Annotated in this window: 36 protein-coding genes (1 of these 36 only partly in view); 1 reads left to right on the top strand and 35 read right to left on the bottom strand. The window is 37.4% G+C overall.

The window, feature by feature from the left end; all coding sequences use genetic code 11:
* From ACFSQS_RS01770 to ACFSQS_RS01600, 35 genes are all read right to left on the bottom strand, one after another.
* Window positions 1–1369 carry the 5' portion of a glycosyl hydrolase family 95 catalytic domain-containing protein gene (locus ACFSQS_RS01770; RefSeq protein WP_388013152.1) on the bottom strand. Its footprint begins 1016 nt before the window's first position, so 1369 of the gene's 2385 nt are visible here — the first part of the coding sequence; the start codon lies at window positions 1367–1369; its stop codon lies off the left edge, out of view.
* A gap of 4 nt (window positions 1370–1373) precedes the next feature.
* Window positions 1374–2198, bottom strand: coding sequence for an amidohydrolase family protein (locus ACFSQS_RS01765; protein ID WP_388013149.1), 825 nt, complete (start codon window positions 2196–2198; stop codon window positions 1374–1376).
* Between the two features lie 6 nt (window positions 2199–2204).
* Window positions 2205–3026, bottom strand: a complete 822-nt coding sequence (locus tag ACFSQS_RS01760; protein WP_388013146.1) for a glycoside hydrolase family 16 protein — start codon at window positions 3024–3026, stop codon at window positions 2205–2207.
* 18 nt (window positions 3027–3044) lie between these two features.
* A complete protein-coding gene (locus tag ACFSQS_RS01755) occupies window positions 3045–3902 on the bottom strand; it encodes a fumarylacetoacetate hydrolase family protein (protein ID WP_388013143.1) in 858 nt (285 codons plus the stop codon).
* Window positions 3903–3920: 18 nt separating this feature from the next.
* The gene (locus tag ACFSQS_RS01750) at window positions 3921–6158 is read right to left on the bottom strand and encodes an alpha-L-fucosidase (RefSeq protein ID WP_388013140.1); all 2238 of its coding nucleotides are present in this window, start codon (window positions 6156–6158) and stop codon (window positions 3921–3923) included.
* 14 nt (window positions 6159–6172) lie between these two features.
* Window positions 6173–7651, bottom strand: a complete 1479-nt coding sequence (locus tag ACFSQS_RS01745) for an alpha-L-fucosidase (protein WP_388013136.1) — start codon at window positions 7649–7651, stop codon at window positions 6173–6175.
* Window positions 7652–7654: 3 nt separating this feature from the next.
* Window positions 7655–9457 carry an alpha-L-fucosidase gene (locus ACFSQS_RS01740; RefSeq protein ID WP_388013133.1) on the bottom strand — a complete coding sequence of 601 codons (1803 nt, stop codon included), beginning with the start codon at window positions 9455–9457 and terminating at the stop codon, window positions 7655–7657.
* Complete coding sequence (locus tag ACFSQS_RS01735; protein WP_388013130.1) at window positions 9457–10236, bottom strand: SDR family NAD(P)-dependent oxidoreductase; 780 nt, start codon at window positions 10234–10236, stop codon at window positions 9457–9459. The genes ACFSQS_RS01740 and ACFSQS_RS01735 overlap by 1 nt, the downstream gene beginning before the upstream one ends.
* Window positions 10237–10256: 20 nt before the next feature.
* Window positions 10257–11867 carry a UxaA family hydrolase gene (locus ACFSQS_RS01730; protein ID WP_388013127.1) on the bottom strand — a complete coding sequence of 537 codons (1611 nt, stop codon included), beginning with the start codon at window positions 11865–11867 and terminating at the stop codon, window positions 10257–10259.
* Between the two features lie 170 nt (window positions 11868–12037).
* Window positions 12038–13219 (bottom strand): PNGase F N-terminal domain-containing protein, encoded by a 1182-nt coding sequence (locus ACFSQS_RS01725; RefSeq protein WP_388013124.1) that lies wholly within the window; start codon window positions 13217–13219, stop codon window positions 12038–12040.
* A 7-nt stretch (window positions 13220–13226) separates the two neighbouring features.
* Window positions 13227–14081 carry an endonuclease/exonuclease/phosphatase family protein gene (locus tag ACFSQS_RS01720; protein ID WP_388013121.1) on the bottom strand — a complete coding sequence of 285 codons (855 nt, stop codon included), beginning with the start codon at window positions 14079–14081 and terminating at the stop codon, window positions 13227–13229.
* Between the two features lie 7 nt (window positions 14082–14088).
* Window positions 14089–16311: a DUF4838 domain-containing protein gene (locus tag ACFSQS_RS01715; protein ID WP_388013118.1), complete on the bottom strand. Its 2223-nt coding sequence runs from the start codon at window positions 16309–16311 to the stop codon at window positions 14089–14091.
* 3 nt (window positions 16312–16314) lie between these two features.
* Window positions 16315–18543: a GH92 family glycosyl hydrolase gene (locus tag ACFSQS_RS01710; protein ID WP_388013115.1), complete on the bottom strand. Its 2229-nt coding sequence runs from the start codon at window positions 18541–18543 to the stop codon at window positions 16315–16317.
* Window positions 18544–18562: 19 nt separating this feature from the next.
* Window positions 18563–20887, bottom strand: coding sequence for a GH92 family glycosyl hydrolase (locus ACFSQS_RS01705; protein ID WP_388013112.1), 2325 nt, complete (start codon window positions 20885–20887; stop codon window positions 18563–18565).
* A gap of 25 nt (window positions 20888–20912) precedes the next feature.
* Window positions 20913–23072 carry an FN3 associated domain-containing protein gene (locus ACFSQS_RS01700; protein WP_388013109.1) on the bottom strand — a complete coding sequence of 720 codons (2160 nt, stop codon included), beginning with the start codon at window positions 23070–23072 and terminating at the stop codon, window positions 20913–20915.
* Window positions 23053–23841, bottom strand: coding sequence for a chitobiase/beta-hexosaminidase C-terminal domain-containing protein (locus tag ACFSQS_RS01695; RefSeq protein WP_388013107.1), 789 nt, complete (start codon window positions 23839–23841; stop codon window positions 23053–23055). The genes ACFSQS_RS01700 and ACFSQS_RS01695 overlap by 20 nt, the downstream gene beginning before the upstream one ends.
* Window positions 23838–24881, bottom strand: a complete 1044-nt coding sequence (locus ACFSQS_RS01690) for a 6-bladed beta-propeller (RefSeq protein WP_388013104.1) — start codon at window positions 24879–24881, stop codon at window positions 23838–23840. Before ACFSQS_RS01690 ends, ACFSQS_RS01695 begins: the two co-directional genes overlap by 4 nt.
* Before the next feature lie 9 nt (window positions 24882–24890).
* Window positions 24891–26348 carry a DUF1501 domain-containing protein gene (locus ACFSQS_RS01685; RefSeq protein WP_388013101.1) on the bottom strand — a complete coding sequence of 486 codons (1458 nt, stop codon included), beginning with the start codon at window positions 26346–26348 and terminating at the stop codon, window positions 24891–24893.
* Window positions 26349–26352: 4 nt separating this feature from the next.
* On the bottom strand, window positions 26353–28719 hold the full coding sequence (locus ACFSQS_RS01680) for a PSD1 and planctomycete cytochrome C domain-containing protein (protein WP_388013098.1): 2367 nt from the start codon (window positions 28717–28719) through the stop codon (window positions 26353–26355).
* A gap of 101 nt (window positions 28720–28820) precedes the next feature.
* Entirely contained in the window at window positions 28821–31145 is a 2325-nt protein-coding gene (locus ACFSQS_RS01675) for a glycoside hydrolase family 20 protein (RefSeq protein ID WP_388013095.1), read from the bottom strand.
* A 16-nt stretch (window positions 31146–31161) separates the two neighbouring features.
* Complete coding sequence (locus ACFSQS_RS01670) at window positions 31162–33381, bottom strand: GH92 family glycosyl hydrolase (RefSeq protein ID WP_388013092.1); 2220 nt, start codon at window positions 33379–33381, stop codon at window positions 31162–31164.
* 389 nt (window positions 33382–33770) lie between these two features.
* On the bottom strand, window positions 33771–34205 hold the full coding sequence (locus ACFSQS_RS01665) for a hypothetical protein (protein WP_388013089.1): 435 nt from the start codon (window positions 34203–34205) through the stop codon (window positions 33771–33773).
* Between the two features lie 15 nt (window positions 34206–34220).
* Entirely contained in the window at window positions 34221–34415 is a 195-nt protein-coding gene (locus tag ACFSQS_RS01660) for a T9SS type A sorting domain-containing protein (protein WP_388013086.1), read from the bottom strand.
* Window positions 34416–34508: 93 nt separating this feature from the next.
* The gene (locus ACFSQS_RS01655; protein WP_388013083.1) at window positions 34509–35648 is read right to left on the bottom strand and encodes a family 10 glycosylhydrolase; all 1140 of its coding nucleotides are present in this window, start codon (window positions 35646–35648) and stop codon (window positions 34509–34511) included.
* Window positions 35649–35680: 32 nt separating this feature from the next.
* Window positions 35681–36832 (bottom strand): glycoside hydrolase family 18 protein, encoded by a 1152-nt coding sequence (locus ACFSQS_RS01650; RefSeq protein WP_388013080.1) that lies wholly within the window; start codon window positions 36830–36832, stop codon window positions 35681–35683.
* Window positions 36833–36837: 5 nt separating this feature from the next.
* On the bottom strand, window positions 36838–37878 hold the full coding sequence (locus tag ACFSQS_RS01645; RefSeq protein ID WP_388013077.1) for a carbohydrate-binding family 9-like protein: 1041 nt from the start codon (window positions 37876–37878) through the stop codon (window positions 36838–36840).
* Between the two features lie 82 nt (window positions 37879–37960).
* Window positions 37961–38932: a glycoside hydrolase family 130 protein gene (locus tag ACFSQS_RS01640; protein WP_388013074.1), complete on the bottom strand. Its 972-nt coding sequence runs from the start codon at window positions 38930–38932 to the stop codon at window positions 37961–37963.
* Window positions 38933–39042: 110 nt separating this feature from the next.
* Complete coding sequence (locus ACFSQS_RS01635; RefSeq protein ID WP_388013071.1) at window positions 39043–40920, bottom strand: sodium:solute symporter family protein; 1878 nt, start codon at window positions 40918–40920, stop codon at window positions 39043–39045.
* A 27-nt stretch (window positions 40921–40947) separates the two neighbouring features.
* The gene (locus ACFSQS_RS01630) at window positions 40948–43197 is read right to left on the bottom strand and encodes a GH92 family glycosyl hydrolase (RefSeq protein ID WP_388013068.1); all 2250 of its coding nucleotides are present in this window, start codon (window positions 43195–43197) and stop codon (window positions 40948–40950) included.
* A gap of 432 nt (window positions 43198–43629) precedes the next feature.
* Window positions 43630–44424, bottom strand: coding sequence for an endonuclease/exonuclease/phosphatase family protein (locus ACFSQS_RS01625; protein ID WP_388013065.1), 795 nt, complete (start codon window positions 44422–44424; stop codon window positions 43630–43632).
* Between the two features lie 63 nt (window positions 44425–44487).
* Entirely contained in the window at window positions 44488–46254 is a 1767-nt protein-coding gene (locus ACFSQS_RS01620) for a DUF4091 domain-containing protein (RefSeq protein ID WP_388013062.1), read from the bottom strand.
* Between the two features lie 10 nt (window positions 46255–46264).
* Entirely contained in the window at window positions 46265–47830 is a 1566-nt protein-coding gene (locus ACFSQS_RS01615; protein ID WP_388013059.1) for a sulfatase, read from the bottom strand.
* Entirely contained in the window at window positions 47823–50120 is a 2298-nt protein-coding gene (locus ACFSQS_RS01610; protein ID WP_388013056.1) for a family 20 glycosylhydrolase, read from the bottom strand. Before ACFSQS_RS01610 ends, ACFSQS_RS01615 begins: the two co-directional genes overlap by 8 nt.
* A gap of 80 nt (window positions 50121–50200) precedes the next feature.
* The gene (locus ACFSQS_RS01605) at window positions 50201–53551 is read right to left on the bottom strand and encodes a glycoside hydrolase family 2 TIM barrel-domain containing protein (RefSeq protein WP_388013053.1); all 3351 of its coding nucleotides are present in this window, start codon (window positions 53549–53551) and stop codon (window positions 50201–50203) included.
* Between the two features lie 195 nt (window positions 53552–53746).
* Entirely contained in the window at window positions 53747–54586 is an 840-nt protein-coding gene (locus ACFSQS_RS01600; RefSeq protein ID WP_388013050.1) for an endonuclease/exonuclease/phosphatase family protein, read from the bottom strand.
* Window positions 54587–54869: 283 nt separating this feature from the next.
* On the opposite strand from ACFSQS_RS01600, the gene ACFSQS_RS01595 reads away from it, so the two are divergent.
* On the top strand, window positions 54870–57671 hold a 2802-nt coding region (locus tag ACFSQS_RS01595), incomplete at its 3' end, for a M14 family zinc carboxypeptidase (protein ID WP_388013047.1).

The raw sequence follows: 57671 nt of genomic DNA, 5'->3' as shown, positions 1-57671 counted from the left end.
TAAAAGGCGGTGCCCACAAATCGGTTGCATGGTGAACCACAGCACCTCTTTGAATGCCATATTGTTTTTTGGCGGTTACTTTACCGCGCTCAATAACCTTATCTATAAAATTAAAAAAGGGTTGGTGCAGTTCGCTTAAATTGGTTACATCGGCCGGCCAATAATTCATTTGAAGATTAATATTTAAGTGGTAATCTGCGTTCCAAGGTGCTTTAATATGTCTGTTCCATATGCCCTGTAAATTAGCGGGATTGGTACCTTCTCTTGAAGAAGAAATTAGCAAATACCTACCAAATTTAAAAAGTTTAGCGGCCAAATCGGGGTCGTCTTCACCTGCCTTAATACGTTTTAATCGTTTATCGGTTGGCAAAGAATCTAATGCGGCACCTCCTAAATTAAATGCCACACGTTTGTATAATTTTTGATAGTCTTTTTGATGGCTTTTAAACAATTCACTAAACGATTTGTTTTCAATTAATGCTAAAGTTTTAATGTTTTTCTCTTTATAATTTTTATGATAAAAAGACGTGTTGCAAACTAAATAAATTGTTGCTTTTTTAACGTTTTTTAAAACCAATTCTCCGTTTTCAGACTCAATAGTACCCGAATCGTTTTTAACTTTAAGTCGAGTTTCAAATTGCACACCGTAGTCGATGGGAAAAGGTTTCGAATTTTTCATACCCCCAAACTGCGTAACCATGCCAATCATGCTAATTTGGCTATCTGAAGGATTCGAAATTGTTACCGTTTCATGACCGTTATCTAATGGCCTGTCTAGTTTTAGGTTTAAATTTAAGCCTTCGTTTGCAGTTGTGCTTAACTCAATTACCAACGCATCATCTGCAGCCGAGGCAAACACTTTTTGCGAGTAACTATTGCCTTTTGAAGTGTAATTAACAGTCGCCAAAGCATCGTCTAAATTCAACGAACGTTTATAGTTTTCAATCTCTTTTTTTTGATGGAAATCGATAAACAGATCGCCCATGGTTTGATGCGAACGCACTATGGATTTTAGCGAGAATTTTTCAACAATCAGTTTATCGGCTTCTGTTATTTTACCTGCTTTTAGTAGGTTTCTAATATGCTCTAAATCTTCAGGACTTCCTTTGTAATCTTCCCAATCGGCGGCTCCGGGCCACATGGAATCTTCGTTTAACTGAATACGTTCTTGGTTTGGATTGCCAAAAACCATGGCGCCTAAACGCCCATTTCCAACAGGTAAAGCTTCCATCCATTGGGTTGCCGGTTGCTCGTACCACAACACATCTTTTGGGGTTTGCGTTTTTTCTTTACAAGCTACCGCAACTAGTAAAATGAATAGTAATTTGACGTGTTTTAAATAGCTGAATTGCTTTTTTAGAAAATTCATATCCTTATAAATTATAAAATTTAATAGCATTTTCCCCAAATATTTTTGATTGCTCTTCTTTTGAAAAGTCTTTAACATAATTTTGAATGATATGTAATTGCTTTTCGTAATTGGCGGCCAGCAAGCACACCGGCCAATCGGAACCGTATAATATTCTTTCAACACCAAAGGCATTAAAAACGGCATCTAAATACGGATAGAAATCTTGAATTTTCCAATGTTTTAAATCGGCTTCGGTAACCAGCCCCGAAACTTTACAATAAACGTTTGGTATTTTTGCCAATGCTGTTATTTTTGTTTTCCAATCCTCAATTTTACCAGCTTTTATATAAGGTTTTGCAAGGTGATCGATTACAAATTTTTGATTTGGAAATGTATTGACCAAGTTTATAGCGGCTTCCATTTGTGTTGGAAATATTAAAATATCATAAGTTAAATTAAATGACGATAATTTGCCAATACCGTTTTTAAAATCTTTGCGCAGCATAAAATTGCTTTCCTCGGCTTGTACAATGTGCCGCACACCTTTAAACAACTTGTTTTTAGAAAAATGCACTAAGCGTTCTTCAACATTATCAGCGCTTAAATCTACCCAACCCACAACGCCTTTTATAAACGGGTTTTTTTCGGCACAGTCCAATAAAAAGTGTGTTTCGGTTTCACTTTGGTCGGCTTGTACGGCGATGCAGCCATCAAAATTATTTGCGTTTAATATCGGTTTTAAATGCTTTGGCAGAAAATCTTTTCGAATTACCTGCATCGAATCATCGATCCAAGCATCGCGAACGGGATCGTATTTCCAAAAATGTTGATGGGCATCTATTTTCATTGGTTTCTATTGATATACTTTTACCCAATCCACAATCATTTGTACCGGTAAATCGTCTGGGTTTGCCTTACCTACCCAAGCTCCTTCCAGTTGCTGATCGATTAACAAATAAAAAGGCTGATTGTAAGGCCATTGCGATTTATCGACGCCTTTTATCCTGGGATAAGTAAACGTTTCTTCTCCGTTTAATGTAAAAACCAATTTATCGGGATACCACTCTAAACCAAAGGTATTAAACTCTTCTTTATCGAATTTTGTGGTTTTATAATAGGGCGGATTGGTTTTCTGTTTCAACTCTAAGGTGTAATACGAGTGCGTGGTTTGGTAAATAATGTTATCGAAATTTAGGTGCTCCATAATATCAATCTCACCGTTTCTTGGGTATTTACCGTATTTTTTATCTTCGGCCAACATCCAAATTGCTGGCCACGCGCCTTGTGCGCTTTCCAATTTGGCGCGGATTTCGATTTTACCGTACTGAAACGCAAACTTGCCTTTGGTATAAATGCCTCCTGTTAAATACGGTCGCGGATCGGAAACCGTATCAGTGTTTACAATGCCTTTTAAATATAGTTTTCCGTCTGAAAAACCAAAACACTTGGGGTCGCTACTCATGTAATTGCCCCAATCTGCATTTTTTTTGGGTATTTTAGTCCACTTTTTAGTGTCTATTTCTGGCGCATCAAAATCGTCTTTCCAAACTAATTTCCAGTCTTTTGCAGTAACGGAATCTTTTTGAATGTACTTGTAACCATCAACAATTTTAGACGGAACACTTTTACAGCCCACTAAAATAACAGCAGATAAAACAAAAACATATTTTAACATTGTTTTACTTCGTATTAATTAACCTTGGTATGCTTTTGCCATTTGTTTTGAAGTTCCCAGACCTTCAATACCCAACTCCATAATATCGCCTGGTTTTAAATATTTAGGCGGATTAAAGCCTAAACCAACACCAAATGGCGTGCCTGTTGAAATAATATCTCCCGGTAACAATGTCATGTATTGGCTGATGTATGAAACGACTTCTTGAACATTAAAAATAAAATCTGATGTCGAGGAATCCTGTAAACGTTCGCCATTAACATCAAGCCATAAGTTAAGATTATTAGGGTTTGGAATTTCGTCTTTTGTTGCAATAAATGGCCCTAGAGGTGCAAATGTATCGCAGCCTTTGCCTTTGCACCACTGCCCTTCTTTCTCGATTTGAAAAGCCCTTTCCGAGACATCGTTATGCAGCACATAACCAGCAATGTGGTTAAAGGCATCGGCCTGTTCAACGTACGAGGCTTTTTTGCCAATAACAATAGCAAGCTCGACTTCCCAATCGGTTTTCTCAGAATTTTTGGGGATAATAACATCATCATTTGGTCCACAAAGTGCGGTAGTAGATTTAAAAAACAAAACTGGTTCTTTTGGGACTTTCATTCCAGCTTCGGCGGCGTGTTTTGCGTAATTTAAACCAACGCAAACCAGTTTTGAAGGTCGTGTTAGCGGTACCCCCAAACGCACACTATCACTTATTTTAGGGCAATTTTCTTGATTGGTTTGTATCCAGTTTTCTAAGCGTTCTAAGCCATCGCCACCAAAAAAATCTTCGTCGTAATCTTGTCCGAACCCAGACACATCCAATCTTGTGCCATCTGCTAATTGTACACCAGGTTTTTCGTTTCCTTCTGTTCCAAATCGTATTAATTTCATATTGTATCTAAATATTTGTTATTCAAAAAAATCCAATTCCGCAATGGCGGCCGTTTTTTTACCGCCTGCAATTACCTTAGATTCTATTCTTATATATTGTGTTGTTAATTCTTTTTTAAATTGGTGTGTTCTTGGAGTTGGGTCGTTAATTAAGTTACCAAACTCAAAACTTTCAAAGGTTTGCCAATTCCTACCATCATTACTTATCTTAATGGTGCCTTTTTCAATCATGCCGTTAGCATCTTCTTTTTGGGGCGTGTACGAAAAGGCATTTAAAATATATGATTTTCCTAAATCTAATTCAATAAAATGAGGGGTTCCTTTTTGGCCCGAACGCCAGAATGTTTTTGGGTTTTCATCGATAGCCAAATTACTTTTGTTTGTAGAAGACCAGCTATCTTCTTTAATAATCTTCCAATCTTTTTTAAGGATTCCTAATTTTTTAGAAACCACACTTCCTTTTTGGTCTTTTGAAAATGCAGCTGCTTTAATTTCGCTGGAAGTTGTTGAAAAAGATGCTTTAAATAACTCAGAATCTTTTGTTGGTTCGCTACCATCGGTGGTGTATCTAATTTCTAGTCCAATATTTAAGTTTCCTGCGCTGTCCTCGCCGTGGGGTTTCCACCCAAAATCGTGTTTTTTTGGTTGAATGCTAACTTGCCCGTCGAGATTTCTTGCGATGCTTAATTGTGGCGGACGTGTTTTGTAATAATGTGCCGTAACATTAGAAATTGCAGGACTAAAACGCGATTCTAAAATCCGTAATCTGAATTTATTCGATGTGGTTTCCGGAAAACGCAAAATGCGTTTATACCCTATATTGCTTGCTGAAACTATTTCTTTCCAAGCATTATTTACCCAAGCATCAACTGTATGTTTTTCAACACGTTCGCCATGCGTTGCAATGGCTTCTTGAATGATTAATCGATTGATTGTTATTGGTTTTTTGGACTCGATAATGATTTCTTTTACATCAGAATCTAACAACTCAAAAGTATCAACAGCATCATCTAAAACATTTTTAGATCCTGAAGCACCCGCAAATAAATTGGTACTATAGGTCTCGTTGATGCGTTCGCCAACTTCATTTAAAACACGTACATCTTCAGGCGAAAACCTGCCTTCGCGATTTGGTGGGATATTCAACAAAAAGGTGGTGTTGCCGCCAACCGAACGCTCGTACATATCAAAAACATCATCTGCATTACGTACTTTCTGCGAGGTATCGTCTCTGTAAAACCAGCCTTCGCGAATCGAGGTATTGGTTTCGGCCTGTTGATAGTGCAAATATTTTGCATCGTATAATTTTTCCCTGCTTCCAATATCTTCGCCGGTAATATCTGCAAAGCTATCCATTTCGAGCGGGTTGGCTTGGTACGGAATTACATTCCACTCGGTATCTCTGGTTGCTCCAGCTTCGTTTCCGCACCAGCGAATATCTTGTTTTCCGAAAATAACGGCATGGGGCGCTAGTGCCGAAATTAATTCTTTCCAAGCTAAGTAATTGTACTTTTGTCCGCCTTTACGTTTGGGATGAGCGCCATCGAACCACACTTCGTGAATGGGGCCATACTCAGTCAATAATTCGAAGAGCTGATTTAAAAAATACTCGTTATAATCATCAACATTAAATGTAAAGGTGGTTTTGTTTTTAAATGGCCGGCCTTCAATGGGTCGAGGAATTACACGGTCTGAATATTGGCTTAAATTGCCGTAAAGTCCCTCTTTATTTTCAATTTGATATAAATCTGCGGGCGATAAATACACACCCAGTTTCAATCCGTATTTTTGGCAGGAATTGGATAAATCCCTTAGAATATCACCTTTTCCGTTCTGAAAATCGGTGGACATAATACCGTGTTTGGTGTAGCGACTTTGCCAAAGTACAAACCCTTCGTGATGCTTCACGGTAAGAATTACCTTTTTCATATTGGCGGCTTTCATGGCTTTGCACCATTGATCGGTATCTAAATTTTTAAGGTCGAAAATCTTGGGGTCTTCAAAACCGTTGCCCCATTCCATTCGAGTAAAGGTGTTAGGTCCAAAATGGATAAAAGCGATAAACTCGTTTTTTAAAGCTTCGTACTGGTTTTTTGTAGGCACTACATGAGCGGCTTTTACGATGATGGAATCTTTGGTGTCGTCGTTATCTATTTTAATGGTTGAACTTGTTGGCATTAATAGACCATTGCTCTTATTGTTAGAGCATGAAACAATTAACAAAGCTAAAGTGAAATACGATAAAATGGTTTTCATATTGATTTTATAAACTATTTAGTGATTTTAATAACGTAAGCATAATCGTCGGTTGCTTCGAACAAATTAGGTTTGTATTCGGGTAGAGGAATTGCAAAATCGTTACCTACTTGTTTCCCTTTTAAATTTTGTTGTGTAGCCAACAATGTTATTTTTGCATCGTTTGAAGCTTTGAAATTCCTTATGGTTATTTCGGGTTTCCATTTTGGGAGTATTACAAAATAAGCCTCGTTGTTTTGCGTGAAAAACAATTCTTTTACCGCATAACCCGGTTCGGGATCTATGGTTTGTTTTAAAATAACTTCGCTACCTAAATAATGCTGTTTAGGCTTGTAGTGTTTCTTACCTTTTAAAGACCATTGAAACGAATTGTTCCATAGCCTTGAGCCATAAATAGCTTCGCCATTAGTGTTTAACCAACTGCCAATTTGCAATAGGCGTTCTTGCATAATTACAGGTATATTTCCCCGTGCATCGGGACCAATATCCAGTAGTAAATTACCGCCCGTACTAACAATATTTACCAGGGTTAACACTAATGCTTTGGGCGAATTGTAATCTTGTGCGTCTTCATTTTGATTGTATCCAAACGAAAAACCCATACCGCGACACTCTTCCCATGGGCGTTTAAATTCTGGGGCTTCAGTTTCGTATTCGGTTGTAAAATAACCGCCGTGGTTTTTTCTAACACCTTTACCCCATCTATCGTTTATAACAATATGGTCTTTTGCAACCGATTCGTTGAATAACCAAACTAAAAATTCTTTCGATTTCCATTTTTCAGCTTCCATATCCCATTCGCCATCAGCCCATAAAATATCTGGAGAATATTTGGTAACCAAGTCTTTTATTTGCGGTAAAAAATGATCGTCAACAAAACGCTTTTTATCGTTTTGCCACCATGGGTGATACCACTCGTAAAGTGAATAATACAGTCCCATTTTAATATTGGTTTTCTTTACGGCAGCGGTTAACTCGCCCACCAAATCGCGTTTTGAGCCTACTTCCATACTATTCCAAGCAAAGCCCCTGTGGTTAGCTTCTTTGTTGGGCCATAGTGTATAACCATCGTGATGTTTTGATGTTAACACAATATATTTTGCTCCTGCCTTTTCGAAAAGTTGCACCCATTCATCTGGCTTAAATAAATCTGCTGTAAACATTTTCCCGAAATTGTAATAAGGAAAATCTTTGCCGTAAGTTTTCTGGTGGTAATTTACAATTTCATCACCTTTAAAATTACCGTTTCCGAACAAGGTTTTATTTTGCAACCAATATTGGTACCATTCTGAGTACGTGCCTTTTGGCGACCACGCAGGTACCGAATATGGGCCCCAATGTATAAAAATACCAAACTTAGCATCTTGAAACCAATCGGGAATGGGGCGTGCATCTAACGATTCCCAAGTGGGTTGGTACTTGTGTTGTGCAGTAAGCAAGCCATTAAAAATGAGAATTGATACTACAAATATTTTTAACTTCAAGTTATTCATGTTTTAATTTTTATCAATCTCAAAAGTCCATGCATCGTGCGATGGCATTTCTGTGTATTTTACAGATTTTGTATCAATATGCATCTTTCCGTTGCTATATTTCCAAGCTAGGTTTTTATCCAATCCCAATAATTTAACCGTGGCGTTGTTACCTGGATTTGGAATAGTTAAAACCAGTTCGTTTTCTGGCCATTCAAAACTTGTGGCGTAAATTTTACCGTGGTTTAGCGTATAGCACAGATAGGTTTTTAAAGATGAATAACTTCCCGTTATGCCGTTTTTCGATTTTTCTTTATCGATAAACAATGAAGAAGAGGGTACTATTTTTTTATCGCCATTTTTTGTATTCCAAAATAATGAAATGGATGCATTCTGTTTTTTCTCTCTGTACTTTATTTGCATAGGGTATAATTCGCCCGCTTTCAATTTAATTTTCCCTGTTGATGAGGCACTGGTATTGGCACCCATAACTTCGGACTGTGTTCCTTTTGCGGTGTAGTTTTGATTAATGATTAATTGGTTGTTAATGAAAACTGCGGCTTCATCATCGGCCTTAACCTCAAATGTATAAGTATCGGTTTTTGGTGCTTCGATAAAGCCGTTCCATTCTACCGTAAAATCGTCTTCTTTGATGTCTTTCATAGGTGAATTTCTTACCCATTTGAAGTTTATTTCATCATCAATACGTTTAATAGTGATTTCTTTTTCTTCTTCTTTTATTGAAAAAGGTTCGGCACCATAAATAGCATCGCCATTAATTTTTAGCCAGTTACCCAATTGAATCAAGCGTTCTTGCTGAATGAGCGGAATTTGTCCATCGGCTTTTGGCCCCACATTTAAAATCATGCCACCACCATTGGCAACCGTTTGCACAAAGCGATGAATAAGGTCTTGCGAGGTGCCATAAGCCTCTAATTTTTCATTTCTATTAAGCCCGAAAGAACGCCCCAAACCGCGCACTTCTGCCCAAGGCCTGTTGGTTACTTTTATGCCCGAACTGTATTCTGGCGTTAAATAGCCCACATCTAAACCGTGTCCCCAACGGTTGTTTACTATGGCTTCATCGCCCACTAAATTGTAATACCAATCTATCAATTCGGCCGAGTGCCATTGTTTTGCCGTGTTATACCATTCGCCATCGGCAAAAAGTATGGAGGGTTTATATGTGGAAACCAATTCTTTAAACTGCGGAATCATATATTCTTCAACATATTTGCCAATACTATCGTGCGGATCGGTGTACCAACGGTGCAAGGGGTGATTCCATTCTGCAAGCGAATAATACAGCCCCATTTTAAGTCCGGCTTCTCTAACCGATTTTGTTAAATCGCCCACCAAATCGCGTTTGGGTCCAACATCAACGCTATTCCAATTCCGGTTGTATTTACTAGGCCAAAGTGCATAACCATCGTGGTGTTTAGATACGAACATCACATATTTGGCTCCTGCCCTTTTAAATAAACTTGCCCACTCGTCGGGGTTAAATAATTCAGCTTTAAACAATGGTGCAAAATCTTTATAGGTAAAATGCTCGCCGTAGGTATTTTTTACAAATTCCATACGCTCGGGACTTTCGGTTTGCATACCGCGTAAAAACCATTCGGCATACGATTCTTTACTTCCGTAAGCCGGTACCGAATACAATCCCCAATGAATAAAAATACCCAATTTAGCATCTTTAAACCATTGCGGGTAAGGACGTTCGGTAATATTTTTAATATACTCTGCTTCTGTTTTTTGTTGAGCAAAAGTTGATGCTATCAATAAAAAACAAGCACAAATTAATAAGAATCTATTTTTAATCATTATCCGTTTAATTTTATAAAACCACCATCTATCGGAAAATCTGTTCCTGTAATAAACGAGGCTTCGTTTGAACATAAATATAAGGCTAAATTTGCAATTTCTTCGGGTTTTCCCATTCTTCCAATGGGCTGGGTTTTAGATAGGTTATCGAACATTTCATCTTCTTTTCCTGGATAATTCTTTTTAATAAAACCATCAACAAAAGGCGTGTGTACGCGCGCTGGCGAAATACAGTTACAACGAATGTTATGGTTTACATAATCTTTAGCCACAGAATATGTCATGGTTAAAGCGGCACCTTTAGACATGGAATACGCAAAGCGATCGGAAATACCAACAGACGATGCAATGGATGCCATATTGATAATTACGCCACCACCTTGGGCTTTCATTTTTGGAATGGTGGCATAAATGCAATTGTAAACGCCTTTTACGTTAACGTTGTAAACACGGTCTAAGTCTGATTCTTCGGTGTTTTCAACATTGCCAACATGGGCAATACCCGCGTTATTGACCAATATGTCGATATTATGTTTTTTGGCAATGGCCTCAATAATCTCTTTAACTTGCCTGTGATTGGAAACATCGCATGGATAAAAACTGGCGTTTCCGCCGGTATTATTGATTTCTTCAATAGTTTGCTCGCCACTTTCTTTGTTAAATTCTAAAATATGAATATGTGCGCCTTGTTGTGCAAATGTTGTGGAAATAGCTTTACCAATACCGCTTGCGCCACCGGTTATTATAGCCGATTTTCCTTTTAAACTAAACTTTGACATTATTTTATTTTTTATTTATTTTATAACGACACGCCTCTTTTCCAAGGAATAAAATCATCTTGACCTAATTTTGTGGCGCAAGTTTGATGTCTTCCGCTAGCGACTTCAATTATTAAATCGATAAGCTCTTCTGAAAGTGATTCTTGACTGGCTTGTTCTGAAATTAATCGTCCTGCATCAAAATCTATAATATCTTTCATTTTTTTTGGCAACATCGAGTTGGATGAAATTTTAATAACAGGACAAATAGCATTACCCGTTGGTGTACCCAAGCCTGTAGAAAACAGAATAATATTAGCCCCAAAACCTGCTAAACCTGTTGTAGATTCTACATCGTTGCCTGGTGTGCACAATAAATTCAAGCCTTGTTTTGTAGCATATTCGCCATAATCAATTACGTCTGCAATTGGGCTTCGTCCGCCTTTTGTGGCTGCTCCCGCAGATTTTATGGCATCGGTAATTAAACCATCTCGAACATTACCCGGAGACGGATTCATATCGAAACCTGAGCCTACTTTTTCGGCTTGACCGTTATAACTTTCCATGATTCTGATAAACTTATTGGCAACTTGTTCATTTGAGCAGCGATCGATTAAATCTTGCTCTACGCCGCACAATTCTGGAAATTCTGATAAGATGCTTCTTCCGCCAATAGCATTGATTTTATCGGACACTACGCCCATTAGTGGGTTTGCCGTTATGCCCGAAAAACCATCGGACCCACCGCATTCCAATCCTATACTTAGTTTGCTTAAAGGTGTGGGTTGCCTTTCAATTTTATTGACTACTTGTAATGCTTTATAGGTGCTTTTTATGGCCTTTGAAAGCATATCATTTTCGGTAGCATATTGTTGTTGCTCGAAATACAGTACGGGTTTATCGGTTTTAAAACGTTCTTTCAACGCCTGTTCCAACATGCTTATTTGTGCGTGTTGACAGCCCAAGCTCATAACCGTTGCGCCTGCTACATTTGGGTTTTTAATGTAACCCGCCAATAAATTCACTAAGGCTTGCGCATCGTCTTTTGTGCCGCCGCAACCGCCTTCGTGGGTTAAGAATTTTATGCCATCAATATTTTTAAAAACTTTTTGAGATAGTTTTTCTTCTTCATAAGAAGCGTCGTTACCGCCGTGAACCAAACGCCGCAATTTTAGTCGGTACGGGTTTTCTTTTTTAAAGCCCAACTCTGCCTCAAAGGCCTCTTTTAACACCTTTAAATTTCGGTTCTGGCAGAAAACCATGGGTATAAATATCCAATGGTTTGCTGTACCCACTTGCCCATCGTTTCTATGAAAGCCTAAAAATGTTTTTTCAGATAACCCATCAATCGAAGGTTTTTCATATTGATAATCAAAGTTTCTAAATTTATAGGGCGCCGCACTATGTTTTAAATTATCGGTGGTAATTAAAGCTCCTTTTTTTATGGATGTCGTGGCTTTTCCAACGGGCACACCATACATGGTTACCTCATCGCCTTTATTTAAAGCATGTAAAGTAAATTTATGTTTTACGGGTATATCTTCAACAAGACTGACTTGTTTTCCTTTTATCGATAATACTTCGCCCTTATTAATATTGGATAAGGCTACCGCAACATTATCTGCTGGAGCAATGATTAAGTTATTTTTCAAAAGATTATAATTAAAGTATTTGTTCCGTTGCTTAGCTAAAAACAACAGGCATTAACAACTGGTACATAAACAAAAGTAAACATCTTGTATGCACCAAACTAGCATTTAAAACACCTTAACCAATACTTTTTTTGCAAGGAAATGGTCTTTAAACCTTTTAAATGATATTATTATTCATAAGTTAAATAGGCCGACACCAACCAATGGTTTAATTTGTCACCATCTACAGGTGTTGCCGGAATTTTTATTTTAAGTTGATGTTCACCTTTTTCTAAATCACCCAATGGAACAACCATAGGTTTTACCGATGATCCAGGGCACCAATTTGAGCGCGACAAATCTGATGATGCTATGCGTTCTTCAATTACTTTTATAGCCCGTTTTTGGGTTTTATAATCATAATATGCCGCCGAATCTTTTCTAATCCAAACACCTGCGGTTGGATTAAATCGTCTAAAAGATGCGCAATCTTCACGCCACGGAATGGTATCTATAACCAATGCGTTATTAAAATACACGCTGTTTTTAATTTTGATGAACTCGTCGCCACCACTATGCCCGCCATGGCCTGTTGTGATATAATGCAACTTTACGTTTTTTGCATTTTTACTCAAATTGAAATTATGAATTAAGGGTTCTTTAGCAAAAATATCTGGAATAGGTTGTCCATTTACATAAGGTATCGAATTTACCAATGGCAACACTTTAAGTGTTTTTCTCTCTCGGTTGGAATAGGATAATTGCAAGTCGAAATTATAGCCCTCTGCGGTCCAAGAATCTATCCAAATACCAATATAAAACGTATTGGAAACCAAATCTTTAAGCTGCGAAATATCATGCTCCCAAACCACTTGTTTTTCCCAACTTGGGATATAAACAGGGCGGCGATATTTTACACTATTGTCGCTGTAAAAACCAACGCCAAAAGGCGTCATAAACCGCATGAGTTCAACAACGGGTTGGTAAGTTTCACTAGCAACTATACCTGCGTGATTTCCTGCTTTAAAAGAATCTTTAGGAAATTCTTTATCACCTTTTGAAACATCTAAAATTGAAATAAGTTTGGGGTCTGCAACTACAAAACAAGACCCCGATTTATCCCAACGGTCGCCATTGGAACGCACTGTTAATTTTATGCTCACATCTGTTCCGTTAGGGAAGCTTGGTACGGTTACTTTTTTATAAACTATACGTCCGCTTTGCAGCATATGCGCTTCGGTATCAGTACCTTTTTCGCCACCAAAATTTAAGGGTTGTTTGTTAAATACCTGAACAACGGTGTTATTATCTTGTGCAAACACACTGATGCAAAACACTAAAAACCAAGCTTTTATAATACTTTTAAATTCCATTTTTTTATTAATTATTTTGAGAGGTTATAAATTTTAAATTAATGATAACGGGTAAATGATCGGACGGATATTTACAATCTTTTGAGTCGCTTAACACCGCATATTTTAGTACTTTAATATTTTGTTTACTTGTAAAAATATAATCGATTCTATCTGAAACCGGCTTGTTAAACTTAAAACCATTAAAGGTTCCCGTTGGCCCAAAAGGTTTTGCTATACTTACTTTTTCAGAATCATTTAAAGCCTTTGAAAGCAATTTTATAGGTTCTTTTTCAGGTTTTAAATTAAAATCCCCCATAACGATTACAGGCAAATTATCGGGGTTCAGAGCTTTTGTTTTTTCAAGAATCAACGCCGCACTTTTAGCTCTTGCCAATTTCCCGATGTGATCAAAATGTGTATTAAACACAAAAAACTGTTGCTTTGTTACTTTGTCTTCAAACCAGCCGTACGTGCAAATACGCTCCATGGATGCATCCCAACCAACCGAAACTTTATTGGGCGTTTCCGATAACCAAAATGTCCCGTCTTTTAAAACACTGAATTTTTTTTTATTAAAAAAAACGGCGCTGTACTCACCTTTTGTTTTGCCGTCATCACGTCCATTTCCAATATAAGCATAATCAACAAAAAGACTGTCTAAAAACTGCACTTGATGATGCAAACCTTCTTGTATTCCGAAAACATCCGGATTATTGTACGCGATTTGATTACTTAAAAAATTCTTTCTTAACGACCATTTATTTTCGCCATCGTTGGGGTTATCGTACCTTAAATTATAGGTCATTACTTTATAAGACTGCGCTAATGTGGAACACGAAACACTTATTACGAATATTAAAAACAGCTTTTTAAAAAACATTTTCTCGTTAGTTTACAATTACTTCATCTGCAAAAATCCACGATGGTAAACCTGCGCCATGGTGCCAATACGGAGCATGTTTTAAGCTTTCTGCCTTAATTTTTAAATACCGCCATTGAGATGGTTTTATTTTCAAATCAAAATACTGAATATCGTTTATTTTGCTCTTTTTGTTTAGCGGAAATTGATTTAAAACCGTTCCTAATTTTGAATAGTTTTTCCCATCAACCGAACCGTAATAGGTTACTTCTTTAGGAAAAAACACGATATGATTGGTAACTTGCAGAAAGGCTGTTGAAATGGATTTCACTTCCTTTTTTTCATCCAAATCGATAATAGCCTCTAAATGATTGCCCTCGAAACCCAACCAATTGGAATAAAAATTACTGCCGCCCAAAGCGCCATCGGTTAATGCCTGCGGATCCTCATTGGCATACTTTTTTGGCTTGGTTAAAAGCGTTACTTTTTTGCCCGAAGCTATGTTGGGTTGCAAAGCCACTTCAATAGATTTTAAATAGGCATTGCCGTAATCCGTAACCGTGTAACCCATCTCGTTCATTAGGTTGATATTGGCTTCGTTACAAACCGACATGAAATTTCCAACCAAAGCTTTAGTGGTTTCGGTAATGGTAAAATCTTCAGAAACACTTTTTCTACACGCTTCTAAAACCGCATAATCAATGCTCAATCGAGCCACTTTTACTCGCTTTAAAATGTCTGGTCTATTGGCTACCGCTTTTTCGGCATCATTAAAAAAAGTGACGTATTGCTTTAATAAATCCGGATTTAAATAGGCATCAAAGGCTTGCGACGGATCGCCATATAAAAACAGGAAAAAATCCGGGTAATTTTTGAGTTCCTTATGAATTAAATCGACATAAGATTTTACAAAAGGACCGGCTTCGTGATAATAGCCATTGGTGAATTCCGTGATGATATCATCGACATTGGCATCGGGATTCCAAAGCAGTTTCGCCATCACATAAGAGCGCAATTCGAACAACTCGCTCGGGTTGCTACTGTGCTGTTCAAAAACCCATTTGGTGTTATGGTCTCTAAAAAACTGAATATTGGGCTGTAGCGTATTAAAATTAGGAAATGGCGCTAAAAAATTGGTGAATTGTGTGGTGTAGTCCCAAATTCTAATGTTATCGGTAAGCTTGCTCCAGCCTTTTAAATCATCGGCAAAATCGGTGCATTTTTGGGTAATTGGCGCGCTTCTGTCGCATTCAATAGAACATAAAGTAATCAATACATTTTTTAAAGGCTTTGTTTTACAAGGTTTTCTGGTGTATTGATAGGCTAAAGTTGAAATGGTTTTCTCTGGAAATGCCTTTGCAACCTCGTTTACAAAACGAATCATGGTACCGGCATGACTGCCTTCTTCGTCATCTATTTTTTTACAATTTCCGCATTCACAAAATTGGGTATTATCATTGCCACTTACCGAAATCACCGAAGCCTCAGGGTTTTGTTTAAATAAACTCTGTACCGAGTCTTTAACCATATCCAGCACTTTAGCATTGGTTAAACACAATTGAGTTGGCAAGCGTTTGTTTCCGCGAAGCGCAAAATATTCTGGGTTCGATTTGTAAAATTTTTCTTCGGGAACAAACTTATTAAACGTGTGCACTCTTGCCGATGGCATGTAATACGGAAATGCCTTTGTGGTTACTTTATGTTGCGCTGCAAATTTTTCGTTTTCGTAAAACAATCTGGAGTGAACTGTTCGGGTTGTTATTTGTGGTGTGTAGGTGTAGTTTAAATTTTTGTTTAAACTGATTGTTGATTTCTTTGGAACATCCTCAACATTTGGCGCGTACCATTTACAGCCTAAAAACCGTTCGAGAAATTCGTAAACCGCATCACTAACAGCTTCATCTGAACCGCCTGAGATAAAAATATTTTCTTGGTCGGATAATATTTGAATTTGATGTTTGCTTAGATTTTCATCTGAATTATGACCAACATATATTTTATGTTTATTCGTGTTTTGAGAACTTTCGTCAACAATGTCTATGGAAACATCTGAAATTTTTTGAATGTACTCTTGAAGAGTTTCAGCAGATTGATATGCGCTTTGAGTGGCTTCACCCAAAAAAACAATCTCATAATTGGATGCTCCATTATTGACTAAAGTGATGTTTTTGTCTTCGCAAGAAAACAATACAATCACAATCAACAAGCAATGAACAGCCTTCGATAAATATGCGTTAAACGATTTAAACATCCATCATTCTTTTAAATTAAACTGAATTTTTGGCGCATTGGTAAGTGCTTCATGGCTCACGAAAAAGGACTTATTGGTTTTACCATTGATTGTAAAAGACTCTAATTTACCGGTGCCATTTTTCTCAATTATCAATGTGTTATTCTTGTAATATTGGGTATCTAAATGAATGGTTATTTTATCAAATCGCGGTGTAGTTATGGTGTACATAGGGTCTGCGGGCGATACGGGATAAATTCCCATCATGCTGTAAATTAACCACGCACTCATAGTGCCTGTGTCGTCATTTCCGGGTAAACCTGCGGGCTTATTGGTAAAATATTCATCAATTAATTGCGAAACGCGCTCTTGGGTTTTCCACTCGTAGCCGTTGGCATAATTGTATAAATACGGATAGGCAATATCGGGTTCGTTGGCCATATCAAACTGGTTTTTATCAAAAACCTCATCCAATTTTGCAACGTAGTTTTTTTTACCGCCCATAAGTTTGATTAAATACTCGGTATCGTGTGCCACCATAAAGGTATATTGCCACGAATTGCCTTCAATAAAGCCTAAATTCTTTTCGAAATTGGCACCTTTATTCGGGTTAAAAGGCGAAAGCCATGAGCCATCATCGTTTTTGGGGCGTAATAAATTGAATTCTTTATCAAACAGATTTCTGTACGTCACCGAGCGTTTTGAAAACATTTTATAGTCCTCCTTTTTACCCAATGTTTTCGCCAATTGCGCTAGGGCAAAATCGCTGATATTATATTCTTGCGTGGTGGAAACCGAGCCGCTTTTTGTGGTTTTTGTGGTTAAATAACCTTTTTCAATATAGTCTTTAATGCCTGGGCGCAATGGGTTATTTTCTAGTTGTGTGGCACTTTTTCGCATGGCTTCATAGGCTTTTTCAATATCAAAATCCTGAATACCGCGCAAATAAGTATCGGCCAAAACAATGCCCGCGGGATCGCCCACCATGGTTGTGGTTTCGGTGGCATTGAGTTCCCATTTAGGCAACCAACCGCTTTCATCGTAAATATTGAGCATGCTTTTTACCATATCCGATTGTTGCTTCGGATAGACCAACGACATCAATTGATGCAGATTTCTGTAAGTATCCCAAAATGAAAACACGGTAAATCGCGTGCCTTCGGTTTTAGCCGTTTCACGTTTTGCCATGGTTGGGTACTCGCCATTAACATCGTTTAAAGTATTGGGATGGATTAAAGTGTGATACAATGCCGTGTAAAAAATAGTTTTATCGTCTTTTGTGCCGCCTTCAACCTCTATTTTAGACAATAAATCGTTCCATTTTGAAGCGGTATTTTTATAAATCTCGTTAAAGGTTAACGATTGGGTTTCTTTTTCAAGATTTTCCCGGGCGTTTTCAATACTTACGTAAGACACGCCTATCTTTACCTCTACTTCTGTAGGTTTTTCAAAATGATAGGTAAAATAACTTCCAATACTATCGCCGATTACTTCTTTTCGGTAATTTTTGTACAAGCGTGTTTTTCCGTTGTAAGGCATCCACTGTGCTTCCACGCCTTCATAGGTTCTCGGTGTTTTCCATACGCCAAAATCATCGGCAGGTTTACTGAATTTGGCCACAAAATACACCGGATAGGATTCTTCTGGTTTATAGTAACAAAACGACCCCACGTTGCGCATGCCTTCAATTTCGGTGGGCGATACGATTTTAACCGTGGCGCCTTCTTCATTGGTCAAACCCAATCCTAAATTGATTAAAATATTAGATTGCCCTTTGGGGAATGAATACTTGCTCACACCAACACGTGTTGTAGCCGTAACCTCGGTTTTCACTTTATATTTTGATAACATAACGCTGTAATAACCTGGTTTTGCAAGCTCAAAATCATACGTACTACCATACTCTAAATGATTGGTTTTAAGCTCGCCCGTGGTTGGCATCGTTAAAATAACACCCAAATCGGGGCAGCCCACACCACTTAAATTCACATGGGAAAAACCTGTTAAAAACGTATTTTCGTTAACATACGGATTGGATAACCAACCGCTATCTTTTTCAAGTGGTAAATTTTGCGGTCCCGCCACATTAAAAGGCGATACACTTGCCATTCCCCTTGGTGCGATGGCTCCTGGATTTGTGGCTCCAAAATTGGATGTGCCTATAAACGGATTGACATAATCGACGGGGTTTTGTGCTTGACTGCTTAACAAAAATCCGATTGCAAAAACCAATAGCCATCTGTATTTATTCATAATAATCTGTTATATTTTTTTACTCTTTAACTGATTTGCTCATTGAAAACGGCGTGTTTTCCGGTTTGTTGGCCCAGTCCTTATTTGGTGTACTATTCATATCAAATTCCAAATGACCGCCATTCTGAATATCTTCAAAATTGATAAAACTGTTGTTCCACGGCTTTCCGTTCAATAAAACACCTTCTATAAAAACATTGTCTTTTGAATTGTTAGGGGCTGAAATTTTAAAGGTGTTTCCATTTTCCAACTGAAGGGTCGCTTTTTTGAACAACGGACTGCCTATAACATATTGATTGATTCCGGGTGTTACCGGATAAAAGCCTAAAGCGCTGTACACGTACCACGCCGATGTTTGCCCGTTATCCTCATCACCACAATACCCATCGGGTGTAGCGCTGTATAATTTAGTTAACACATCCCTTACTTTTTCTTGTGCTTTATACGATGCATTGGCGTAATTGTAAAGGTAAATCATGTGCTGAATGGGTTGATTACCGTGCGCATAATTGCCCATATTGGCTATTTGCATTTCGCGGATTTCGTGAATGGTGAATCCGTAATACGAGGCATCGAAATCTGGTGGCATATCGAAAACCTCATCTAATTTAGCTTCAAAATTTGCTTTGCCGCCCATTAAATCAATTAAGCCTTGGGTATCGTGAAAAACCGACCAAGTATAGTGCAAACTGTTTCCTTCGGTAAAGGCATCGCCCCATTTTAAAGGATTAAATGGTGTTTGAAATGTGCCATCTTCATTTTTGCCACGCATCAAGTTTGTTGACGGGTCGAACAAATTTTTATAGTTATTGGATTTGTTGTAAAAATCCTTAGCCAGATTTTGTTTCCCTAATTTTTCAGCCATTTTTGCAATGGTAAAATCGGCAAACGCATATTCTAATGTTCGTGCGGCATTTTCATGAATACCCACATCGTAAGGCACATAACCCAAGGTGTTGTAATAGCTTAAACCGGCACGACCAACAGAATTTTCCGGACGACCATCGCCCACATTTGCATTTTTTAAAACAGCTTCAAACAAGACATCTACATCTTTTTTATTCATGTTTCCTTTTAAAAAGGCATCGGCAACAATAGTGGCAGAATTTGAACCAATCATGCAATCGCGATGTCCGGGGCTTGCCCATTCTGGCAGCCATCCAGACTCTTTATAGGTGTTTGCCAAACCTTCCATAATTTGGGTAGTTAGCTCGGGATACATCATATTAAAAAATGGGAATACGGCTCTAAAGGTGTCCCAAAACCCGTTATCGGTAAACATGTAACCCGGTAAAACCTCGCCATTGTATGGACTGTAATGAACCACGTTACCGTTGGCATCGTATTCAAAAAACTTTCGTGGGAATAACAAAACGCGGTATAAACAAGAGTAAAATGTTCTTATGTTATCGATGTTATCGTCTTCAATAACGATTCTCTGTAATTCTTTTTCCCAAGCCGCTCTAGCTTTATCCTTAGTATTTTCAAAGGCATCGTTACCAATTTCGGTCTTTAAATTTAATGCCGCTTGCTCATGACTAATAAATGAAGAGGCTACTTTTACATGAACCTGCTCGCCTTTTTTGGTTTTAAAACCGATGATGGCGCCCACATGTTCGCCTTCATTATTTGTTGAGTTTTCAACGAGTTTCCAATCGTCGCCCCAAGTATGGTTTAGCTCAAAATCCTTATCGAATTCAGCAACAAAATAATTGTGGAAGTTATCTGGCACACCGCCACTGTTGTTACGGCAATAGCCAATAATTTTTCGCTCTTCGGGAATAATCTTTACCATGGAACCTTTAAAAAAAGCGTCTAACAGGATATATGCCGAATCGGATTCTGGGAATGTAAATCTGAAATGCGCCGCACGTTGGGTTGGAGAAACCTCGGCCGTTACATCATAATCTGCGAGATAGACGCTATAATAATTGGGCTTAACTACTTCTGCTTTATGCGAAAAATAAGAAACACGCTCATCTTCTTTATATTTTAAATCGCCCGTTACCGCCATTAACGAAAAAGCTGCGTAATCGTTAATCCAAGGACTTGGTTGGTGGGTTTGTTTGATGCCCCTAATGGTATAATCGTCGTATTTGTAAGCCCATCCGTCGCCCATTTTGGCCGTTTGTGGCGTCCAGAAATTCATGCCCCACGGGGTTGCAATGGCTGGATAGGTGTTTCCGTTGGATAAGCTAAACTCTGAATCTGTACCCATTAAAGGATTCACATAATCGATAAGTGCTTTGGTGCTTGTGTTTTTAGCAATGGTGTTGGTTTTTTTTTCGCAAGCCATTAAAAGGCTTACACAAACTATTACAATACTTTTAACAATAAGTTTCATTCTTTACATTCTTTTTTTTTCAAATTTACCACACTATTATCTCATCCACAAAAATCCAGGGCGGATTTCCTGCACCTTCATGCCATTTGGGTAAAACTTTTGGGTTTTTTGCTATGACTTTAAAATACTGCGCCTTGGTATTTGCGGGCATTTTAATATTGAACTTTTTTATTTTTGTCGATTCATTTTTTTCATCTTCAACAATTTGCACTGTTCCCACTAACTTAAACCCCGTACTTTTATTTGAAGATGTATATACTTGAATGTTTTTAGGAAATAAAATCCAATCTCTTGATCGACTTAAGCAATTAACCGTAATGGTATTAACTGTTTTTTCTTCGCCTAAATTTAATGTGGTGTTTAAGTCGTTACCAAGGTAGCCATTCCATTTTTCATCTTTAAAATTTTCGGAGCCTAATTTGAAATCAAATAATTTTTTTGGCCCATAATATTGTTTTTCGGGTTTGTGCACAATAGAGTAATCTTCTACTTTATGGGTTACTTTTATAAAATGCTCTGTTGTGGTTTGGCTGGGCAACCAACCTTTTTTGTATGCTTTTATGGCAATAGTTGTTGATGAATAGATTAAAATAGGATTTTTATATTCCAATGAAGTTGAATCTGGCTGGGTGCCATCAAGCGTATAAAAAACCTTGGCGCCTTTTAATTTTGAATCCAGCCGAATGGATAAAGTATCAGTAAACAATGTGTTTTTTGTAAGCAATGTTGGTGATTTAATTGGGGTTATTTTTACAAAGCCTTCAATTACACCGCTATTTAGTTTCACATTGAATTTATTTTCAATGTTAGCTGCCCTAGCTTTGGTTATACTGGTTTCCCAAACAAAAACCCGTTCTAAATCCGTTGTCGATAAAAGATTTTCCAAACCTTTATAGCTTACTTTTGTTTTAACTAAATTTAATGTTTTAAGGTTTTTTAAATCCTTTAAATACAACAAGGTTTTGTTTGTAATAGGTGTGTTGTTCAGCTTTAGCTTCTCTAAGTTTTTTAGTTTTTTAATTTCAGAAGCCATCGCATCTGTTAGTTTGGAATTGCCTAAATCCAATTCTACAATTTGCTCTTTTAAATTTGATAAGGCTTTTATGGCGTTTTTAGTAATGCTATCTTTATTGAATTTTACCCATAATTCTGGTTGATTTGGTACTAATTTCCTGACTAAAAAACCAACACTTTCAACCGTTTGAATATCACTTAAAGAAGCCTCTTCAATTTTCTTCTTATTGAAAACCAAATAGGTGTTGAGCAATGTGTTTAAAGTATCGTTTTTGGGGAGAGCAACAACTTTAGTATTAAAATCGGCACTCTTATTTATCCAATATTCTATCAACCAAATTTCGTGTTTTGTAAGTTGGGGCTTTCCCTCTGGTGGCATGTGCTTTTCATCTGAAATTGGTAACATAATATGTTTATACAACATGCTATTATTGGCATTACCCAAGGTTAATACATCGCCAGATTCTCCGCCCTTTAATATACTTTCTTTGGTGTGCAATGCCAATTCGCCTTTTCTTTTAGAGCTGTTATGGCATTCAATACATTTATTATCGAATATCTTTAAAACCACATCGTCGTACATATTTAAACTGTCTATATGTGTTATGGTTTTTACTTTTGGCAAGGGTTTTAAATGTTCTGTAATAAAATTATCGCCATGGGTTAAAACACTTCCAAAATGCCCCGCAACACTTATTACAATGATAGTGATTACAAAGAGCGGAAAGAATAATCTTTTTATTAATTTTCCCTTTTTATTTGCTAAGACAAATAGTAAGGAAATCAAAATAGCGGAAGCTATTCCGGTCCAGAAATGGATATTCAAAACATCTTCTGAATACCCGCCTTCCAATGATAAAAAGTAGCCTAAAATACAGGCTAAAATTGAAAAAAATGATGAAAACCCAAGCGCGTATTTTATGGTGGTTTTAGGGTAGTTTTTTTGTAATCTGCCCATAACATCCAAGAAAAAAGTAAGCAAGAGCGCGCCGATTGGTAGGTGTAAAATTAATGGATGGAAACGCCCCAATGCCAATACAAATCTTGGGACATCTTCAGGGTTTTCAGCGTAAACAGCATTAAAAGCCAAGAGACATACAATAAAAATAATTTGTGTTTTTAAGTTTTTAATCATCTTCAAATTATAGGCATCAGTTAAAAATAAATTCATCTATAAACAACCATGCTTTTTGTCCTTTTCCCTCATGCCATTTCGGTATAGATTGCAGATTATTTATTTGAATTTTCAATGATAAAACTTCTGTTTCAATTGGAATTTTTACAGTTTCGTTTTTTCTGTCAACTAGTTGGTTCAATGGTTTTAAAATGTGTTCTTTTTTTGAATCGTTATTGATAAATATCGTAATACGCTCGGGAGGGAATATCCATGAAGTCAAATCGTTTAAATAACTTATTGTAACCGATTTTATGTGGGTTTTTTTATTGAATTTTATGGTTGAAATTGCGGTCGTATCAAATCCAACCCACTGGTTATCAGTAAATTTTAAAGATGCTTTGGTTTGGTTAATTACAGTGTTAGCACCCTGTCCTTTATACTTTTCTGAAGCTTTAGAGTGCCATAAAACAGCATCGGCAGATATGCCTTTTTTTAAGAGTTCAACCTCGGTAACTTTACTGGGTTTCCAATGGTTATGAAAGGCTTTGAATTTGTAAATTCCGGGTTTTGAAGCTTGAATGGGTTGCTTGTATTTTTCCGAATTTAAACTGGGTTCCTCTCCATTTGAGGTATAACGGATAACCACATCATCTACCTTTAACATCGCATAAATGGTTACAAAAGAATCTATAAGTGTTTTGTTGGCTATTACCCGCGGTTGTGCCAAACTAATGGTATTTTGCTTTAAAAACCCGGTTTCGGTTTGCTGTTTGCAACTAAGCGCCACACAAAACACCAAGCATAATTGTATTAACAATCTCATACACGCGTTAGTTTTATAGGATAGGTTTGAGCCGAATTCCATTGTGCCACATATATATTTTCATCGTTATCAACACAAACATCGTGCGGATGCTGAAACAATCTTACGGTTTGATACAATTCTTCTAAACCATTGCTTTTGTATTCTGGAAAGGTTGCTCCGGGACACGAAACAACCTCGTTTTTTTCGTTCATAATCAATAAAAAACCAGAATCGCTATTAGGTGCGATCTTAGATTTTAGCACCGCAAAATAAATATCTTTTTTATGAATTACCGGACGGCAAATTAATGCACCCGGAACTGGAATGGATTCTAAATAATTACCTTTTAAATCGAACCTTTTTAACACATTCATTTCCCTGGCCGAAATTAAAAGTGATGGATTGTTTTTATTTCTATAATCGCAACAAATACCGTGGGCGTTTAAAAACTGACCGTTTTCTGTGCCGCGTCCGCCGAAAATATTGAGCAGTTCCCCTTTATAATTGTAATGTGTTATGTACTGATTTCCGTACCCATCGGCCACATAAAAATCGCCATTTTCTAAAACGGTTGTTTCGGTAGGTTTAAACTCTTCTTTGCTATTGTATTTTCCTGTTTCTGAGGGGTAATCCATTTCAAAAACCACTTTTCCGTCTATGGTAGTTTTTATAACTTGGTGGCGTTCGTAATCTGTAATCAGCAAAAAATCCTCGCCGTTTTCTTTAACCAAAGTCAACCCGTGACCACCAGGGTATTTTGTGCCCCAAGTTGAAATGAGTTTACCGGATTTATCATAAATAATAATATTGTTTTTAGTATGATTGGTAAGCAAAACAATGCGTCCTTTTGAATCTTGAACCATTTCGTGGCAATCCTTTACGGGTGTTTTTAACGCATCTAAATTCCCCCAATTCATATTGACTTTATAGCGATGTGAATTGTGCCCAATAATAACATCGTTTTTAGAACCGAATTGTAAAGCGTTGCCACACATAGGATAGCTTAATATACCCAATGAAAACAATGACGACTGTTTTAAAAATTGTCTGCGGCTCATAGTAAAATATTAGGATAAAATATCGTTAACCACATGCCCCGAAACATCGGTTAGCCTAAAACGCCTGCCTTGGTGTTTATAGGTAAACTTAGTATGATCTACGCCCATTAAATGCATTAAAGTGGCCTGCAAATCGTGGACGTGCATGGGGTCTTTGACTATGTTATAACCAAAATCGTCGGTTTCTCCGTAGGTAAACCCTGGCTTTACGCCACCGCCAGCCATAAACATGGTAAAGCATTTTGGATGATGGTCTCTGCCGTAGTTTATATCGGTTAAAGTGCCTTGGCTGTAATTGGTCCTTCCAAACTCGCCACCCCAAACCACTAAAGTATCTTCAAGTAATCCGCGTTGTTTCAAGTCCATAATAAGCGCTGCGGTAGCTTGATCAATATCTTTGGCTTGTTTTTCTATTTGAGAAGGCAAATCGAAATGCTGGTCCCAACCCATGTGATATAATTGAATAAAACGTACATCGCGCTCTGCCATACGTCTTGCCAACAAACAATTTGCAGCATAAGTACCCGGAATCATAGCATCGACGCCATACATTTGAATGATGTGCTCTGGTTCTTTTTCAATGTCCATCGCATCGGGAACCGAGGTTTGCATACGATATGCCATTTCGTATTGCGCAATGCGACTATTGATTTCTGGGTCGCCAAACTCGGCCTCTTGTTTTTGGTTCAACTTGCTAATATGGTCGAGCATGGCGCGTCGTTGTGCCCGCGTCATGCCATCGGGATCTTTTAAATACAGTACTGGATCTTTACCCGATCTAAACTGCACCCCTTGGTGCAACGAACTTAAAAACCCATTGCCCCAGAGTCTGGAGTATAAAGGTTGAGAGAATGGGCGCCCCGTACCTCTGGATAATAATACTGTAAATGTAGGCAGGTTCTCGTTAAGGCTACCTAAGCCATAACTTAGCCATGAGCCCATACTTGGGCGACCTGCCTGCTGGGAACCTGTTTGAAAAAAGGTAATTGCCGGATCGTGGTTTATAGCTTCGGTGTGCATGGATTTAATAAAGCACAGCTCATCAACAACTTTGGCTGTGTATGGCATTAAACTACTTACCCAAGCTCTGGATTCGCCATATTGATTAAATTTAAAATTACTACCAACCAACGGGAAACTGTCTTGGCCCGAGGTCATTCCTGTTAAGCGCTGCCCTTGCCTAACGGAATCTGGAAGATCTTGACCTCGCATTTTATTTAAAAGCGGTTTGTAATCGAAAAGCTCTAATTGCGAAGGCCCACCACTTTGGAAGAGGTAAATAACCCGTTTTGCTTTTGGTGCAAAATGTGGTAAATTTAACCCTGTTGGATTCGCACTATTGCTACTTGCTAAAGCAGAAAACGGATCTAATAAAGATGCTGCCGCTAAACCGCCAATGCCCAAGCCCACTTTTTTTAAAAAATGCCGTCTATTATTATTTATAAAGTGTTTAGTTAGTTCTTCCATAATTTCATCCTTTAATAATGGCTTCGTCTAAATTGAATATTAAGCTAGAAAGCATGGTATAAGCATATTCGGTTTTTGAAGCACTACCCGTTTTGGCTATTTGTTGGGTATTGGTTTCAAACTCTTTTTCAACAGTTTGCACATAATCAATTAAGGTTTGTAATTCGTATTCATTAGGAAAACGAGAGGTTATTTTTCTGAAAATAAGTTGTACCCTTTCCTTTCGGGATAGGGTTTTGTTTTTCATTATATTTTTCGCTAAATGCGTTGCAGCTTCAATAAGTTGCGGATCGTTAAGCATTACCAAAGCCTGTAATGGTGTGCTGGTTTTTTGGCGTTTAACTTCGCAAAAATCGCGGGTTGGCGCATCAAAAGTCATCATTGATGGTGGCGGAACTGTACGTTTCCAAAATGTGTATAAGCTTCTTCTATATAAATTTTCACCTGTATCTGGTATGTATTTTGCGGTACTTCCACCACCACCGCCAGTTGTTTCTGCCCATAGCCCCGGAGGTTGATACGGTTTTACACTTGGCCCTCCAATTTTGTTAACCAACAAACCACTTACTGCTAATGCATTATCGCGAATCATTTCTGCGGTTAGTTTACTTCTCGAATATCTTGCTAAAAACACATTATCTGGATCTAATTCTAATAAATCAGGTGTTATTTTAGAGGTTTGTTTATAGGTGTTGGACATGACCAAACGTTTGTACATTTTTTTCATGTCCCAACCTTCTTCCCTAAAAGTAACAGCCAACCAATCCAGTAATTCCGGGTGCGATGGTAAGGCTCCTTGGTTACCAAAATCTTCTGAAGTTGACACAATACCCACACCAAAAATGTCTTGCCACATGCGGTTTACGGCAACTCTTGCAGTTAATGCATTATCTTTATGGAAAAGCCATTTGGCAAGTCCCAATCTGTTTTTTGGTAATGAATCTGAATATTTTAAAATAAAGTTTGGTGTGCCCAATGCTACCTCTTCATCCGGTGCATCGTATTCCCCGCGCTTTAATATACGGGTTTTTCTGTTGGGCGCATTGTCTTTCATTACCATAAGCTTTACCTCTTTGATAGAGTCCGGTAAGTTTATAAATGCTAAGGTTTCATCAATTTCCTTCTGAGTGATAGTAATGTTGGGTTGAGGAATTTCGCCATAATCGATTTGTCCTTTTTCATCTACTTTATTGAAAAACCCATAAAACGCATAAAACTCTTTTTGCGAAATGGGGTCGTATTTATGGTCGTGGCATCTGGCGCATTCCATGGTTAAGCCCATAATGGCTTTTGATGTGGTATTGGCTCTATCCATAACGTATTCCACACGATATTCTTCATCAATCACACCACCTTCTTGGGTGATTTTATGATTTCTGTTAAATGCCGTAGCCACGATTTGCTCGGGTGTTGCATTGGGTATTAAATCGCCTGCCAACTGCCACTTTACAAACGTATCATAAGGCATATTTCTGTTAAAAGCACTAATTACCCAATCGCGCCAAGGCCACATAATACGCTCTAAATCGTCTTGATAGCCATGGGTATCGGCATATCTGGACAGATCTAACCAAGTTGCCGCCATACGCTCGCCGTAGGCCGTTGAGGCCAATAATTTATCGACTACCTTTTCGTAAGCATTGGCATCTTTATCATTAATAAAAGCATCAATATCTTCTATGGTTGGCGGAAGCCCTGTGAGGTCAAAAAACACCCTTCTAATTAACTGTTCCTTTGAAGCTGCTTCAGATGGTTTTAAACCCTCTTTTTCCAATCGCTTTGCGATAAAATAGTCAACTTGGTTACTTGCCCAATCTTTGTTTACTATTTTGGGAAGTTCCTTTTTTTTAGGCGGTAAAAAAGCCCAATGCGTTTTCCATTCGGCACCTTGTTCTATCCATTTAATCAATACCTGTTTTTCGTATTCAGACAAGGTTAAATTTGAACTAAGTGGTGGCATGATTTGCTGAGGATCGGTATTTGTGATTTTAAAAACCAACCTACTTTCCTCTGGTTTTCCGGGAACTATGGCATGATTATTTAAATTGCTAGCCAATGCTTTATAAGCACCTGCTTTGGTATCTAGTCTTAAACCTGCTTCTCGGGTACCTTCATCTGGTCCGTGGCATAAATAACAACGATCTGACAGTATAGGTTTTACATCAAATATATAATCGATATTATCGGGTAAGCTGGTTGTATTTTCGTTTGATGTTAAATTAGAATTTTGGGTCGAGCTTACATTATCAACAGATTGATAGGAACCACCTGAAACAAAAACCCCATACTTTATTAAACAAACCATGGCAAAAGGCACTAAAAAACAGAGTGTTAAAACCAAGCGATTTTTAGATTTTTTACCTTTTGCCATTGTTGCCGATTTTATTTGTAAAACATTTATATTAAGCAGAATATAATGTTAATCAAAAAAAATTCGACGAATAACGCTATCCCATAGCTTGATGGGAGTTTTTAACGCACTATAATTTCGTCAACAAAAATCCATGTGTCATTTCCGTTTTCAGATGTCTTTAAATTTTTGGCTTTAACTTTTACAAATCGCGCTTTTTGCGTGTTAAAATCAATACTAAAATCTTTAAGCGTTATTCCTGGGTTGTTTTTATACGGCCTATCGATTTTCCCTACACTTGTAAATGATTTTCCGTCGTTAGACACCAATACTTCAACCTGCGTTGGAAAATAGATACTTGGACCTTGGCTTTCCATAGTGCCAACAGATACGTTAGAGATTTCGGTTTCATCTTCTAAATCTATGGTTAATTCCATGTCTTTTACCAACCACGCTTGCCATTGGCCATCATGAAAATTTTTAGTGCCACGAACAATATTTACCATATTTCCTGCACCTTTGCCTTTGTAACTATCGCTGTATTTGGTATTGTAAGTTACTTTTTTACCAACTGCCTTATGGTAATTAAAGGTCTTTTCGAATACTTTTCCAACAGGTTTATTATCTTCGAAAAGCGACGCTTTAATGGTTGTAGTTGAATTGATTTCGATAGGTTTGGTATAAGTTGTTGCAGTTTCATCAAGTGGTGCATCGTTTAATGCATATCGAATGTCTGCCACAGGAAACTCGTTTTTTAAAGATACCGTAATGGTATTTGTGGCCTCATCAACCTCGGTTTCAGATGTTATGGTGTAAGCGCTTTTAGCGTAATTAATGCCTTGATGCTGGTAACGTTTAAAAATATTTTCCATACGCGAAGAAAAATCGACCCAATCGCGACTGGATTTTGGGCTCCAAACGGCTTCAGACATGGCCGCCAATCTGGGGAAAATCATATATTCAGAATGCGATTCGGTGGTTATATGTTCAGCCCATAAATTAGCTTGACCGCCTAAAACATGTTTAGCTTGTTCTTCGCTCATACCATCTACAATAGGATCAAATTGATATACTTTACTTACTGGCGAATGGCCGCCCCACGCCAAAGGTTCGGTATCCATTGGGCCTTGGTAGTGGTCGAAATAACAATGTGTTCCGGGTGTCATTACCACATCGTGCCCTTCTGCAGAGGCTTCTAATCCGCCTTTAACTCCGCGCCAGCTCATTACTGCAGCTCCGGGTGCTAAACCGCCTTCTAAAATTTCATCCCAACCAATAAGTACACGTCCTTTTGAGCTTATAAAACGCTCCATACGCTTAATAAAATAACTTTGTAATTCTTCAACAGATTTAAGTTGTTCGTCCCGCATGCGCTTTTTACAATGCGGACATTTTTCCCAATTGGTTTTGGTAGCCTCATCGCCACCAACATGAATGTATTTTGATGGGAACAATGCCATTACCTCAACCAAAACATCTTCTAAAAACTCGAAAGTAGAATCTTTACCAGCACAATAAATATCTGTTATTGGCCATAAACCACCCGATGGCACTGGTACCGGTTTCTCTAAACACGACAAATCCGGATACGAAGCAATGGCGCTGGTAACGTGTGCTGGCATTTCAATTTCTGGCACAACGGTTACACCACGACTTTCAGCATAAGCTACAATTTCTTTAATATCGTCTTGGGTATAAAAACCACCGTAAGTTGCTTTTTCGTCTAATTTTGGTGTGTAACGTCCATCCCATGGTTTATCTTCTTGATCGACTCTCCAAGCACCAACCTCGGTAAGTTTTGGGTATTTTTTAATTTCGATTCGCCAACCTTGGTCATCTATCAAATGAAAATGAAAGGTATTCATTTTATGAAATGCCAATCGGTCAATCGTTTTTTTAATATATTCCTTTTGAAAGAAATGACGCGACACGTCAAGCATCAACCCACGCCATTCAAAACGTGGTTTATCAGCTATTTCAACATTAGGAATTACCCAACTAATATCTGCTATTTTAGTTTGCGATTCAATGGCTGGTGGCAGTAATTGCCTTAAGGTTTGAATACCGTATAAAAATCCGTTAAAATCGTTGGATTGAATTGTTATAACATCATTTTCAACCATTAATTTATAGCCTTCGTCTTCAATATCTTCGGAAGTTTTAAATTGAATGTAATTCGATTTTGGTTGTGTGTCAACCGTTTTTAATTCCCAACCTTGAGCTTCTTTAAACCTGTCGATTAAAATTTGTGCCGCGGCAGATTGCGCTTTGTCGGCAACATAAAATACCGTGTTTTTGTTAAACTGAAAGTTCCCTTCAATTAATTTTAGGCTTTCAGGTTTTGGAATCACGTGAATGTCGCTTTCGGTAAACACCTTGGTTTCTTTAGTGTTACAACCAAAAAAAATCAAACTTAATGCGAATACTAATACTACTTTTAATTTCATTTGTCTATTCAATTAATTAGGGTTTATTAGGCGAGTTTGTCATTTTAAAAACCAATGTTCCGCCGTTTATTATCTCTTTATGTTCAATATAATTTCTATTGATTTTCTTTCCGTTAAGGCTAATGGATTCAATGTATATATTAGCTTGTGAATTGTTAATGGTTTCAATTATAAATTGTTTTCCGTTTTCCAAATTAATGGTGGCCTTATCAAAAAGTGGCGAACCTAATTGGTACAAACCTTCGGCTGGATTTACCGGATAAAAGCCCAAACTGCTAAAAATATACCACGAGGACATTTGTCCGCAATCTTCATTTCCGCAGTGGCCATTCGGTTCATTTTTATATTGGGTCTCAAGAATTTCGCGCACCCTGAATTGGGTTTTCCAAGATTTATCAATATAATTATACAAGTAAGCTACGTGGTGACTGGGTTCGTTGCCGTGTGCGTATTGCCCAATCATGCCTGTACTGAAAATGGGCAATTTATCGGTTGGCAACGGATTTAACGTAAACATCGAATCCAGCTTTTGCTCAAATCGCTCGTTGCCACCAACGGTTTTAATGAGCCCGTTTACATCGTGCTGCACCGACCAAAAATATTGCCATGCGTTGCTTTCGCAGAAATATGCCGAATAATCTTTGGGTACAAAATCTTTTATAAACGTACCATCTTCAAGTTTCGGACGCATAAAAGTGCTCTTTGCATCGTACATATTTTTCCAATTTTCCGAGCGTTTTAAAAAGTACTCGTAATCATCGGTTTTATTCAAAGCCTTTGCAAATTGTGCCACGCACCAATCGCCGTAAGCGTATTCCATGGTTTTGGAAACCGACCAGTTTTCGTGCGCTTCATCAACAGGAATAAAACCAAGTTTTTTATACACATCAATTTGTCGGCCGTCGTCCATCACACTAGCTTTACAAGCTTCAAAAGCCAATTCAACATCAAAATCGATGCCCTTAAAATAAGCATCGACAATGACCGGAATGGCGTGGTAGCCAATCATCATATTGGTTTCGTTCCCCTGCATGGACCATACGGGCAACAATCCGGTTTCGTTGTAATGTGCCAATAAGGATTGAATCATATCGCCCACGCGTTCAGGATGCATAATGGTGTACAGCGGATGTGCCGCTCTGTACGTGTCCCACAACGAAAAGGTGTCGTAACGCTCGTAACCATCGGCATGCATCATGGTATGGTTGGCACCTTTGTAATTGCCGTTGTGGTCGCTTAAAAGCGTGGGCGCCAACATGCTTTGGTAAAGCATGGTATAAAAAATATGTTTTTGGGTTTCGTTTTTGGTTTCGATGCTGATTTTTTGCAATTGATTTTCCCAAATGCTATCGGCTTGTTTTCTGTAAGTTTCAAAATCAAAATGAGGGGCTTCTTTTTCCAATGACAATTTTGCGCCTTCAATATTCCCTGTTGAAATCCCCGTTTTTAATATGATTTCTTCGCCTTCAACGGTATTGTAATTTAAAATGATTTTTGTGTTTTTCGCTTTCGCGGAATCTCGACTATCGGGATTTATTAGCGTATCATTTTGATACAATTGATACGAATCAAAAGGTTTTGAAAATTCCATTTGAAAATACACGCGCTGATCCTTTGCCCAACCTGTGGATTTTCGGTAGCCTTCGATTGTGGTATTGTTTATAACTTTAATATACGTGTCGGTTGGCGCATCCCAATTGAGCGCATATCCCAAATCGATGTGGATTTGCGACAAGCTATCTTTTGGGAAGGTGTATTTATGAATGCCCGTGCGTTTGGTCGCGGTAACTTCGGCCTTAATGGCATAATCCAATAAATCGACGCTGTAATAACCGGGTGATGCCGCTTCTTTATCGTGCGAATAACTAGAAAAAGGCCTAAAACCATTGGCTTCGATACGCTCATTAAAACGGCTATTGGTAGGCATGACCAAAATATCGTATAAATCGCCCGCGCCCGTGCCGGTTAAATGCGTATGCGAAAACCCAGAAATTATGGAGTCTTGGTAAAAATAACCCGCAATGCGATCCCAACCCGGAATACCAATGTCGGGGCTTAGTTGCACCATGCCAAACGGTACGGTTGCACCGGGATAGGTGTTTCCGGGGCCATCGGTGCCTATAAACGGATTGACATAATGGGTTAATTTTTTAGCCTTAACGGAATCATTTTTATCCAATGCACAGCTAAAAAAGAACATGCAAACTATGATTAAAACGAAACTATTTTTAAACATGATTATTTGTTTATTAAGGCTTTGGTTTCTTTTATCGTATTTAAATATTCATCGGTTAACGTTGGCCCATCAAAAAAGGTAACGCCCTTTGCGCCGTTATTTTTTAGTTTATAAAATGCTTTTTTAATTTTTCGACCAAGTTAAATAAAGGTAAATATACGCCTATTTATCTGCTTATAAAACTGAATAAGTATTTAAAACCATTACATAAGCAGACCTGTTAAGTTTAGTATGCTGAACTCGTTACAGCATCTAACCCAACAGGACTGATAAGGTTCTCAAAAAGTTGATTGTTAATTACGAAAAATCATTCTGTTACATCTTCTTATAGATTATTTCCAAAAAAAGTTTTTTTTATTTTTTAAATAGCTTTCATTTTTGAGCTAGCTTTAATTTACCTTTTTAAACATAAAGGCACAACCTTCAGGACAGCTGGGTTCTATTGGGGTTAAAATTAAATACGTAGCATCTTCAAAACTATAAGAATGTTTACTTTTAAAGGTCTTGTTCGGGTTATCACAAACAATAGTGGTTTCTATTGTGCTATTTCCCGGTTCATTTTGAACAGCATAAGTACTACTACTGATACCATTACAATCTGATGGATGTATTTCAGATTCATAACTAAAATCCTTATTGAAAATAATCTTATAGCCATTTTCAACTTGTTGCCAACCGCTTGGTGAACCGTCAACATTGTTTGCTGTACTTTTAATTAACTGCCAAGTCCCATAAACTGAAGCATCCGTTTGGATATTTTCCTCGTTTTGGCTACAGGAACCAATTGCAAGCGTTAAACTAAGCATTAAAACTAAATTTTTCATTTTCTTTATTTTTTTTTATTCGATGATAATTCGATGCGTTTCGTGGGCATCAGTTGTTGTAATTTTTAAGATATAAATGCCCTTTTTATATCTAGATACATTAATTTCCGTTTGGTTGCGTAAATTTCCTTTTAAAATAAGGTTGGAATAGAAATCGTAAAGTTCGTAATGCACGACATCTTCGTTTTGGTTAGCAAAAATTTTATCCAAATTTAGGAAAGAGACGATTATTAAAAAATGATAAATATCATCATTTTCTTTTTCAATAGTTTAAAAGCATAACTGTTTTAATCGTTTTTTAAACTATTTTACTAAAGAAGCTTTCACATCTTTTATAGCTTCTAAATATTCATCGGTTAACGTTGGCCCATCAAAAAAGGTAACGCCTTTTGCACCGTTGTCCTTGGCATACATAATGGCTTGTTTCAACTCGTCAACCGATTTAAAATCTGGCATATAAATACCCGTATTTATCACGATGCCCTCATCTTTTACATCGGTTACGCCTTGTTTGGTTGCGTAACCGATCCAATCGATTTCTTCGTTGTAAAATCCGTGGTAAATCATCGGGTAAACCTCATCGATATCCCATTTGTCCCAACGTTGGCGCACCATGTGGTCTGCCATTTCCGGATACGGAAATACCGCCGCCGTTAACAGTTTATTATGGTCGTGCACAATTTTATAAGCATCGTTAACCAAAGCTCTAATGGCGTTTAATCGGAAGTTTTTCCACTCCATATCGATGGCCGTGTTTTTACTTTCCCGTGGGTTTTTATGATGGATTTTTTCGAAGGCATTTACACATTCATCACAATAACAAAAATCGTACTCTGCCATTTCGGTATCTTGAACCAAATTGTATTTTGGCAATAATCCGATAGGTAAAAATATGTCCGGAAAACGAATATAATCTAAATGCACACTTTCCACATCTTCAACTTTTGCCAACCCTTCAACCAAACCTAATATATGGTTTCTAGATTCTTCGCGTGTTGGGCACAACCATTGGTAATAGCCCACATAAGGGCGCGTATCGTGGCACGATTTTCCATCGCGACTCACTTGGTACCATTCCGGATGCTTTAGCGCTTCTTTATCTCCCGGTCTGTTTACAGCCATTATCCACGCGTGCACTTTTAAACCTTCGGCTTTTGCAATGGGCACCAAACGCTCTAATTCCTTGGGGTCTGTACCCGTATTTATTAGAAGTTCATCAATGCCACCAGCCTTGTAACGTTTGAATTCCTTGGCATAATCGGCGTTGGATTTGTTTTTGTTTGAAGTGATCCAAGTGCCAAATTCGAATGCAGATTCATTTGTATTTATAGCAGTTTGTTCTTTGGAAATATCAGCTGAATGATCATGTTTTTTTTCATTTTGATTACATGCCAAAAGCATACCTAAAATTGTAAAAATAAAAGAGAGCCGTAATGTTTTCATTTGAATGAAGGTTTAAATTTATAAAGATACGCTTATTTCAAATTATTATAGAGCGTGTTAAGCAACTCTTGATCTTTATCGAGGCTATACTCCCAAAACATGGCGCCTCCCATACCTTTTTGTTTTATGTAATTAGCTTTTAATTCAATCTCTTTTGGAGTTTCCCAAGAGATAAAAATACTATCGGTAGCATTCCATAAATAGGATGCTTTTGCAGATTCATCATAGCCTTTTTTGTAGTTGCCAGATTTTATTTTTTCTACAATATCCCAATAGGCCACGATTATGCCACCTTGGTTGGCGGGTTCGTATAAACCGTCTTTTGCAGAACTTACTTGGTCCCATTGCCTGCCGTAAAACGGAATGCCCATGACCAATTTATCGGCAGGAACACCCGCTTTTATATGTCTTTCAACAGCTTGCACACCGCTGTTTACATCGTATTTATCTTTTCCCGATGGATGCAAATTCGCATGATGCCCCGTTTGGTGCATCCAGCCATTAAAATAATCGTAGCACATAATATTGATGAAATCGAGGTGCTTGTGGGCCTCTCCCAAATCGGTATTATCAATATAGGCTTGGTCTGCGCCTGTGGCAATGGTTAGCAAATAATGGGTGTTGTCTTTTTTGCCTTGGACATCTAAAGCTTCGCGAATAGTTTTTAAAAGCAAAGTAAAATTATCTTTATCAGACGGACGGAAAATATTATCTTCTGCACGCTGCCCCGGATATTCCCAATCTAAATCTACACCATCAAAACCATGTTTTTTCAACAAATCGACACAACTTTGTGCGAACTTTTTTCTTGAAGATTCAAAAGCTGCCATGGTTGAAAATTGATCGGACCACACCCAACCACCTACAGAATACAGCACTTTTAAATCTGGATTTTGTTTTTTAAGACCGATTAAAGTGGCAATTTTTGCAGCATCGGTTTCTAGCTCGAATGCCGCTTTGCCCTCCACAATATTTGCAAAAGCAAAATTGATATGCGTGAGTTTTGTAGCATCGATTTTTGAAAAATCGTAATCTTCGTAGCCGGCGGCGTAACCGATTATCTTATAGTTTTCGTTGGATTTATTTTTGGTGGATTCAACCTTTTTTGAAACTGGTTTTTTTTCGGTTTCGTTGGCACATGCGAAAAATAGCAGGGCTAAAATTAGGTATGTAAACTGTTTCATCTTTTTTATTTTTTAATAAAAGCGCCATCTTCTTTTACAACTAACAACTTGTTTGAAAACGGGCTTTTCGCTGAAATGGTCCATCCGAAACTGTGGTTTTCAATGGTTGGATCTATTTCTTTATTGAGGATAATTATTTTGGATGTAGTTAAATCTTCGATACGTTTTGCCGATGTTTTATGGGTTTTATGGTACGCTTTATTGGCACGAAAAAGCTCGTACAATTTCCATTTGATTTTTTCATCTTTCGGGATTTCAAAAGCTACAAGGCTACCAACTTCTTCAGAAGAAAAATACACGTAGCCCCATTTTTCGGGTTCGTGCATATTAATTACACCTTGTGGCGACCACACCCAATTGTATTCGGGTAAAAACTTACCGTTTTCATCTGTTTTACGAGCATATTTGCCATTTGTTATTTCGTGATCCCAATTCACTCTTGAAAAATTAACTCGATAAAATTGATCCCTTGGCACATTATCTTGATGGTAAGCGGTACGTAGATCTTTAAACGGAATGGCGATTTCCAACGTCCAACTTTTATCGATATCATTTGGATTGTTTAGTGTGCCATTAACGGTTACGGCCGATTTTAAACCCGTAAAGTTCCAATCGTTTAGCGCTACATTATTGGCTTCTCTATAGGGTTTATTAATAAACAAATCCCAAACCGTGTTAAGTGCATTAATTTCTAATTCGTAATAATTATGGGTGTCGCCGTTAGTATCTATAAAAACCTCAAAATCGTTGTTAAAAAAAACTATGGCATCGCGTTCGGTAATATCGCCCCAAACGTGTGGTTCTTTCATTTTGGCCAAAATGTAATAGTAGTTTTCATCCCAAAGCATTTTTACATTGGTTTGGTATTTTGGTGTTTTAATACCTTCAATATCAACAAAATCAGTCGTCCATTTTGCTTTTTCCCAAACCGTTTCATCAGCTTTACCATCAATGGTTATAACTTCTGAGGTTTTATAGGCGACGTACGTTTTTGGAATAGTTTCTTTGTTTTGTTGCGCATAACTTAGCATTGAACAACAACCCATAATTATCGTTAAAAAATTAAATTTTATTTTCATTTTAAAAACTTTAGGCACTTTTAACTTTAAATACTACACGTACTTTTTTCTACAAACTATTGTTTTTTGTAAACTGAATCACTTCGCTTAATTTCCCGTAAGCTAAACCAACAACGGTATCGGCAGCTCCATAATAAATGGCCAGTTTATCTTCTTTTTCATCATGCAAAGCGGCACAAGGAAACACCACGTTTGGCACATCGCCCATCATTTCGTATGGTGCTGCTGGCCCTAATAAATAGGGTTGCGTTCTAAATTTTACTTTATCGGGTTCGTTTTCATCCAACAATGCGGCGCCCATAGCATAGCGAAATCCGTTGCAGGTTGTAATAACCCCATGGTATATCATTAACCAACCTTCTTTTGTTAAAATAGGTATTGGGCCTGCACCAATTTTTGTGCATTGCCACGCGCTATCTTCAAAGTTTGTTGCCTTCATCACGCAGCGGTGTTCGCCCCAATATTTCATGTCTGGGCTGTAACTGATGTAAATATCGCCAAATGGTGTGTGTCCATTATCGCTTGGGCGGCTTAACATGGCATATTTTCCGTTTATTTTCTGAGGAAATAAAACTCCATTTCTATTAAATGGCAAAAAAGCATTTTCGCACTGGAAAAATTCCTTAAAATCGAAAGTGTATCCAATACCAATAGTTGGCCCGTGGTAACCGTTACACCAGGTAATCCAATAACGGTCTTCAATAAATACCACCCGTGGGTCGTATTTATAGTCCGATTCAATCATATCGGTATTTCCCGCTTGCATTTTAATAGGCTCGTGATTGATTTCCCAATCTATACCGTTTTTACTAAAGCCCGCAAAAATATTCATCTGCACCGCTTTATTATCACACCTAAAAACACCTGCATAACCATCTTTAAAAGGCACAACGGCACTATTAAATATACTGTTGGATGTTGGAATATCGTATCTTCCAATTATGGGGTTGGCTGTATGTCGCCATAAAATATCGTTACAATCTTGGGGTTTATCTTGCCAAGGAAAGGATCTGTTTTGCATGCTATATTTTTATTATTAATTAATTTTTTTTTTGAATGTATTGTTATATTTAAATCGTTTTTTTTTATTCTGAAATATGAAAAATCTCGAACTGAAAAATATTCTATGTTCTAATCTTTATATTTTTTTACTTTATCTAACCAAGTAAATTTTAATATTATTGAAGTAATTACAAAAACCAATAATGCCCAAAGTGTACTTTGGTAGTCTCTTATCATAAGATAAATAGGCAATACAATCATACTGGATTGCCAGATGATACCAATAATACAGTTTAGCATATCACTTATAAAACCATTATTTTTTGTAAACGATTCGTCTTCTTTTTTAAGAGCTTTATATACAGGGTTCCACCAACCCCAAGGTCTTACATTGCCGTAAAAACTTTTTAAGGTTTCCATATTTGTTGCCGGGGTAAACCACGTACCTAAAAACGAGCCTAATAACGACACAAAAAATATGATTGGAAATATATAAATAGCTGGTATTTGTGCTAAATCGTGCAGCCATGTGCCTGCATCAATATTAGCCTTATTTTGATCTAATAAAAACTGAAGTGTGGCAATAATTAAACCTGCTAACATACCCCAAAAATAACCCCAACCGTTAAACCGCCACCAAATCCATTTTAAAAAATTTGCAGCTACATAACCACCGTAAAGCGCACTGGTTATCCACAGTGTTAAAGAGTTTATAGAATCTGCGAAAAACCCCATAACAACACCAACAATTACCAAAGCAAACGATGCCAAATGACTCGCTTTTATATAATGTTTTGGAGATGCTTCGGGTTTAAAATACTTTTTATAAATATCGTTTACAATATAAGCTGGCCCCGAATTTACAAATGCTGAAAAGGTGGACATAAATGCCGCCAAAAGACCTGCTAACAACAAGCCTTTTACACCAACTGGCACATGAAAATTAATAACTTTTGGAAGAATAATTTCTAAATCGTTAGACCCTATACTTTGTAATGTACTCATTTCTGGCGTTAAAAAAACCAAGCCAATAACCACAATACCACCTATTAATAAATAACGCGGAATAAAAAGCACCAAGTTGGTAAAACCACTCATATAAGCAGCTTCTTTAACGGTGCGCGTTGATAAAATACGCTGCATATCGTAACTTGGTGTTGGGCCTGCAATGCTTGCAAAAACACCTTTAAATAAAGACATGCCAATAAAAGCGCCAAACATTTTATAACCTTGGGAATCTATTAAATCGTTAAAGGCGTTTAGTTTACCATCCCAGAAACCTTCAAGTTCCATCCCAAATGCCAAAGACCCCCATTCTGCCGGAATCACTGCTGCTATTTGTGCATCGGTAATGGTTACAAACGCATAAATAGCCACCAAAACACCTGCTAAAACCATGATGCCATATTGTAAAACCTCAGTGGCAACCACCGAAAACATTCCGCCTTTTATGGTGTAAATGGTGGTTAGAAAAATAATGATTAATGCATAGCTTTGTTCGGATAGTAATAATGTGCTATCGCCCATACTAAGCGTTAAATCCCAAGGTAAAATAATGGTCATAAATTTACCAACGCCTTCAAAAAAATAGGCAATAAAACCAATGGATGCCACAATGGCAAAAACAGCGACTATTAGATGCGATGCTCTACCGGCTTTACCATCGCCAAATCGTGTTAAAATCCACTCGGAACCCGTCATAATATTCGAGCGGCGAATCCAAACGGCAAGAAAAATCATAATGAAAATTTGATTCCAAATGGGCCAAATCCACATAAACATAAAGCTTTTTGCGCCGTATAAAAAGAGGATGCCCACCATCCACGCGGTGCCGGAAACATCGAACATTCCCGAACCATTACTCAATCCTAAATAATACCATTTTATACTGTTGCCGCCTAAAAAATAAGAATCTAAACCTTTTGAGGCTTTTTTAGAAATCCAAATTCCTACACCTAAAGTTAATACAATATAAATTACAATTATTGATACATCAATGATATCCATTTAAGATTGGTTGTTATTGGTTAGTTTTTAGTTATTGGCCGTTCCCCAGTTTTTATTGGGCTGGCTCCCCATAACAAAATGCAGCGTACCGCCTTCTATAATTTGTTTGTGAGAAATAGACGTTTGGTTAAAATCTTCGCCGTTTAAGGTTGCCGATTGTATGTAAATATTTTTATCTGAAACATTTTCGGCTTCAATTGTAAACGATTTTCCTTCGGAAAGATTAATGCTTGCTTTTTCGAAAATCGGGCTTCCAATTTCGTATTCCGCGGAAGCGGGATTCATTGGGTACAATCCAATAGAACTTAAAGCATACCACGCAGACATTTGTCCGCAATCCTCATTACCGCTCAATCCGTTTGGTGTGGTGTTGTACTGCGTATCCATAATATGGCGTGCCCAATATTGTGTGCGCCAAGGTTGATTGGCATGATTAAACATGTAAGCAATATGATGACTCGGCTCGTTACCATGGGCGTATTGCCCGATAAGCCCTGTTATGTCTGCTGAAATATTATCTCCGGTAATTTCAGAGCTTTCGGTAAACAGTTGTTCTAAACGGTTTGTAAAAGTATCGCCACCACCGTGTAGGGTAATTAAATCATCTACCGCATGTGGGACAAACCAACTGTGTTGCCACGCGTTACCTTCGGTATAATCGGTTTGTTCCCGGTGGTTGGAGTGTTTGGGGTCGAAGGGTTCGTTCCAAGATTTACCATCTTCAGATTTACCCCGCATAAATCCTGTTTTGTTATCAAATAAATACTCGTATGCTTTTGAGCGATTCGAGAAAAATTCATGATCTTCTGTTTTACCTAAAGCTTTCGCCATTTGCGCCACACACCAATCGTTGTAAGCATATTCTAAAGTAATGGTAACCGATTCGTCTATTAAATTATACGGAATGTACCCGTGTTTTTTGTAATGATCTAATCCGCGCTCGTCTTGCATCATCGTGGTTTTCATGGCTTCAAAAGCTTTTTCGGCATCGAAACCACGAATGCCTTTTAGGTAAGCTTCAACAATTACGGGGATGGAATGGTAGCCCGTCATCGTATTGGTTTCATTGGCATAAAGCGTCCAAACCGGTAATATTTTTCTGGTTTCGTAATACGCCAACATGCTATTAATCATGTCTGAAACTCGGTTGGGTTCAATTAAAGTTAAAAGCGGATGTTCGGCTCGAAAGGTGTCCCAAAGTGATAGTGTTGAATATGCGATATAATTTTCAGCAGTAACAATTTCGTCGTTCTCTTTTCTGAATTGTCCGTTTTTATCGCTAAAAGTTACCGGTGCTACTTGAGCGTGGTACATGGCGGTGTAAAATATGGTTTTTAAAGAATCGATTGGGGTTTCGACTTCTATTTTTGTTAAAGCTTTTTCCCAAGTTTTTTCAGCATCAGCTTTAACCGTATCGAAATTAAAATCGCCCGCTTCTAAATTGTCTTTAGCGTTTTCAATACTTACGGAAGAGAGTGCTACTTTGGTGAATAATTCTGATGAATCTTGAGCATCAAAAAATAATTGAGCTGATGTTTTTATACCTTCGGAAGATGTCTCTTCAACTCTATTTCCATCGGTATAAATATGATGCTTTGTTATGGGTTTTGAAAACTTAGCGACAAAAAACACTTTTTGGTTTGCTGCCCAACCTTTGCTGAATCTATATCCGCTAATGGTATATTCGTCTTCAATAGTAATTGAGGTTTGTAGCGCTTTGTCCCAATTAATGGCAAATCCTAAATCGATAACCACAGACTGTGTATCGTTTTTTGCAAAAGTGTATTTATGGTAAGCGGTTCGTAAGGCTGTTGTTAGCTCTACGTTTACATTATGGTCTTCTAAAAACACTTGATAATAGCCCGGTGATGCTTTTTCGTTTTTATGGCTGTACTTGGATTTATAATGTAAAGAATCGCGCGATAGTGGCGTTGGCGACAAATCGACTTCTTTGTTTATAGGCATAAACAGTATATCTGCCAAATCGCCAATACCCGTTCCGCTTAATGCTAAATGGCTAAAACCAACAGCGATAGAATCTGAATAATGATAGCCCGAGCACCAATCCCAGGCGCTAATACCATTAACCGGTGTTACCTGCAACATGCCAAAAGGCACAGTTGCCCCCGGATAGGTATGCCCATGGCCACCCGTACCTATAAATGGATCGACAAAAGCGGTGTTTTTTAATTTGTTTTGTGCTGGCTTTCTATCTTCTTTTTTACAAGAAATAAAAGCTATTAAAACAAGAATGATAAGCGTGTATTTTTTTAACATTTTAAATCGTATTTTTTAATTAAATAAATATCTTCAATTTTAAGTTAGCGGTTAAGTATTTTAGACTAATAACAGCGTAGCATAGCTAAACAACAAAATCAATCGGTCTTTTTTTATCTTAATAAACACATATTATGGGTTCATTTTTTTGGGACTGTTTTTGAAAAAAAATATGTCTTTAATTTTTTACAATATAACTAAAACTTCTAACAAAATAATTTAAAAAAAACCTTAAATTTAATACGTTTTAGGCAAAAAAAGTATTGGTTGTAGTTTGATTATTAGTAGATTTTAAGTAAATGTATTCTTAATTTTGTATTGTAGTTTATGATTATATTTTGAGTTAGTCGCCATAATTTAATCAAATTAATTATGAGTTTTTTATGTAGTTTTTAAAGGGCAAAAAACAAGTAGATTTTTTGCCCTTTATTTTTATTCGTTAATTAATTGCAATACACTTAAAACAGGCCTGTGGTCTGATGCTATTTCTTCTTCTATAACTTTGGTTTCAATAACGCGCCACCGGTTTGCTGGCCTAAAAAGTATGTAATCTATCTTTATTTCTGGATTTACCGCTGGGTAGGTTGGGTTGTTATTTGTACAGGATTGTTGCCATACTTTATAAAAAACCTGCATGGTTTCGCTTTCTGGAGTAGCGTTTAAATCGCCTGCTAAAATAGTGGGCACGTTATCTTTTGTAAAAATAGCATTGATTTGATTGGCTTGGTTTATCCTGTCGGTCTCGTCTTTTGTGTGGTCCAAATGCGTGCCAACAAACCTAATGGTGTCGCCGCTTTTAATTTGTACATTAACTTCTAATGCGGCTCGGGGTTCTTTATTCGCCCTTGCTCTCAACGCATGGTTTTTAGTGCTTAAAAATGGCTGTTTAGAGAGTATGCCTTCGCCGTAGTCGCCACCATCAAAAGTCATGGCTTTTCCAAAAATACCGGCCATTTTTGTACGCCAACCCAACTCGGTTACCAAGTCCATTTTTAAAACGCGGTTAGTTTTAAAATCGACTTCTTGCAATGCTACCAAATCGGGGTTGGTGTTGTTTATAATTTTGGCCAGCAAATCTAAATCGAACTGTTTTGAAGCAGCTACCGTTTCGCCGTGATATATATTATAGGTTAATATGCGAACTATGTGCAATGAATCTATTTTAATTTGTGCACCAATAGACGAAAATAGCATTGCGAATAATAGCCCTAAAATGTATTTTTTCATAATCCCAATACTTAACTGTTTTTTTAATTAATTGATTTTTTTTAGACTAAAATCTATTTGTAATTAATCAATTACTTTTTTTGCTAAAATATTCAATGTGCTTTTAGCATCTGTCAACAAAGCTTCTAAATTATCGGGACTTGTGGTTATATTAAATTGGGCTACCACATTGTTTAAATGATCTAATTCATCTAGCATGCCTTTAGATCTCAAGTGCTCTCTAAGAATTCTAATTTTTTCGGCATCTTCAATGCCATCGCGCAGGGTTTCAAAACGAATGGAACTTCGATTATCGGGATAAACAATATAAGTATCGCCAGCTGGCCATGTTCTAAAACGTGAATCTTGCAATGGGTTTTCTACCCAACTATTGTATGCCCAACGTAAGAATCCGTCAAAATCGGCAGCCATAGTGTACCAACCAATAAATACGCCTTCTGCGGGTGGCGAAAAAGTAAAGGTGTTGGGGAACGCATCAGAACAGCAAACATAATGCGTACTAATGTGGTTTTTTGCTCTGCGACTCACCAAATCTTCTTCGTCAACAGGATGCCCAAATGCAACCGACATATCTTTTAATTCGTTAGGATAGAGTTTGTAACTTTTATGGTTATCGGCAAACGACACGCCAAATTCCGGTGCGTGTTCATTCAGTAATTTTAGCATGGCTTTCATTTCTTTTGGCCCACGCTCATCTATCGCTATTCTGGTAATTTCGCTCCAACCTTTAGCTTCTACGTGGGTTTTAAAAACTTTTAAAAACGGAATCCAAAAGGCATCATATTCTTTTGTTCCGGGAGGTGCTTTAATTTTAATTTCTTTATTTTCAGCTTCATCAAAATAATAAAACTCGTTGCCCCAAGGCACCATGGAATAACAACTAATTTGATTTTTTACACCCAAGTCCATCATAAATTGCACCCAATTATCAAAAACGGTAAAATCGTATTCCCAAGTGCCATCGGCTTTCTTTTTCCAATCAATCATTGCTTCAAATTGGTCGAAGGTTTGTCCGCCCCATGGCCTTTTGTTTAAAGATACGGTAATTACTTTTTGTCCTGCATCGGCGAGTCGTTTCATTAATGGTTTCAACACATCCCAATGCGCTTGAGACCAAGGCTCAACATTGTGGTAACGCGCCAAAGCAAAAGGGTTTTGCCATAAATCTAAATGAAACTTCCAATCGGTTGCCTTGGGCAAGGTTTTGTCAATAACATTTAAAGTGAATTCGAATGTTTTAGAAACATGTCCTTCGTTATGTATTGTGAAAACGCTTTTATACATACCACTTTTCGCATCGGCAGGTACATCAATAGTAACCCATATAGGTCTGGTTTCTTGGGCTTTTATGGCATAAGAAGTTATGGGCTCTAAAACATCGGCAGCTAAAGAGGCATCAAAATCTTCGGGTTTTCTATAGCCACAACCACCGGCAAATTCATCTGTAATCACGTATTTTACAAAACTGATTTGTGTTGTGCTTGAAGGTAAAACATTACCGGAATCGGATTTAAAATCTGAAATTTCAGTAGTCACATTATTAATTGAATCGTTGCTCCAAAGCACCAATTGCGCAGAAATACGCTCGCCTTTCCAAGCAGTTCCAGTCCACGTATTTTTTTGTTGGATTTTAGGAATGACACTTTTTACAAAACGATGGTTTGTTGATGCCACAGCGGCTTGTAAACCTTTGGCAACGGCCGTCCAGTTTTCAGTTTTACTTGGTGATGGATCCTGAGGTTCTTGATAGGTTTGCGCTACTAAAACCACCTGCTTTTGACAACTAAACGAGATTAAAACAACACTGAATAAAAATAGTAAACGATTCATAATAATAATTTTAGAAATAAGCTTTTAGTAGGGTTTCGTTATCTGGCCATGGCACCATTTGATTGGTGTTGGTATTGGTTGGCATTTGAGCGTTTACCGCTCGTAAATAATTTCCTAATTCGGTAGCCAATGCTTTAAGTTTTTTGGTTTCTTTTGTTGCTAAATTTGTGGTTTCACCAATATCTTCAGTAATATTAAACAACTCGAAATGGCTATCTAAATGATAATAAATTAGTTTCCAATCGCCTTTACGTATGGTACTGCTAGCACCAATTCCTGGTCCTGTTGGCCCCCAATTATTTGGATAATGCCAAAACAAAGCTCTGTTATTATTGTCTTTCTTCTCCCCTTTTAGAATAGACGTAAAGCTTTTACCGTCTATAGTTTGAACCGTTTTAAAATCATTAATTCCTGCGAGCTCGATAATGGTTGGGAAAAAGTCTTCAATAATAACAAAATCATTGGTTTTAGAGTTTGCTTCGGTTACTCCTGGCCATTTTACAAGCATTGGTTCTCGAATACCACCTTCGTGCGCAGATCCTTTTCCGCTCGACAATGGCTTGTTATGGGTATGCTTTTCTCCACCGCGAGCCACAGCACTTAAACCACCATTGTCTGACATGAACAAAATAATAGTGTTATCTGCAATGCCTTTTTCATCTAAATGATTCATAATATCACCAAGACTTTTATCCATACTTTCAATTAACGAGGCGTATTTAGCTTCGGTTGGATGCAAGCCTCTGTCTATGTATTTTTGCTCGAATCTCGGGTCGCCTTGAATGGGCGTATGCACCGCATAATAGGACATGTAAAGGTAAAATGGTTTTTTGTTTTCAACAGCCTTGTCCATGGCCAAAATAGATTCTCGGGTTAAAGCTTCGGTTAAAAAAATATCTTTACCGTGGTATTTTTCTAAACCAGGCACATCCCAAACACTATTTTTATCAAGTTGTTTTTTAAAGTTTTTAGTACCATAATAACTCCCTGGTGCACCAGCAGCGTGTCCTGCGATGTTAACTTGAAACCCCAAATTTAAAGGGTTTTCCCCTGGTGTTCCCAAAGCTCCAAAGTGTGCTTTTCCACTGTGGATAGTAAAATAACCGTGAGCTTTTAAAATTTGCGGCAAAGTGGTTACATGGACAGCGCGTTCAATACTATCTGTTGGCTGAATGCCATTTAGGTTCCATTCCGGCATAGCCAAACCTTTTGGTGGATTTACCGCTGAAATGCCTCGCTTTAAGGTCCAATTGGTTACGCGGTGCCTAGCAGCATTCATCCCGGTCATTAAACTTACCCGTGTTGGCGAGCATACAGCTGTAGCATAAGCCTGGGTAAATTTCATACCTTGGCTGGCAAGCCGCTCCATATTTGGAGTATGGTACAGATTGTTAAGAGCTGTTTTTGTGTTCCAAAATGGAACAGAAGTATCTTGCCAACCCATATCATCTACCATAAATAATATGATATTGGGTTTAGCTGTAACAGCTTGCGTTTCTTTCTTATTGGATTTACAAGCAGTAAAAACAAATATAACCGAAATACAAAATACTGTTTTTTTTAATGAACTAATCATATGCAATCACATTTCCTTCTAATATTTTAAGCTCTCCTTTTGGTGCTTTATACCAAACAGTCAACTCGTTTCCGCCGGTGGCTTCATGATATTTTATGGTTATCGTATGCCAGCCTTTTTTTAGGGCTACCATGCCATTTCTTATAACTGCTGAATGGTTTCCGCCATTATCAACAACCAATTTATCACCTATAAATAGCAAACTACCATCGTCTGATTTTGTTGCGAACTCGTACAAGCCATTGGTTTCGGCATTAAAATATCCTTTAAAAATCATGGAAACATGATCGCTGTTTTGATAACCTTCTAAATCGATATTGTTTACGGCTTTAAATTCTGCGGATTTAGGCTCGGTAATAGCATCGACAACCTTAAACATTTTTTCGCCCACCCAACGTTTTAAAGCACCTGTTTTAGGGCTTACATTAAGGGGCTGTAAATAAGTTTGTTTTTCTATTAATGCGGATTTAATTTCGCTGGGGTTATTGCCACGGTACGCAATGGTGCTTAGTGTTTTTGTTTCTGTAAATTGAATTGGTGAGGTATATTTTATGGATGCTTTTGAAGGTTTACTACCATTTAAAGTATAGTAAATATCCATACTTTTAAGCGGTGTTTTTAAGGTGATGGAAACCGTATCTAAAAAAGCGACTTTGTTTTTTAAACCGACTACCGATGGAATATAATATTGAATATCTAAAGCATCTAAACGTTCGTATTGAAGATTCATTCTATTTTGAAAACCATCAAAGTTTTTATCTTCTTTTGCAGTCCATCCTGTTTCGGCCAAAGCCAACATTCTAGGAAATGTTTGATACTGTAAGCGCCTAAAATTTGGAATTCTTTCAGACCATAAATTAGCTTGTACGCCAATAATTTGTTTTGCCTGCGCCTCGGTAAATTCTTCCGGAACGGGCTCGTAATTATATACTTTATCCAGCGGTGTGGCATCGTTTAAGAAATCGAAATAGTATTCGAAATCCGGACAAATTATGATATCATTCCCGTTATCGGCAGCTATGTTTCGCATTGTTGGTGCCCAATTTCGCCACCACATCATGGTTGCATCTTTGGTTAAACCGCCTTCAACAATTTCGTCCCAACCAATTAATTTTTTGCCTTTTGTTTTTAAAAAGGCTTCAATATCCCTGTTAAAAAAAGATTGCAGTTCGTGCTCGTTTTTAAGGTTGTTGTCTTTAATGGCTTTTTGGCAACGTGGGCAGTCTTTCCAAGATTGGATATTAACCTCGTCTCCCCCAATATGAATATAATCCGAAGGAAATAAATCGGTAATTTCCGATAGGATATCTTTTGCAAACTCGTAAGTTGTTTCTTTGCCCAAACAAGCTGGCATAGAAAAATGCTCGCCCCAGCCTGCCTCGTTTGTACACGATAAAAACGGGTAATTATCGATGGCCGATTTAAAATGCCCCGGCATATCGATTTCTGGAATTACCTCTATTTGCCTTTCTTCCGCGTAAGCGATAATTTCTTTAATCTGCTCTTGGGTAAAAAAACCACCGTACATGCGTTTTCCATCGCGCTCGTGATAATGCTGCTCGTCTATAATAAATGAAGGGTCGGTTTTTGCGAGTTCTTTACACTCTTTATCGTGCGAACTCTCAATACGCCACGCGCCTTTTTCGGTTAACAACGGGTATTTTTTAATTTCTACACGCCACCCTTGGTCGTCGGTTAAATGCATGTGATATACATTCAATTTATACAGCGCCATATAATCCAAAAAGGTTTTAACCTCGTCGATGCTAAAAAAATGGCGGCTAAAATCCATGTGCATCCCACGCCAAGTAAAACGCGGTTGGTCGTTAATTGTAATGCTAGGTACCAACCAGTTTTGTTCTGTGTTATTTGTGGTTTCAATTGCTGGTGGCAATAATTGGCGCAGCGTTTGCACGCCATAAAAATAACCTGCAGCATCGCTTGCTTTAACTGTGATTTTTTTGGGAGTAACTTCCAAATGATACGCTTCGGCCTTTAGATTTTCATCTTTTACAAAAACAACACTTGCTTTTTCTTTTGATCCAGCGGTTGCCAACGGAAAACCTGCTGCACTTTCAAATAAATGTGACAAATAGGTTGCTGCTGGTTTTTGCTGTTTGTTTTCAACAAAAATCGATGTATTTTTTGAGAATAAAAACGACTGTTCACCCAGAACCAGACTTGATGGTTTTGGCACAATTGAAATTTGGTTTTCTGTAAATGTTGGTGTTGTTTGTTTGCAACCAACCAACATTGCTGCTACTAAAGCTGCAAATAAAAAATGACGCATGTCTTTATTTTTTAATATGTAAAAATACTGGAAACTTAAAACAATTACTACAAGTTAATTGCTTTTTTGTAATACTTATTTTACTCTAAAACACTGGCCTTTGCAGCATAATCTTTACTTGTTTTTATCAAATCTTCTTTTGATTTGTTTTCAAAAGGAATTAAATAAAAGCCGTAAACATGTTTCTCGTTACTTTTTAACTGATACTTTTCTTGTGGTTTAGAGTACCAGCTATCGTCTCCAGCGACTCCGCGTTGATCTAAATCTATATTTAATTGAACTAAATCTTTCTCTTTAATATCGTTAATGTGCTTTGAAGCGTTTATTTTAGGAATACCGTCTATTCTGTATTTCTCGTCTATACTACCAGTGCCGGGGTATTCTAATCCTGCGGTGGTATCAAAATCTTCGTTTTCCATGTGTAATGCACTAATACCTAAACCTTTTAAACTATTGGTTGCAACAGCCAGCAAACCGTTGTTATTTTGGTTTGAAAAGGCCGTCCAACGCACATTGGTTTTATAGCCATTGTCTTGCGGACGAATGTATGGCACGTATTGAGCTGAAACTTTAGATTGGTACAAATCTACAAACGCCGATGCTTTTCTGTCTTGATAATTTTCCCATGGGCCACGGCCAAAATACATCATATTATCGTATTCCTTTTTAATTTGCATACGCATACCCACACGCGGAATATCGCCTTTGTATTCACTTTTGTTTAGGGTGTTGTTTATTTTTACAACGCCATTACTATAAACGGTGTAATTTGATACAAAGGTGGTTTCGACACCTGGTAAATTATACGTAACAAACAGTTGCACCGCACCATTTTTTACTTGAGAAAGTTCTACTTTTTCGACTTCTGAAAACAAGGATGCTTTTTTCCATTCAATATTTCTTATTTGCATTTTGTTACCAAAATCGTTGTCGGTTACACCTCGCCAGAAATTTGGTTTTGGACCTTTACCGTCTTTTAAGAGCTCGTTTCCTTTATAAATATATGAGGTGATTCTTCCTTTTGATTTATTGAAAACCACTTTAAAATCGGCATTAGAAAAAGCTATTTCGCCTGCTTTTTGCTCAACTTTTATTGAAGCTGTTAAAGGAATATTTACGGTTTCTTTTATATATTTATTGGGCAACGGAATTTGCTCGCGTGCTACCTCGAAACCTTTTGGCAATAAACTCCAATTGGTTTTGGTAGTTGCAGACAAGTGTATAAAATACTCGGTATTTTTTTTAAAATCGATATCGTCAAGACTTACACGGATTAGTTTTCCGGTGTTTGGCTCTATGCTAATCGTTTTAAAATCAATGGTTTTTAAAATATCGCCATCGGCTTTTATGGTGGCGCTTATGTTGAAATTTTCAAGGTTGGTAAAGTCGTACAGGTTTTCAACTAAAACCCTTAATTCGTTGTATCTATTGAGGCCTTTATTTTTAAAATTGATAAACTCGTGTGCTTTTTTTACTTCGTGCAATGCAGGTTGCGGTGTTCTATCTGGAAACACAATACCGTTGTTTAAAAAGCTGTTGTCTGATGGCATATTTTCGCCGTAATCGCCACCATAGGCATAAAAACGTTCGCCATTTTCATCGGTTTTCCAGATGGATTGATCGACCCAATCCCAAATAAAACCACCTTGCAGATTATCATATTGTTCAATAATATCCCAATAATCTTGAAAGTTGCCGGTACTATTTCCCATGGCATGTGCATATTCGCTGGGTATAAAGGGTCTATCTGTTTTAGATTTTCCTATTTCCTCAAATCTCGCAGGCGACGGGTATTGTGGCACAATAATATCGGTGTTGGTATCCATATCGAACAAACTGCCATCGCGATTTTTATATGAGCGCTCGTATTGTACTGGCCGTTTTTGCTTATCGGCAGCTTTTATGGCATCGTATCCTGCAAAGAAGTTAATGCCATTTCCTGCTTCGTTGCCCATAGACCATATTATTACAGAAGGATGGTTTTTATCGCGCTCTACCATTCTTACCATGCGATCTACATGGGCATTTTCCCAACTTTCTTTTTTGGCCAAAGAATGTTTTCCGTAGTACATGCCGTGCGACTCGATATTGGCCTCGTCAACCACGTACATACCGTAAATATCGCATAGTTCGTAAAAACGTCGCTGTTGCGGGTAATGACTTAAACGAACTGCATTTATGTTATTTTCTTTCCAAAGCTTAATGTCTTTCATAATGAGTTCTTCAGACACTACATGACCTGTTTCGGGGTTTGCTTCTTGAGTGTTTACACCTTTTAAAGTAATGCGCTTACCATTTAAAAGTAACAATCCGTTTTTAATTTCAACAGTTCTAAAACCAATTTTAGATGGGATAACCTCTAATACATTCCCTTTTTTATCTTTAATCTCTATTACAAAGTCGTATAGATTTGGATGTTCTGCGCTCCATGGTTTTACTAAAGGTATTTGGGCTTTGTAATTAACCTCCATTTTATTATCTGAACCAACCAAAACATCTATATTTTTAGATGCTATTTGTTTTTGATTTTGGTCGAATAATTGAAACTCTACCTGAACGTTTTTATTTTTTGATAAATGATTTTTTAACGACACGGAAACATCTAATATACCGTTTAGATAGGCTTTATCTAATGTTGCAGCAACTTGAAAATCTTCAACTCTTACTTTGGGTTGGGCATAAATGTAAACGCTGCGCTCGATGCCGCTTATTCTCCAAAAATCCTGACATTCGAGATACGAGCCATCGGTCCATCTAAAAATTTGAATGGCCAGTGTGTTTTTACCTACTTTGGCTGCCTTGGTAATATTGAATTCAGCTGGCAATTTGCTGCCTTGTGAATAACCAATATATTCGCCATTTAACCAAACAAAACCACCCGATTTCATGGCGCCAATATGCAAAAAGAGTTCTTTGTCGCCCCAATTTTCGTTTATTGTAAAGTCTCTTCGGTAGGAGCCTACGGGATTGTAGTTGTCTGGTACATTACCTGGATTTTTTGGATATATTTTATCGACCCATTCCATATCGTCTGCAATGGGAGCTTTGTAATCGGCAAATTCGTATTGATGGTTAACATATATAGGTATGCCGTAACCTTCTACCTCCCAATTGGATGGCACTTTAATATCGTTCCAACTTGCAACATCTTCAGCAGGATCCATAAATGTAGTGGGGCGGTCTTTTGGGTTTCTTACCCAATTGAACTTCCATAGGCCATCTAAACTTTGTTGTAATCCATTAGTTCGGTTTAGCGCATCAGATTTGGATGTATATGAGGTAAAAGAGGCGTGCGCATCTAATTTGTTTTCGCTAATAACCTGCTCGTTTTCTATATAATGCTTATAGTCTGTTATGGGGTTTTTGTTTTGGCTATTTACTGAAAAACAAATACAAAAGAGAACAACAACTAGGGTGTTTTTTAAAATCATGAATTTAGGATTAAATCTAAAATATTAAACTATTAATTTACCGTGTTTTATTTACAAAAAGATGTGTGTAAATTTGTAAATACCGCCCTAAAATAGTTAAATTAACATCAGAAAAAAAATAGCTAAATAACTATTGTGCTTTCCACACATAACTTATTAAAAAAACTAAAAAAAAACAATAAAAAGCGATGTTGTTTAATTTTTTAACAACTTAAAAGCAGTAACCACAAAACCGTGGTCCGAGGGATATAAAAACGCTTTACCATTAATGGTAATGGGTTTATTAAAATAGGCATGATAAGATTTAGAGTTTACGGACTTTAGTTTTGCGCCCTTATAAAAAATATAATCTATTCTGTGCGAATCGTTTTTGGCCTCTGTATTCCATGTAATTCCTGGGTGCGTTAACGGGTTTGGATTTAAGGTTCGATATGTATCGATTAATCCTAATTTCTCTAATTGTTTTGTTGTATTCCAAGGCACTACCAAATTATTGTGTATGGTTTTGGTGTTTTCGCCCCAATCTAAATGCGAAGGCGTATTCATATCGCCACCAAAAACTATGGGTATTGAATCTGTTTGGCTTGCATATTTTTTTAGATAGGGCAACACGTTTTGAAGCATGTCGTAACGGGCTCCTGTTTTCTCCCATTCCAGAAGTTCATTGGTGGTTTTACCCATGTTTTCTGGTGCATCGTTCCAAGGTAGATAATGAAACCAATTCGAAAAAAAACGCACCTTTTGATTGTTAATTATAATTTCTATTCCTCCTAAATAAAACGGGTATTCAGTATCAATTCGATTGCCAAAGGGGTATTTTGAGAAAATAGACAGGTTTGTTCCTTTATCGTTTAAAGCAGTTCCTTTTGGTGCAATTAAATGAAAATTATATCCTAAAGCATCAGCTATATCTTTACCAGACCCATAAGTTTCAACCATTAAAATTACATCCGGATCAATTTCTTTTATAATCGCTATGGCATTTTCTTTTCCGTTAATAATATCATTGGCACCGTGCAGGATATTCCAGGTCATAACTTTAAATGTATGTGACTGTTCTGTTTTACATTGAGTAAATAAAACAACCATAATAAGTAAGAAAAATACCCTCATAATGAAATAATTTATTAAATATATAAAAAAAATTATTTTATTTTCATAAAACCCAATACAACCAAAAACCACTATTCATCAAGAATTTATCAAATAACACCGATAAAGCGCATGCTTTTCGTCCGATTTTTTTGCATTTCATGGAGTTTTTTTTAATATTTTTTTATATTAGCTGTGTACAAATCATCACCTAACACCAAATCCAATGAAAAAAACTACTCTTGTAAGCGTGCTATTTATGCTAATGGTGCAAATTACTTTCTCTCAAAACACTAACAAACTTAAAGCCGAAAACTATTTAAAAGAACGTGGAGAACTCGTTTTTACTTTCACTGCCAACAACTTAAACGAAGTTAAACAACTAGCCAATATTGTGTCTTTTGATCATGGTCAAAATCCTAAAACACCTTTAACAATTAAAGCTATAGCCAACGAAAACGAATTTAACCGTTTTTTAAACTTTAACCTAACTTATACAATTAACGATTCGGATAATCAGCCAAAAGAAAGGTTAATGTCTAATCAAATAAGGAAAAGCATTAAAACAGGAAAAGCATTTGCTACTCCTTTAAGCTTTCCTTTAACCGCTTATCCAACCTATCAAGATTATGCAGACCAAATGGCTCTATTTGCATCAAACAACCCTAGTATTTGCGAATTGGTTGATATTGGTGGTACTACCGAAGGTGTAAGCGGAGGAAACAAAAGATTGTTGTTCATCAAACTATCAGACAATGTTACGACCGATGAACAAGAACCAAAAATGATGTACACCTCATCGATGCACGGCGATGAGCTTGCCGGCTACCCATTGATGCTTAACCTTATAGATTATTTCATCACAGCATATAATGATTCGGGGCATACAGACCACGCGAGAGTAAAAAATTTAATTGACAATTCAGAAATCTGGATAAACCCTTTGGCAAATCCTGATGGTACGTTTTATAATAATCCATCTAACACTTCTGTTGCCAATGCTAGAAGGGCAAATGATAATGGCTTTGATTTAAACAGAAACTATCCGGATAACTTAGCTGGTCCACATTCAAATGGACATACTGTGTATGAATTAGAAACACTACATTTTATGAATTTTGCCGATGCCCATCATTTTGTATTATCGGCCAATTTTCATGGTGGTGTAGAGGTGGTAAACTATCCTTGGGATAATACGTACGACAGACATGCTGACGATGCATGGTTTCAGTTAATAAGCAGAGAATATGCAGATAATGCCCAAGCGGATAGTAATGGTATAGATAATGGATATATGGATGACTTAACCAATGGAATCACTCATGGTGCAGATTGGTATCGTGTTGATGGAGGTCGTCAAGATTACATGAATTTTTCTCACCAATGTAAAGAAACCACCATTGAATTATCAAATAATAAAACCCCATTTGCTTCCGAGTTAAATAATCTATGGAATTTCAATAAAGAAGCCTTAATCGATTATCTAGTTCAAGGCACTTATGGGTTTAGAGGTGTTGTAAAAGATGCCAATACCAACAACCCAATTGAAGCAACCATAACGCTTGTAGGCCATGATGCAGTAGGCTCCCATACAGTATCAGAGGCCAATCTTGGTGATTATTACAGACCTGTAAAAGCAGGAACTTACAATATATTATTCGAAGCAGATTGTTATCAATCTTTTACACTAACCAATCAAACCATTGCTGATTACCAAACTGTAAATTTGGCCGATGTTTTGTTAACCCCAATAACTTCTGCTGTACCAACAAGTTTAACTGCTTCAAGTATAAATTCTACATTTGCAACCATGACATGGAGTTCTGCTTCTGGTGCTACTTTTGACCTTAGATACAGAGAAATTGGATCGCCCACATGGATTGATGTCTTGGGAATATCTTCTTCAACAAGTGATTTATCTGGTTTAAGTGCGTCAACAAATTACGAGGTACAAGTAAGAAGTGTTTGTGATAGTTCAACGTCTGCCTATACAAGCTCAACTAATTTTTCTACAACGGCCGTATCTTATTGTGCTTCAAGTGGTAATACTTCTTTCGAAACAGGAATAACAAGAGTCATTTTTAATACAATTGACAATGCCGATGGATCCCCTAAAGATACTGGTTACGAAGATTTTACAAACATCTCGACAACAGTTACACAATCATCAACTTACAATCTAACTGTTCATGTTGATACAGATGGCAATTTTAGAGTCGATGCCATAGCTTGGATAGATTGGAACCAAAATGGTAATTTTACGGATAGTGGTGAATCTTATGATTTAGGAAATATAACTGGTGTTAGCGATAGCCCTATATCAACTCCCTTATCAATTAACATTCCCCCAACAGCTTCATTAGGTTCTACTCGTATGCGAATTTCTGCGAGATACAATGCCAATCCTACATCGTGCCAAAATAGTTTTGATGGAGAAGTAGAAGACTATACTATCAATATTACTAGCAATCTAACAACATGGTATCAAGATGCTGATGGTGATACATTTGGAAACCCATTAGTAAGTCAAGTTGCAGCGTCGCAACCCGCTGGATATGTAGCAGATAATACAGATTGTGATGATACACCAATAACAGGCGCATCAATTAACCCAAATACTGTGTGGTATTTAGATGCCGACAATGATAACTATGCAATTTCAACTACAACACAATGTACTAGCCCTGGTGCTGGATATACAACTAGTGTATTGCCAACTACCGATTGTAACGATAACGATAACACCGTAAACACCCCACAACAATATTACGTGGATGCCGATGGCGATGGATTCGGATCGACCACAACAGCCATGTTATGCAGCTCTACCGCTCCCATTGGCTACAGTGATAACAACACCGATTGTAACGATAACGATAACACCGTAAACACCCCACAGCAATATTACGTGGATGCCGATGGCGATGGATTCGGATCGACCACAACAGCCATGTTATGCAGCTCTACCGCTCCCATTGGCTACAGTGATAACAACACCGATTGTAACGATAACGATAACACCGTAAAC

The sequence above is a fragment of the Gelatiniphilus marinus genome (assembly GCF_042684345.1).
In the GTDB taxonomy this organism is placed as follows: Bacteria; Bacteroidota; Bacteroidia; order Flavobacteriales; family Flavobacteriaceae; genus Gelatiniphilus; species Gelatiniphilus marinus.
This window is presented reverse-complemented; position numbering and strand designations above follow the sequence as displayed.

Coding starts and splice junctions, on each gene's coding strand:
- ACFSQS_RS01765 (WP_388013149.1), bottom strand. CDS start 2,198: ATGAAAATAGATGCCCATCAACATTTTTGGAAATACGATCCCGTTCGC.
- ACFSQS_RS01760 (WP_388013146.1), bottom strand. CDS start 3,026: ATGTTAAAATATGTTTTTGTTTTATCTGCTGTTATTTTAGTGGGCTGT.
- ACFSQS_RS01755 (WP_388013143.1), bottom strand. CDS start 3,902: ATGAAATTAATACGATTTGGAACAGAAGGAAACGAAAAACCTGGTGTA.
- ACFSQS_RS01750 (WP_388013140.1), bottom strand. CDS start 6,158: ATGAAAACCATTTTATCGTATTTCACTTTAGCTTTGTTAATTGTTTCA.
- ACFSQS_RS01745 (WP_388013136.1), bottom strand. CDS start 7,651: ATGAATAACTTGAAGTTAAAAATATTTGTAGTATCAATTCTCATTTTT.
- ACFSQS_RS01740 (WP_388013133.1), bottom strand. CDS start 9,457: ATGATTAAAAATAGATTCTTATTAATTTGTGCTTGTTTTTTATTGATA.
- ACFSQS_RS01735 (WP_388013130.1), bottom strand. CDS start 10,236: ATGTCAAAGTTTAGTTTAAAAGGAAAATCGGCTATAATAACCGGTGGC.
- ACFSQS_RS01725 (WP_388013124.1), bottom strand. CDS start 13,219: ATGGAATTTAAAAGTATTATAAAAGCTTGGTTTTTAGTGTTTTGCATC.
- ACFSQS_RS01720 (WP_388013121.1), bottom strand. CDS start 14,081: ATGTTTTTTAAAAAGCTGTTTTTAATATTCGTAATAAGTGTTTCGTGT.
- ACFSQS_RS01715 (WP_388013118.1), bottom strand. CDS start 16,311: ATGTTTAAATCGTTTAACGCATATTTATCGAAGGCTGTTCATTGCTTG.
- ACFSQS_RS01710 (WP_388013115.1), bottom strand. CDS start 18,543: ATGAATAAATACAGATGGCTATTGGTTTTTGCAATCGGATTTTTGTTA.
- ACFSQS_RS01705 (WP_388013112.1), bottom strand. CDS start 20,887: ATGAAACTTATTGTTAAAAGTATTGTAATAGTTTGTGTAAGCCTTTTA.
- ACFSQS_RS01700 (WP_388013109.1), bottom strand. CDS start 23,072: ATGAATTTATTTTTAACTGATGCCTATAATTTGAAGATGATTAAAAAC.
- ACFSQS_RS01695 (WP_388013107.1), bottom strand. CDS start 23,841: ATGAGATTGTTAATACAATTATGCTTGGTGTTTTGTGTGGCGCTTAGT.
- ACFSQS_RS01690 (WP_388013104.1), bottom strand. CDS start 24,881: ATGAGCCGCAGACAATTTTTAAAACAGTCGTCATTGTTTTCATTGGGT.
- ACFSQS_RS01685 (WP_388013101.1), bottom strand. CDS start 26,348: ATGGAAGAACTAACTAAACACTTTATAAATAATAATAGACGGCATTTT.
- ACFSQS_RS01680 (WP_388013098.1), bottom strand. CDS start 28,719: ATGGCAAAAGGTAAAAAATCTAAAAATCGCTTGGTTTTAACACTCTGT.
- ACFSQS_RS01675 (WP_388013095.1), bottom strand. CDS start 31,145: ATGAAATTAAAAGTAGTATTAGTATTCGCATTAAGTTTGATTTTTTTT.
- ACFSQS_RS01670 (WP_388013092.1), bottom strand. CDS start 33,381: ATGTTTAAAAATAGTTTCGTTTTAATCATAGTTTGCATGTTCTTTTTT.
- ACFSQS_RS01665 (WP_388013089.1), bottom strand. CDS start 34,205: ATGAAAAATTTAGTTTTAATGCTTAGTTTAACGCTTGCAATTGGTTCC.
- ACFSQS_RS01655 (WP_388013083.1), bottom strand. CDS start 35,648: ATGAAAACATTACGGCTCTCTTTTATTTTTACAATTTTAGGTATGCTT.
- ACFSQS_RS01650 (WP_388013080.1), bottom strand. CDS start 36,832: ATGAAACAGTTTACATACCTAATTTTAGCCCTGCTATTTTTCGCATGT.
- ACFSQS_RS01645 (WP_388013077.1), bottom strand. CDS start 37,878: ATGGGTTGTTGTTCAATGCTAAGTTATGCGCAACAAAACAAAGAAACT.
- ACFSQS_RS01640 (WP_388013074.1), bottom strand. CDS start 38,932: ATGCAAAACAGATCCTTTCCTTGGCAAGATAAACCCCAAGATTGTAAC.
- ACFSQS_RS01635 (WP_388013071.1), bottom strand. CDS start 40,920: ATGGATATCATTGATGTATCAATAATTGTAATTTATATTGTATTAACT.
- ACFSQS_RS01630 (WP_388013068.1), bottom strand. CDS start 43,197: ATGTTAAAAAAATACACGCTTATCATTCTTGTTTTAATAGCTTTTATT.
- ACFSQS_RS01625 (WP_388013065.1), bottom strand. CDS start 44,424: ATGAAAAAATACATTTTAGGGCTATTATTCGCAATGCTATTTTCGTCT.
- ACFSQS_RS01620 (WP_388013062.1), bottom strand. CDS start 46,254: ATGAATCGTTTACTATTTTTATTCAGTGTTGTTTTAATCTCGTTTAGT.
- ACFSQS_RS01615 (WP_388013059.1), bottom strand. CDS start 47,830: ATGATTAGTTCATTAAAAAAAACAGTATTTTGTATTTCGGTTATATTT.
- ACFSQS_RS01610 (WP_388013056.1), bottom strand. CDS start 50,120: ATGCGTCATTTTTTATTTGCAGCTTTAGTAGCAGCAATGTTGGTTGGT.
- ACFSQS_RS01605 (WP_388013053.1), bottom strand. CDS start 53,551: ATGATTTTAAAAAACACCCTAGTTGTTGTTCTCTTTTGTATTTGTTTT.
- ACFSQS_RS01600 (WP_388013050.1), bottom strand. CDS start 54,586: ATGACCTGGAATATCCTGCACGGTGCCAATGATATTATTAACGGAAAA.